The 51,409-nt window shown below is 67.6% G+C and carries 52 protein-coding genes and 3 pseudogenes (1 of these 55 running past the window's edge); 34 read left to right on the top strand and 21 right to left on the bottom strand.

The window, feature by feature from the left end; genetic code table 11:
* The 3 genes in view from EV644_RS37080 to EV644_RS37090 are tightly spaced (each overlapping or abutting the next) and all read right to left on the bottom strand, a layout consistent with a single transcriptional unit that may run on beyond the window.
* Positions 1-656, bottom strand: partial view of a PHD finger domain-containing protein gene (locus EV644_RS37080; protein WP_132195130.1) — the 5' portion only. The gene continues 535 nt to the left of window position 1, outside the view; 656 of the gene's 1,191 nt are visible here — the first part of the coding sequence; its start codon is at positions 654-656; its stop codon lies beyond the left edge, outside the window.
* On the bottom strand, positions 635-1,804 hold the full coding sequence (locus EV644_RS37085) for a hypothetical protein (RefSeq protein ID WP_132195128.1): 1,170 nt from the start codon (positions 1,802-1,804) through the stop codon (positions 635-637). Before EV644_RS37085 ends, EV644_RS37080 begins: the two co-directional genes overlap by 22 nt.
* Positions 1,801-3,012: a hypothetical protein gene (locus EV644_RS37090; RefSeq protein ID WP_158293037.1), complete on the bottom strand. Its 1,212-nt coding sequence runs from the start codon at positions 3,010-3,012 to the stop codon at positions 1,801-1,803. Before EV644_RS37090 ends, EV644_RS37085 begins: the two co-directional genes overlap by 4 nt.
* A gap of 151 nt (positions 3,013-3,163) precedes the next feature.
* On the opposite strand from EV644_RS37090, the gene EV644_RS37095 reads away from it, so the two are divergent.
* Positions 3,164-5,896, top strand: a complete 2,733-nt coding sequence (locus EV644_RS37095; protein ID WP_158293038.1) for an ATP-binding protein — start codon at positions 3,164-3,166, stop codon at positions 5,894-5,896.
* 178 nt (positions 5,897-6,074) lie between these two features.
* On the opposite strand, the pseudogene EV644_RS47970 reads toward EV644_RS37095, so the two are convergent.
* Positions 6,075-6,443, bottom strand: a pseudogene (locus EV644_RS47970) (recombinase family protein); the annotation flags it as partial.
* A gap of 567 nt (positions 6,444-7,010) precedes the next feature.
* Between EV644_RS47970 and EV644_RS37105 the strand changes: the two are divergent.
* From EV644_RS37105 to EV644_RS37115, 4 genes are all read left to right on the top strand, one after another.
* Positions 7,011-7,367, top strand: a complete 357-nt coding sequence (locus tag EV644_RS37105; protein WP_132195122.1) for a hypothetical protein — start codon at positions 7,011-7,013, stop codon at positions 7,365-7,367.
* Position 7,368: 1 nt separating this feature from the next.
* A complete protein-coding gene (locus EV644_RS37110; protein ID WP_132195120.1) occupies positions 7,369-9,537 on the top strand; it encodes a hypothetical protein in 2,169 nt (722 codons plus the stop codon).
* 159 nt (positions 9,538-9,696) lie between these two features.
* Positions 9,697-9,954 (top strand): hypothetical protein, encoded by a 258-nt coding sequence (locus EV644_RS45680; RefSeq protein ID WP_199240220.1) that lies wholly within the window; start codon positions 9,697-9,699, stop codon positions 9,952-9,954.
* 13 nt (positions 9,955-9,967) lie between these two features.
* Positions 9,968-10,249: a hypothetical protein gene (locus EV644_RS37115; protein ID WP_132195118.1), complete on the top strand. Its 282-nt coding sequence runs from the start codon at positions 9,968-9,970 to the stop codon at positions 10,247-10,249.
* A gap of 2 nt (positions 10,250-10,251) precedes the next feature.
* Here the strand turns inward: EV644_RS37115 and EV644_RS37120 are convergent, their stop codons facing one another.
* A complete protein-coding gene (locus EV644_RS37120; RefSeq protein ID WP_132195116.1) occupies positions 10,252-11,220 on the bottom strand; it encodes a hypothetical protein in 969 nt (322 codons plus the stop codon).
* A gap of 115 nt (positions 11,221-11,335) precedes the next feature.
* Positions 11,336-11,578: a metallopeptidase family protein gene (locus tag EV644_RS37125; RefSeq protein WP_241999298.1), complete on the bottom strand. Its 243-nt coding sequence runs from the start codon at positions 11,576-11,578 to the stop codon at positions 11,336-11,338.
* Between the two features lie 74 nt (positions 11,579-11,652).
* Between EV644_RS37125 and EV644_RS37130 the strand changes: the two genes are divergently transcribed.
* The gene (locus tag EV644_RS37130) at positions 11,653-12,060 is read left to right on the top strand and encodes a VOC family protein (RefSeq protein WP_132195112.1); all 408 of its coding nucleotides are present in this window, start codon (positions 11,653-11,655) and stop codon (positions 12,058-12,060) included.
* A gap of 192 nt (positions 12,061-12,252) precedes the next feature.
* Here EV644_RS37130 and EV644_RS37135 read toward each other — a convergent pair whose 3' ends face one another.
* Positions 12,253-12,576 carry an alpha/beta fold hydrolase gene (locus EV644_RS37135; protein WP_132195110.1) on the bottom strand — a complete coding sequence of 108 codons (324 nt, stop codon included), beginning with the start codon at positions 12,574-12,576 and terminating at the stop codon, positions 12,253-12,255.
* A 646-nt stretch (positions 12,577-13,222) separates the two neighbouring features.
* Here EV644_RS37135 and EV644_RS37140 point away from each other — a divergent pair.
* Positions 13,223-14,140 (top strand): aminoglycoside phosphotransferase family protein, encoded by a 918-nt coding sequence (locus tag EV644_RS37140; protein WP_241999296.1) that lies wholly within the window; start codon positions 13,223-13,225, stop codon positions 14,138-14,140.
* Positions 14,141-14,248: 108 nt separating this feature from the next.
* On the opposite strand, the gene EV644_RS37145 is transcribed toward EV644_RS37140, so the two are convergent.
* Both EV644_RS37145 and ppgK read right to left on the bottom strand, forming a co-directional pair.
* Complete coding sequence (locus EV644_RS37145; protein ID WP_132195106.1) at positions 14,249-14,569, bottom strand: hypothetical protein; 321 nt, start codon at positions 14,567-14,569, stop codon at positions 14,249-14,251.
* Positions 14,570-14,636: 67 nt separating this feature from the next.
* The gene (gene ppgK, locus EV644_RS37150; protein WP_132195104.1) at positions 14,637-15,389 is read right to left on the bottom strand and encodes a polyphosphate--glucose phosphotransferase; all 753 of its coding nucleotides are present in this window, start codon (positions 15,387-15,389) and stop codon (positions 14,637-14,639) included.
* Between the two features lie 321 nt (positions 15,390-15,710).
* On the opposite strand from ppgK, the gene EV644_RS37155 reads away from it, so the two are divergent.
* Positions 15,711-16,034 (top strand): hypothetical protein, encoded by a 324-nt coding sequence (locus tag EV644_RS37155; protein ID WP_132195102.1) that lies wholly within the window; start codon positions 15,711-15,713, stop codon positions 16,032-16,034.
* Positions 16,035-16,060: 26 nt separating this feature from the next.
* On the opposite strand, the gene EV644_RS37160 is transcribed toward EV644_RS37155, so the two are convergent.
* Positions 16,061-16,813, bottom strand: coding sequence for a class I SAM-dependent methyltransferase (locus tag EV644_RS37160; RefSeq protein WP_132195100.1), 753 nt, complete (start codon positions 16,811-16,813; stop codon positions 16,061-16,063).
* 187 nt (positions 16,814-17,000) lie between these two features.
* Between EV644_RS37160 and EV644_RS37165 the strand changes: the two genes are divergently transcribed.
* Both EV644_RS37165 and EV644_RS37170 read left to right on the top strand, forming a co-directional pair.
* Positions 17,001-17,213 carry an RICIN domain-containing protein gene (locus EV644_RS37165; RefSeq protein WP_241999294.1) on the top strand — a complete coding sequence of 71 codons (213 nt, stop codon included), beginning with the start codon at positions 17,001-17,003 and terminating at the stop codon, positions 17,211-17,213.
* Between the two features lie 48 nt (positions 17,214-17,261).
* Positions 17,262-18,041 (top strand): class I SAM-dependent methyltransferase, encoded by a 780-nt coding sequence (locus EV644_RS37170; RefSeq protein ID WP_241999293.1) that lies wholly within the window; start codon positions 17,262-17,264, stop codon positions 18,039-18,041.
* A gap of 67 nt (positions 18,042-18,108) precedes the next feature.
* Here the strand turns inward: EV644_RS37170 and EV644_RS37175 are convergent, their stop codons facing one another.
* The 3 genes from EV644_RS37175 to EV644_RS37185 all read right to left on the bottom strand — a co-directional run bounded on the left by EV644_RS37175 (position 18,109) and on the right by EV644_RS37185 (position 19,357).
* Positions 18,109-18,345, bottom strand: a complete 237-nt coding sequence (locus EV644_RS37175; RefSeq protein WP_132195096.1) for a hypothetical protein — start codon at positions 18,343-18,345, stop codon at positions 18,109-18,111.
* Positions 18,346-18,507: 162 nt separating this feature from the next.
* Positions 18,508-18,882, bottom strand: coding sequence for a hypothetical protein (locus EV644_RS37180; protein WP_132195094.1), 375 nt, complete (start codon positions 18,880-18,882; stop codon positions 18,508-18,510).
* A 52-nt stretch (positions 18,883-18,934) separates the two neighbouring features.
* Positions 18,935-19,357, bottom strand: a complete 423-nt coding sequence (locus tag EV644_RS37185; RefSeq protein ID WP_132195092.1) for an ATP-dependent DNA ligase — start codon at positions 19,355-19,357, stop codon at positions 18,935-18,937.
* Positions 19,358-19,395: 38 nt separating this feature from the next.
* Between EV644_RS37185 and EV644_RS37190 the strand changes: the two genes are divergently transcribed.
* The 11 genes and pseudogenes from EV644_RS37190 (at position 19,396) to EV644_RS37245 (ending at position 31,108) form a co-directional block, all read left to right on the top strand.
* Positions 19,396-20,574, top strand: coding sequence for a tyrosine-type recombinase/integrase (locus tag EV644_RS37190; protein ID WP_199240215.1), 1,179 nt, complete (start codon positions 19,396-19,398; stop codon positions 20,572-20,574).
* 152 nt (positions 20,575-20,726) lie between these two features.
* Complete coding sequence (locus EV644_RS37195; RefSeq protein WP_199240216.1) at positions 20,727-23,069, top strand: site-specific integrase; 2,343 nt, start codon at positions 20,727-20,729, stop codon at positions 23,067-23,069.
* A 405-nt stretch (positions 23,070-23,474) separates the two neighbouring features.
* Positions 23,475-24,470 carry an NADP-dependent oxidoreductase gene (locus EV644_RS37200; protein WP_132195090.1) on the top strand — a complete coding sequence of 332 codons (996 nt, stop codon included), beginning with the start codon at positions 23,475-23,477 and terminating at the stop codon, positions 24,468-24,470.
* Positions 24,471-24,515: 45 nt separating this feature from the next.
* The gene (locus EV644_RS37205; RefSeq protein WP_132195088.1) at positions 24,516-25,382 is read left to right on the top strand and encodes an alpha/beta fold hydrolase; all 867 of its coding nucleotides are present in this window, start codon (positions 24,516-24,518) and stop codon (positions 25,380-25,382) included.
* A gap of 37 nt (positions 25,383-25,419) precedes the next feature.
* On the top strand, positions 25,420-26,226 hold the full coding sequence (locus EV644_RS37210; protein ID WP_132195086.1) for a strictosidine synthase: 807 nt from the start codon (positions 25,420-25,422) through the stop codon (positions 26,224-26,226).
* A 49-nt stretch (positions 26,227-26,275) separates the two neighbouring features.
* The gene (locus tag EV644_RS37215) at positions 26,276-27,007 is read left to right on the top strand and encodes an SDR family oxidoreductase (RefSeq protein WP_132195084.1); all 732 of its coding nucleotides are present in this window, start codon (positions 26,276-26,278) and stop codon (positions 27,005-27,007) included.
* A 59-nt stretch (positions 27,008-27,066) separates the two neighbouring features.
* Positions 27,067-27,669 carry a TetR/AcrR family transcriptional regulator gene (locus EV644_RS37220; protein ID WP_132195082.1) on the top strand — a complete coding sequence of 201 codons (603 nt, stop codon included), beginning with the start codon at positions 27,067-27,069 and terminating at the stop codon, positions 27,667-27,669.
* Positions 27,670-28,080: 411 nt separating this feature from the next.
* The gene (locus tag EV644_RS37225) at positions 28,081-29,013 is read left to right on the top strand and encodes an alpha/beta fold hydrolase (protein WP_132195080.1); all 933 of its coding nucleotides are present in this window, start codon (positions 28,081-28,083) and stop codon (positions 29,011-29,013) included.
* A 278-nt stretch (positions 29,014-29,291) separates the two neighbouring features.
* Positions 29,292-29,992: pseudogene (locus EV644_RS46835) on the top strand (error-prone DNA polymerase); the annotation flags it as partial.
* A 37-nt stretch (positions 29,993-30,029) separates the two neighbouring features.
* Entirely contained in the window at positions 30,030-30,209 is a 180-nt protein-coding gene (locus tag EV644_RS47975) for a hypothetical protein (protein WP_369410590.1), read from the top strand.
* A 647-nt stretch (positions 30,210-30,856) separates the two neighbouring features.
* Positions 30,857-31,108: a hypothetical protein gene (locus EV644_RS37245; protein WP_132195078.1), complete on the top strand. Its 252-nt coding sequence runs from the start codon at positions 30,857-30,859 to the stop codon at positions 31,106-31,108.
* Positions 31,109-31,136: 28 nt separating this feature from the next.
* Here the strand turns inward: EV644_RS37245 and EV644_RS37250 are convergent, their stop codons facing one another.
* The 3 genes from EV644_RS37250 to EV644_RS37260 all read right to left on the bottom strand — a co-directional run bounded on the left by EV644_RS37250 (position 31,137) and on the right by EV644_RS37260 (position 33,225).
* Entirely contained in the window at positions 31,137-31,457 is a 321-nt protein-coding gene (locus EV644_RS37250; protein ID WP_370451524.1) for a choice-of-anchor M domain-containing protein, read from the bottom strand.
* A 661-nt stretch (positions 31,458-32,118) separates the two neighbouring features.
* Positions 32,119-32,793 (bottom strand): CPBP family intramembrane glutamic endopeptidase, encoded by a 675-nt coding sequence (locus EV644_RS37255; protein WP_241999292.1) that lies wholly within the window; start codon positions 32,791-32,793, stop codon positions 32,119-32,121.
* A gap of 243 nt (positions 32,794-33,036) precedes the next feature.
* The gene (locus EV644_RS37260; protein ID WP_132195072.1) at positions 33,037-33,225 is read right to left on the bottom strand and encodes a hypothetical protein; all 189 of its coding nucleotides are present in this window, start codon (positions 33,223-33,225) and stop codon (positions 33,037-33,039) included.
* Between the two features lie 59 nt (positions 33,226-33,284).
* Here EV644_RS37260 and EV644_RS37265 point away from each other — a divergent pair, with 59 nt between their 5' ends.
* On the top strand, positions 33,285-35,264 hold the full coding sequence (locus tag EV644_RS37265; RefSeq protein WP_241999291.1) for an APC family permease: 1,980 nt from the start codon (positions 33,285-33,287) through the stop codon (positions 35,262-35,264).
* A gap of 46 nt (positions 35,265-35,310) precedes the next feature.
* On the opposite strand, the gene EV644_RS37270 is transcribed toward EV644_RS37265, so the two are convergent.
* Positions 35,311-35,400 carry a potassium-transporting ATPase subunit F gene (locus tag EV644_RS37270; RefSeq protein ID WP_132195070.1) on the bottom strand — a complete coding sequence of 30 codons (90 nt, stop codon included), beginning with the start codon at positions 35,398-35,400 and terminating at the stop codon, positions 35,311-35,313.
* A gap of 425 nt (positions 35,401-35,825) precedes the next feature.
* On the opposite strand from EV644_RS37270, the gene EV644_RS37275 reads away from it, so the two are divergent.
* Positions 35,826-38,519, top strand: a complete 2,694-nt coding sequence (locus EV644_RS37275) for a winged helix-turn-helix domain-containing protein (RefSeq protein WP_199240217.1) — start codon at positions 35,826-35,828, stop codon at positions 38,517-38,519.
* 124 nt (positions 38,520-38,643) lie between these two features.
* On the opposite strand, the gene EV644_RS47980 is transcribed toward EV644_RS37275, so the two are convergent.
* From EV644_RS47980 to EV644_RS37290, 3 genes are all read right to left on the bottom strand, one after another.
* Positions 38,644-39,036: a PEP-utilizing enzyme gene (locus EV644_RS47980; RefSeq protein WP_132195068.1), complete on the bottom strand. Its 393-nt coding sequence runs from the start codon at positions 39,034-39,036 to the stop codon at positions 38,644-38,646.
* Positions 39,012-40,826: an ABC transporter permease gene (locus EV644_RS47600; RefSeq protein ID WP_305000094.1), complete on the bottom strand. Its 1,815-nt coding sequence runs from the start codon at positions 40,824-40,826 to the stop codon at positions 39,012-39,014. The genes EV644_RS47980 and EV644_RS47600 overlap by 25 nt, the downstream gene beginning before the upstream one ends.
* Positions 40,827-41,137: 311 nt before the next feature.
* Positions 41,138-41,380, bottom strand: coding sequence for a transposase (locus EV644_RS37290; protein ID WP_158293041.1), 243 nt, complete (start codon positions 41,378-41,380; stop codon positions 41,138-41,140).
* Positions 41,381-41,559: 179 nt separating this feature from the next.
* On the opposite strand from EV644_RS37290, the gene EV644_RS44885 reads away from it, so the two are divergent.
* From EV644_RS44885 to EV644_RS37320, 7 genes and pseudogenes are all read left to right on the top strand, one after another.
* The gene (locus EV644_RS44885; protein ID WP_158293042.1) at positions 41,560-41,718 is read left to right on the top strand and encodes a hypothetical protein; all 159 of its coding nucleotides are present in this window, start codon (positions 41,560-41,562) and stop codon (positions 41,716-41,718) included.
* Positions 41,719-41,813: 95 nt separating this feature from the next.
* A complete protein-coding gene (locus EV644_RS37295) occupies positions 41,814-42,161 on the top strand; it encodes a hypothetical protein (protein WP_132195066.1) in 348 nt (115 codons plus the stop codon).
* A 117-nt stretch (positions 42,162-42,278) separates the two neighbouring features.
* Positions 42,279-43,811 carry an MFS transporter gene (locus EV644_RS37300; protein WP_132195064.1) on the top strand — a complete coding sequence of 511 codons (1,533 nt, stop codon included), beginning with the start codon at positions 42,279-42,281 and terminating at the stop codon, positions 43,809-43,811.
* 39 nt (positions 43,812-43,850) lie between these two features.
* Positions 43,851-44,102 (top strand): hypothetical protein, encoded by a 252-nt coding sequence (locus tag EV644_RS37305; protein WP_132195062.1) that lies wholly within the window; start codon positions 43,851-43,853, stop codon positions 44,100-44,102.
* Positions 44,103-44,137: 35 nt separating this feature from the next.
* Positions 44,138-44,383: a DUF8691 family protein gene (locus EV644_RS37310; RefSeq protein WP_132195060.1), complete on the top strand. Its 246-nt coding sequence runs from the start codon at positions 44,138-44,140 to the stop codon at positions 44,381-44,383.
* Positions 44,384-44,456: 73 nt separating this feature from the next.
* The gene (locus EV644_RS37315; protein ID WP_132195058.1) at positions 44,457-44,885 is read left to right on the top strand and encodes a nitroreductase family deazaflavin-dependent oxidoreductase; all 429 of its coding nucleotides are present in this window, start codon (positions 44,457-44,459) and stop codon (positions 44,883-44,885) included.
* Between the two features lie 84 nt (positions 44,886-44,969).
* Positions 44,970-45,312, top strand: a pseudogene (locus EV644_RS37320) (muconolactone Delta-isomerase family protein).
* 124 nt (positions 45,313-45,436) lie between these two features.
* Here EV644_RS37320 and EV644_RS37325 read toward each other — a convergent pair.
* The gene (locus EV644_RS37325; RefSeq protein ID WP_132195056.1) at positions 45,437-46,060 is read right to left on the bottom strand and encodes a hypothetical protein; all 624 of its coding nucleotides are present in this window, start codon (positions 46,058-46,060) and stop codon (positions 45,437-45,439) included.
* Between the two features lie 1,076 nt (positions 46,061-47,136).
* On the opposite strand from EV644_RS37325, the gene EV644_RS37330 reads away from it, so the two are divergent.
* The 4 genes from EV644_RS37330 to EV644_RS37340 all read left to right on the top strand — a co-directional run bounded on the left by EV644_RS37330 (position 47,137) and on the right by EV644_RS37340 (position 51,261).
* On the top strand, positions 47,137-48,210 hold the full coding sequence (locus EV644_RS37330; protein ID WP_132195054.1) for an IS630 family transposase: 1,074 nt from the start codon (positions 47,137-47,139) through the stop codon (positions 48,208-48,210).
* A gap of 276 nt (positions 48,211-48,486) precedes the next feature.
* Positions 48,487-48,654, top strand: coding sequence for a hypothetical protein (locus tag EV644_RS44890; protein ID WP_158293043.1), 168 nt, complete (start codon positions 48,487-48,489; stop codon positions 48,652-48,654).
* 200 nt (positions 48,655-48,854) lie between these two features.
* On the top strand, positions 48,855-50,147 hold the full coding sequence (locus tag EV644_RS37335) for a S8 family peptidase (protein ID WP_158293044.1): 1,293 nt from the start codon (positions 48,855-48,857) through the stop codon (positions 50,145-50,147).
* A 547-nt stretch (positions 50,148-50,694) separates the two neighbouring features.
* Entirely contained in the window at positions 50,695-51,261 is a 567-nt protein-coding gene (locus EV644_RS37340; protein ID WP_132195050.1) for a nitroreductase family protein, read from the top strand.
* The last annotated feature ends 148 nt before the right edge of the window (positions 51,262-51,409 follow it).

The following is a 51,409-nucleotide window of genomic DNA, read 5'->3' on the forward strand; positions in this document are numbered from 1 at the left end:
ATGAGCCACTGGATCTGCTGGCGCTCCACCGTCCGCGCGGAGCGGAAGCGGACCACCAGCGACAGGATGGAGGCTGCGACGGCGATCAGAAGGGCGGCTATCCCCACCGCTCTCAGCGGATTCCACAAATCGATGCCGACGTCGACCCCGAACGGGTTGTCCACCCCGACGTCCACCATCGGCCCCGGTGCGAACGCGGCGGTGACAAACTGCGCCAGGAAGCCACCGACGGCAAGCCAGGCGACCGGACGCCAGCGCCTGGACGGCAATCGGCCGGTCGGAAAGAGCAGCAGACCGAAGGTTGGCGCCAGCCACACCGGGAGCCAGGCCCACGTCGAGACCCAACCGATCACCAGGGCCGGCTGGTCCATTCCCAGCCGGATGAGCTCGTCGGCCACGTAGCCGGCGGATCCCACCAGCACCGAGCTCACTCCAGGCAACAGCAGAATCCAGCCGATCGGATGGCGGGGGCGCCGCGACACGATCAGCGCGCCGACCGAGACGAAGGCCAGGACGAACACCAACCAGCCGGCGGACGTCGGGATCCCGTCGCTGCTGGTGATCTCGTCCACCAGATCGACCGTCGGGACGCTGACCGCGAGCAGCCAGAGCAGACTGATCGGTACCCACCGCTTCATCGCGAACCCCGCAGCCACAGCGTCACCTGGGTGGGCTGCATGGTGTCGCGGACCACAACTTGCAGGTCGTTGCCCAGTGCATCGACATCCAGTTGGTCTCTCAGCCGGGAGCCGAACGCCTGCAGCGTCCGGGCGGCGTCGTACCGGTGCCGGAAGAACCGCCGATCCACCAGCAGCTGGATCCGGCGTCTCGCCGGGCGGAACAGTGCCGCCACCGCGAGTGTGGACATCGCCACCGCCAGATCCAGCACCAGTTGGAGGAGCAGCACACTCCCGAGGTACGACGCACCGAGCGTCAGGGTCAGAGCGCCGTACACGAGGGTCCGGTTGATGACGACGTCGATGTCGTACAGCTGATGACGAAGGATCGCGATACCGATGGCCGCCGGCAAGCCGACAAGAAGCAGGACGACGAGCGACCACCAGGCGATCACGCTCAGCACGTTCAGCCATGGAGCGACGTCATCACCCGCGACAATGCTGACCATCGCGAGAACGATGAACGGAACCAGCGCGAGCAGGCAGATGTAGGCGAACCACGTGACCTGCTGACGCTCACGGCCACGCGCTCGGCGCAGCCGGAGGGCAACGGAGACCCCACCGAGAACGAGCGTGCCGGCCGCGAGCACTTCGCCGATGCCAGACAGCCAGGGGATCGCATCGCCGACGCGTCCTCCGATGCCGAGCGGGTTGCGGATGGGGCGGTCAGTTGTGATCTCGAGGAGGCCCGGCGCGAAAGCGGCCCCGGCGATATTGGCCGCGACAGCGCCCACTCCGAGCCAGACGGCTGCCCGCCACCGTCGCGACAGCAGCCGACCGGTCGGGAACAACAAGGTGAGGAAGAGCGCGGGGAGATAGAGCCACACGAGCAACAACCAGCTGCTCAGCCACGCCGCCAACGCCGCGCCGGGCAACGACGCCGGGCTGGCGTAGACGGTCATGAACGTGTCGATGCCCAGGGCAACAGCGGCGACGAGGAGGAGCCATCCGACCGCGTTGGCGGGTTGCCGTGACGCGACCAGTGCACCGACGAGGGCGAAGCCGATCCCGATCGCGACCAGCGCGTCCGATGCGTTCCCGTCGCGAACCGCAACAAGCACAGGCGTTGCCGCAGCCAGTCCGACGAAGAGCCCGAACAGGCTCCAGGCCAGCCAGCGCGCGCTCATCGGTCGGCCTTTCGCAGCCACAGCGTCACGTGGGCCGGCTGCATGGTGTCGCGCACCACGGCCTGCAGATCAGTGCCTAGGGCATCGAGATCCAGTTGGTCCCGCAACCGTGCACCGAACGCCTCCAGGGTCCTGGTCGCGTCGTACCGGCGACGGAAGAATCGCCGGTCGACCGTTGCCTGGATCCGCGACCGCACCGGGCGGAACAGCCCGGCTACCAAGAGCGTCGACACCGCCACCGCCAGGCCCGATCCCTGCGTCACCGGGCTCAACACCAACTGCAGCAACAAGACACTCCCGCCGTACGCCGCGCCCAGTGTCACCGACAGAGCGCCGTACACCAGCGTCCGGTTGACGACGACGTCGATGTCGTACAGGCGATAACGCAGGATCGCCACGCCGACGGCCAGAGGTATGGCCAGCAGGAGACCCGCGAAGGCCAGCTCGGAGATCGGGATGCCGCCGACGTCAAGGTTGGTGAACGACAGCGCCGTCGTGACGGGAATGGACCCGATCAGCAGGGCTCCGAGGTAGAACATCCACGAGATCTGTTGCCGTTCCACCCCGCGCGATCGCCGGAAGCGCAGCGCCATGGCCACCAGCGCGAGGACGAGCCCGGCGGCCAGGGCGGATGCGGCGAGACCGCCGATCTCCGCCAGGACGGGGATCGATATCGGGAACGGGTTCGAGACTGTCGGGAAGTAGTGCAGCTCCCCCGGCCTGAGGAACGTACCGGCGACGTAGGCCGCTACGTCGATCGCCACCGCCCAGACCAGCCACCGCCACCTTCGCGTCGGCACGTGCCCGGTCGGGAAGAGGAGGAACACCAGGAGCGAGGTCGCCGCGACAGAGGGCCAGATCACCGCATCGGCTACCAGGCCGGCCCAGGCGCCGCCGGGCACCGTCCCCGGCGCCCGGAGCAGGGCGTACGCGCCGTACTCGAGCAGGGCCTGCGCGAGGGTGTTGCCCAGCCCGGTGGCGAGGAACAGCCAGCCGATCGCGTTGCCCGGCTGCCGTCCGGTGATCGCCACGCCGACCGTCGGAAAGCCCAGGATCGCCACGTCGACCACGGCGTCCAAGGTGCCGTAGGACCCCGCCGGCCTGGCGTCCCCGTTGATGACAAAGAGTACGAGGGCGACTGCGGTCAGTGCGACACACAGCCCCCACACCGGCCAGGCCAGGCGGGCAGCACCGACTCGAACCCCCATGGGCTCCCCTCCCCTTCAGGCACGGATACTCCTGATCCACCGACGCACGACATGTTCGCGCTCCACCGTGCAAGAATCGTTACGGTTTCGGTGCGCGGTCCGCCGCGCCGCCGGCGCACGGGGCGGGGGTGTGGTGATCGAGGTCAGCCTGTTGGGTCCGCCTCGGGTCGAGCGAGCGGGAACGCTTGTCGGATTCGACACCCGCAAGGCGGTGGCGCTGCTCGCCCATCTGGCGCTGGCCGACCGGCCGCGCCCGCGTGACGCCCTGGCTGATCTGCTGTGGCCGGACACCGACATCGAGCACGCCCGCGGTGCGCTACGGCGGACCCTGTCGACGCTGCGCACCGCGATCGGACCCGAGTGCCTGGAGACCACCCGCGATCACGTACACCTGATCAAGAACCAGCGCCTCTACGTCGATGTCGACCGCTTCCGGGACCTGGTGACGGAAGGCGACCTGGAGACGGCTGTCGGGCTGTTCCGCGGCGAATTCCTGGAGGGTTTCGGTCTACGGGACGCCCCCGACTTCGAGGATTGGGCACGTAATCAGGCCGACACTCTGCGCCGCGAGCTGACCGGCGCCCTGGCCCGACTGGCTACAGGCTTGGAGGCGGACGGCAACTATTCGGCCGCGCTTGTTCACGTACGCCGGTGGCTGTCGCTCGACCCCCTGCACGAGCCGGCGCATCGCGCACTCATCCGGTTGTACGCACTCACTGGAGATCGGGCCGCAGCGCTGGTCCAGTACCGCCAGTGCGTCCGTACTCTCTCCCGCGAGCTGGGGGTTTCACCGCTCCCCGAGACGACCGAGCTCTATGAGGCCGTCAACACGGGCACGCTGATCGCGTCGCCGCCTACTGCGGAGACTGCGGAGACTCCGGCGCAGGACACCCAGACACCGTTCGTCGGAAGGAACGACGACATCCGGGCTGTCCGCGCGGTCTACGACACGATCGATCACGACGGCCGGCTGGTCGTGGTCGAGGGCGAGGCCGGTATCGGAAAGACCCGCTTGGTCGAGGAGCTTGTCCTCGACCTGCGCAAGAACGGCGCCGCCGTACTGGCCGGCCGCGCGTATGAGGACGAGGCGGCGTTGGCGTACGCGCCACTGGTCGACGCGCTGCGGGCCCGGCTGCGCGAGGACGCCCGCTGGGTCGACGACGTACCGCTCCAGACGATCGCCGAAGTGTCCCGGTTGCTGCCAGAAATTGCCGACATCCGTCCCGAACCCCAGGCCGAAGGTCCGGGAGCCGAAGCCAGGTTCCTGGCCGCCGTCTGGGACACGCTCGCGGCGGCTGTGTCCGGGCCGGTCCCCGGCGTGATCCACCTCGACAACGCGCAGTGGCTGGACGAGGCGTCCTTGGTCCTGCTCAGGTACGGCCTGCGCCGGCGCGCGGGTCGGCCGCTGCTGATCACGCTCACCTGGCGAACCCCGGCCGACCACCCGTTCGGCAGTGTCGTCGCGGAGGGCGGTGGCGTCGTACATCGGCTCGGACGGCTCGACCTGGAAGCGATAGGTGAGCTGCTCGCCACCGCGCGGCCCTCGATGGAGCACGAACTGTCGCTCCGGTTGTACGACGAGACCGAAGGCGTGCCGTTGCTGGTCGTCGAATACCTCAACGCCCTCACCACCGGTGCCGATGAGAGCTGGCCGGTGCCGACCGGCGTCAACGACCTCCTGGGCGCACGCCTCGCCAGGGTCAGCGACACCGGCAGGCAAGTGCTGGCCGCCGCGGCAGTCCTCGGGCGATCCTTCGACGTCGACACGGTCCGTGCGGTCGGCGGACGCACTGACGAGGAGACCGTCGCCTCGCTGGAGGAACTGGTACGCCGCGGGCTGATCCGCGAAGGTGCCCTCGATTACGACTTCGTCCACGACCAACTGCGGAGGCTCGTGTCCGACGACACCAGCCTCGCTCGGCGGCGCCTGCTGCACGCACGGGCGGCTCATGCAGTCCACGCCCCGGCAGCAGTCGTTGCCCACCACCTCCAACTCGCCGGCCAGGACCAAGAGGCCGCCCAGGCGTACGCTGCCGCCGCCGACCAAGCCCGGAAGGTCTACGCCAACGCTGAGGCCCTCGACCACCTCCACGCTGCGCTAGCTCTCGGGCACGACAGTCCGTCCACGCTGCACGCGTCGATCGGCGACCTCGAGACACTCGCCGGGGACTACGCCGCCGCAGTACGCAGCTATGAGTTGGCGGCCGCCGACGCGGCCACCGCCAACCTGCCCGGGATCGAACACCGGCTTGGGCGCCTGCGTCACCGGCGCGGGGAGTGGGCGCTCGCGGAGGCACACTTCCGCGCCGCGTTGGACACCCTGCCGCCTGACCAACCCGCCGAGCACGCCCGCGTCACTGCCGACCTGAGCCTCACCCGCCACGACGCCGGCGACACGGCAGGTGCGACGGAACTCGCCCGCCAGGCACTCGCGTTCGCCGCCGAGTCAGGCGACCGACGGGCCCTCGGCCAGGCACACAACATGCTCGGCATGCTCGCGACCGCCGGCGGCCGCATCGACGACGCCTTCCAGCATCTCAGGACCGGCCGCGACCTCGCCGAACAGATCGGCGACCTGCCCGGTCGCGTCGCAGCCCTGAACAACCTCGCCCTGGCCCATCGCGCCCACGGGGAACTGGAACCCGCGCTCGAACTCGCCACCATCGCGCTCGCCCTCTGCACCGAGGAGGGCGACCGCCACCGCGAGGCCGCGCTGCACAACAACCTCGCCGACCTGCACCATGCCCTGGGCCACCCCGACGAGACGATGCGACACCTGAAATCAGCGGTGGCGATCTTCGCCGAGGTAGGTGACCCGCACGGCACGAACATCGACGCCGCCGACGAACCCCGACCAGAGGTGTGGAAACTCGTCCGCTGGTAACCGGATCGGCCTCTGTCCCACGCCGCGGTGACCAGCCCGCTCCGGAGGAACGCGAGCACCTCAGAGCGGATGCGCTGTTGATCACAGGCGTACCCGTCGAAGATCCAAGCGAGAGTCGGCGTTCGCCTTCGAGACGGCCACGCGCGGCCATCTCCGAGCCACGGCGAGCGCGCATCTCCAGCTGTACCCGCGTGAAGACGTCGACCGAGACGATCGCCGGATGAGCAGGCTCACGCGACCGAACAACCTTCGCCTGCGCTGACCGACGGAACCGAACGACATGGCCAGCGGCGACGTCATCCGGGTCCAGCAACTCTTCGACCTTCTGCCAGCGCCCATAGATCGCGTCTCCCGTGTACCGCGGGTTCTCCAAGATCGCTCTGACCGTCGAGCCCTGCCAACCATCACCGCTGCGATGCCGGTTCTGCCGCGGCGTGTGCGCTGACGGACAGGGGACCCCATCACGATTCAGGATTTCCGCGATCCCCTTGAACCCGACGCCGTCGAGGTACAGCGCGAAGATCCGCTCAACTACGGCATCCTCCACTTCCAATCGACCCTCTGTCCTGGCGGCGACGTGCGAGCGTTGACACCGGAGCAGATCCAAAGCCGCATCACCGAAGTTGCGCGAGCCGCCTCCCCCTCGTACCTGTCCTAGTCCCGGACGCGGCCGGGCAGAGACCGCTTCGACGAACTCGGCGCGGGAGATGAAGAAGCACTGAGTCTCCGAGGCGCCTTCGAAGATGGTGTAGATCTGTTCCAGCCATACGGCAGTGAGTGGGACACTCCCTCAATCTGGCCGTGACCTGCGGCTTTGCCCCTCAAGGCTTGTCGCCACTTACCACCGATTGCCGACGTCCCACGGAACTGTCACGGAACAGCCGCGGCGTAGATCGGCAACCTTCACCCCGCTCTCTCGGCTCGAACAGCGCGCTGCCTATTACTCCCCTCAGCGGCGACTGAATTCCGACGGCCGGTCTCATCCATATTATGAGGTGGATGAGACGGGCCAACGTGCGTTTCAAGTGGGCTGCCGCCTTGACGCGGCGATGGTGGGGATCAACGCTGACAGCAGCGGTTCTTGGCTGCGCACGGTGAGTCCTCGGGGGGAATCATGTCGGCACCGGCCGATCGGACCACCGGTCTGCCGTTTCTGCAGGGACAGTGGCGACGCCTGTCCACGGCCGACTGCGCCCAGCGGTATCCGGTCGAGATCACGTTCGTCCTGGCGACGTACCGGGGAGCGCGTGGTCCCGATCAGGGGATGATCTGGTGGGACGCAGGGACCTACCGACTCGCCGACGACCGGACCTTGGTCCTGAGTACGGCGACCGACGAGCTGGTCGAATATCCCGTCCAGCTCACCTCACAGCGCTTCACATTCACCGATCCGGAAGGGTGTGAGGTCACCTACGAGCGCACCTCTCCCCCGACGTCGCCAGCCGGGCCGGTTCCCGAGGGGGGAGATTGACATGTCCATCCAGCCCGGTGTTCCGCTCGCGGCACCGATCTCGTTCGAGGCAGACCAACCAAGCGCAGACACGCCGCAGGTTCCCGGTCCGGATCCGGGACCCGCGCTGCCCGAGCTTCCGCCGCCCCCGCTTCCGCCGTTCAAGCCCTGCAACCTCGGCTTCAAGGACGGCTGCTATGCCGTGACGTTCCGTCCCACGGGGTCGCTTCGGCCGTTCGTCGGCACGCTCAGGGTCGACCGACGTGCTCCCGAAGCCGGCCCGGACGGTGTGATCGTCAGCGGCGACCTGTACCTCGGCGCACCACCGTGGGTCGTCGATCCCGGTACGACGCGCGCACCCGACACCGGCCAAGAGGCAGCAACCGGGTCGGTCGCGGCAGCGCTGAGTCGGGGTGACCAGCCGTTCGAACTGCTGCCGCTCCGCCGAATCCCGATCTACCCACGGAACCGGTACCACTCCTACCTGAGCGGAACCCGGCTCCTGGTACCCGCCTTCACGATCGGGCATCGTCCATGCCAGGTCACCATCGACGTCGACCAGTTCAACTACACCGAGCCGCCCGCCGGCTCGTTCGAGGGGTCCTTCCCGGCATCGCCGAGTCGCAGCCTGCGCTTCGTCCTGACGAAGGCCGCGCCAAGCTTCCCGTTCCTCGGTGGGCCGCGCTTCCAGGGCCGCGTGTTCCAGGGCACCGTGGACCGTGGATCGATCACGTTGACCTGGGTCTCGTCGTACCTGCGCCGAGCCGTCCTGGAGATCGACGTACTCACCGGAGCGGTTGGACCGGCTCCGGTTCCGCACCCGTCGGGGACAGGTAACGAGTACTTCGACACCGTCTTCGCCGGCGCCCGTTGGGACCTGACCGTCGTGGAGGACCAGGTCAACGTTCCGGTCCCGGCAGGTGTGGACCCGGATGTCTGCTGGTCGAGCGCAGACCTGCACAACCTGATGACGACCGTGCGCAAGGCGACGACGAATCTGGATGCCGAGTGGCGAACCCATCTGGTCGTCGTACCGGCAACGATGGGGTGCTCCCGAGGCGTCATGTACGACCAGATCGACGTACCTCGTGAAGGGTCTGCGAGCTTCTCCGACGACGGCTACCCGGCTTCGCACTCCAGCAACTTCGGAGCGGCTGAGGGCGAGATGCAGCGCGACGTTCCGCGGGCCTACCTCAGATCGGCCAGCCACGAGGTCACCCACGCGTTCAACCAGATCCACCAGGAGAGCGAGACCTCGGCGGACAACTCGATCATGACGACCACGCCGAGCGTGGCCGACGTGCTCGGCGGGCCCGCCACCGGGGATCCCGGGGTGTTCCCGGATCAGATCAACCTCGGGTTCAACTCGACGGTGCGCAACCACCTGGCGCACATGCCCGATCCGGTGATCAGGCCGGGCGGCTGGCCGTTCGCCAGCTGGTTCCCGTCCGGCGCGCCCCAGGCCGGCGACCGGGAGCTGTTCGACGCGTCCGAGCTCTCGCTCGAGGCAACCGTCGATACCGAGCAAGCCGCTTTCGGCGCACCGGTCAGGGTGACCTGGACGCTGACGAACACCTCGAACGCCGAGCTGATCGTTCCGAACGACGTGCGGCTGGAGGGCCTGTTCGCCACCATGACTGTCACCAACGACCGGGGCACCGAGCGTCCGGTCCGGCCGTTCGTCATCGAGTGCGAGACCGTTCGACTCGAGCCACTCGCTCCGGGCGGCCAACTGACCGCGAGCTATCGGCTGTTCTGGAGCACGGCCGGGTTCGCGCTCGATCGGCCCGGGCGGCACCTGGTCACCGTGACGGTCGCCTGGTCAGTCGGAGGTGTTCCGGTCGGTGTCACCGACGACGTCGAGCTGTGGGTGGACCATCCGACCAGCGACGCGGAGAACCGGGACGCCGCCTTGGCGATGAATCCAGAGGTCGGCAAGTGGGTCGCCCTCGGCGGCGGCGCGTACCACCTCACCGAAGCGGTGGACCGCCTGTCCGCGCTGGCGAGCGGAGACGCAGCAGCCGGCATCCGGGCCGCGACGGCCGACGCCGCGCCGGAACGGTCGCGAGTCGCCGAAGCGTTCGCCGATCTCCTGCCCGACCGCGGCGCCGCCGACACCGACTCGACAGCCAAGCGCAGCCCGCGCAAGACAGCCAAGAAGCCGTCCACCAGCAAGAAGCCCCGTCGATAGGCCCTTCAGCGGAAGAGCTCGAGGCCCTGGCCGATCATGACGGTGGCCAGCACGATCAGCAGACGATCGTGATCGTGTTCAGATTGGTCACCAGCCAGGTCTCCAGGGCCTTCAGAGTGGGAGCGGACTTGTCCGCTCCCACCATCACAACAGCGAGCAGTGGGCCAGCGTTCAGGGCTGGTTTCCGGCGCATCGTCCAGCGTTTGCGGCCGGGTGCCGGTCGGGGTCCAGGCTCATGACCGCGAGGTAGACGCACTTCAGCGCGGCCTGCTCGTTGGGGAAGTGACCGCGGGGGTCCGGATCGAAGAGTTGCTCGAGCTGACACAATTGTCGCTGCGTCATTACACCTCGCAGACCACCGGGACGCTGGTGGCGCTGCTGCACAATGTGCGCAGTAAGAGGACGCCGAACGCCTGATCCCCTGAGCCCGGTGCTGCTGGCGGTGCAGCGCCGCGCGAGGGCCGGCCGAGATCCGGTCGAGCACACCGCGAACTCGCGTTGCGCCGGCGCGGTGCCGCCGACGCGCTGCAGCAGCTGGTCGAGCCGGACGGCCGACGGCACCCGCTTGCCGTCGAGCCAGTCGGACCCGGATCGACCGCTGGTCGGCCCAGCGTGCAGCGTGGACTTCGGCACCCGGGTCGCCTCTCAGTACGGCGAGACCGCCCGTCAGCAGCGCGACTCTGCCCCCGCCGGCGGGGTTCTGCTGCAGTGACATCAGATCGACCGTGCGACGGACGCCAGCATGCGGTTGGCGTCCCCGAGAACCACGTCCCAGGCGTCCTTCAGCGCCTCGACGCACACCGTCACCGTGACGTTGTGGATCGACTCGACCCCAGTCATCGTCGTACACCGGCCGACGATCGAGATGACTGCGCCGTTCTTCGCGTACCGGCCCGAGAAGTCCATCCGCGCCTGGCCTGCGATGTTCGAGTTCGCCGGGCTGAGGCTCTTGACAGGGTTCATCCGGACAGCGGTCAGGCGGTCGGCCTCGACCAACTGCCGCGTGACCGACCTCACGGCGGTGGTCGCCGGGTAGCCGATTGGGTTCACCAAGACGATGACCACGCCGTGTTTGGTCGGGGAAGCGACGTCGACCGAGTACTTCGTTCTGCGGTCCTTGCGCCACCCACTCGCCGGGTTCACGTACACGTCGTCGTACACCTGGATGCCCTGATCGATGTCCCGCAGCGTCCGACGGCGCTCCGGCGTCGGAGTGGGCGTCGGGGTCGGGGCCGGTTCAGGCGTGTACGACGGCGGTGCGGTGGGCGACGGGGCTTCGCTGGATGTCACGCCGTCGGAGTACGTCGCGGTCGGCATCGGACCGCCGACGGCGGCGTCACCGCTTCCGCGCGTCGCCAGGACGACGACAGTGCCGGCTACCAGTGCGAACACCAGGGTGACCGCGCCGGCCAGCAGCCATTGGGTCTTGCGCCTGGCGGGCGGCTGGTGGGGTGGCGGGTATTGCGGGCCGCCGGAATGCAGCTGGTGTGGCGGCGGAGCAGGGTATTGCGGAGGCTGGCCGCCGTACTGCGGAGGCTGGGTGTACTGCGCAGGCTCGCCGTACTGCGGCGGTCGGGCGGCGTACTGCGGTAGCGGCGCAGTGTGCGGTGGCGGCAGTGGAGCGCCGTACGGGCGGTTCGGGTCGTTCTCCGGGGTCCAGGCAGGCGGCTGGGGGTCGCTCACTGCGAAGCCTCACTAGATCGTTCACATTTTGGGCTGGACCGGTCCCCGGCACCGGCCGCCTGAGGCTATCTCAATCGACAGACAATGGCCTGCGCTTTGCAGCAACTGGCAATGCTCAGCCGTAACCGAGCTCGTGGACGGGGGCGTCGTCGATGCCGAAGTAGTGGGCGATCTCGTCCACCACGGTGATGTGCACCTCGTCGATGACGTCGTCGACCGTGTCGCAGATCCGCAGCGTCGGGTTGCGGTAGATCGTCATGCGGTCCGGGAGAACGCCGCCGTAGTAGTGACCGCGTTCGGTCAGCGGGATGCCCTCGTAGATCCCGAGCGTGGCCGGTGGTTGTCCCCGGCCTCCCACGGCAGTTGGACCGGACGACTGGATGCTGCCCTGCGCGATATTGGCTACCTCTTACCCCGTGGCAAGATCGCGGGATGCTACAACTCACGGATTTCATCATTGACTGTCCGGACCCGATGAAGCTGGCGGCCTTCTACGCCGCGGTGACAGGCCACCCCATCAAGAACAGCCACGACAAGGACAACTGGGCCAGCATCGCCTTCGGCGAGATCGAGCTGGCCTTCCAGCGGGTGGACGGCTACCGCGCCCCGCACTGGCCCGACGACGAACACCCCAAGCAGTTCCACCTCGACTTCGAAGTGGACGAGATCGAGCCCGAACAGCGCCGCGTCGTCGAACTCGGCGCGACACTGCAGAAGGACTTCATCGGACCCGAGGGCTACGGCTGGCGGGTCTACACCGACCCGGTCGGGCATCCCTTCTGTCTGTGCCGCAACAAAGGGGTCACGTGGACCGACAAAGGGGTGGTGTTTCCCTACTGAAGAGCTTGTGGCCGACTCGCCGCCCACCTCGCCGAGACCCGATCAGCGGGTGCGGCGCTGATCGCCTGGTCCGCCGAGCAGGAGTCGTTGGCCGGTGGCCGGGTCGAAGGTGACGAGCGGGGCTGTCACCCGGGACGCGGCCGCGGTCGCTGACCTCGTAGGCGTCGCGGCTTGGGCAGGGCGACCGTGGCGCTAGTCAAGGGTCGCGATCCACTCGATGAGCGCCTGATCAAACCGATCTGCCGCCTCGATCTGCGGAGTATGGCCACTCTCATCGAGTAGGCGGTAGGTCAGCTTTGGCAGCGCCGCCCGGTCGCGTTCTTTCCACAGTGTGTACGCAACGACGTAGTCATGACGGCCGAGGACAAGCAGGACCGGCGTCGTGATGGAACTGGGTTCGTTGGTGAGGTCATACGCTTCGAACAGCGGACCGAACAAGCGGTCACAGAGCGGGGGATTCACGTACACCCCCGACCACAACGACGTCGCGTCGAACTCCGGATCGAACCAGTACATCGCTCCGCGAGCGACGTACAAGTACGGCAACCGTTCCGAAGGGTCCAGGTTGTCGACGATCTCCGACTGGTGGTGGACAAGGACGGTGTGTCGCTTGGCCGGGAACGTCTCACTTGGGAGAACGTCAAGACCGTGGAAAGCCCCAACTCGGTGCGCCGACGCCCGCCCGATCCACGACGGCCGGTAGATGCCTCCCGGGAGTGGTTCGAGCTCGTCACCGTCGTTCCGGCCACGCAGCGCCGGACGCGGCAGATCTCTGTGGGAAGGATCATGTCCGGGATCTCGAGGGTTTAGGAGCCTGGCTGGATGCGCTCCGGAGACAGCAGCAGACAGGCAGCCGCGGTGTCTGAAGCAGGGTCGGTTCGGGCAAGCCGATAACCGGCGCTATGCCGGCCGGTCTCCTGACCCGGAACCGGGCAAAGGTTGGCGTTGCGCGTCGGCTCTCCTGGTCGACCAGCGCCGCACCGACACCGACAGTGGCAGGCGCTTCTCGCCACCGCCAACGGCAACAGCGGCGGCGTGCACGTCGGCTGGCACGAACCCGGCCAGGTCCGGCCCGTCACCGACGACCGCGCCGACCGGCAGGCACCGGCCTGACGTTCGCCCAGACTGGTGATCGAGTCTCGTCGCATTAGGAGCCCACGTGATGCTCGACATTCCCGATGAAGTGTGGAACAAGGTCGTCGCCGACGGAAACGCCGCGTGGCTCGACGAGCTGCCCTCGATCGTGGAATCTCTAGCGCAGGAGTGGTCATTGACCATCGGCGCCACGTTGCGCGGCGGACACGCGGCGCTCGTCGTCGAGGCGACACTCGCTGACGGAACGGCGGCTGTCCTCAAGGTCGGCGTTCCGGGGACTCAGCGCGATCTCACCTTCGAGGCGACCGCGCTGCGCCTCGCCGACGGCGACGGCTGCGCGAGACTGCTGCGCGACGACCTCGACCGCGGCGCACTCTTGCTCGAGCGACTCGGGGCTGCCATCTGCGACGTCGTGCCTGATCCCGCGACACGGCACGACATGATGTGCGATGTCGCTGTCCGGCTCTGGCGGCCGGTCAGCCCCGATGTCGACCTGCCGACGGGCGCCGACAAGGCACGCGAGTATTCCGACCTGCTGCCGCGACTGTGGGAAGAGACGGGTCAGGCGTGCTCGGAAGCGACAGTCGAGGACGCTCTCGCGTGCCTGGACCGTCGCCGCCGCGCCCACGATGACCGACACGCCGTGCTCGTACACGGCGACGTCCACGACCTCAACGTGCTTCAGGCGGCGGACGGCACGTTCAAGCTCATCGATCCGGGTGGCCTGCGCGCTGAGCGAGCATGCGACCTTGGCACCATCATCCGATGCAATCCCGACGCCGGCGACGACCTGCACGCCAGGGCGAAGCGGCTGGCCACCCACACTGGTGTAGACGCCACGGCGATCTGGGAGTGGGGAACGATCCACCGCGTCATCAGCGGCCTGTACAGCCGACAGATCGGGTTCCAGCCGTTCGGTGATCTGTTGCTCGCCGCGGCAGATCGACTAACAGTCAGCGGCCACGGGCCGGGCGGTGGTCAGTAGCGGCGGATCTTCTTGATCCGCCGGTGATCCTCGTCAGTCAAGTGCTCGCCTTTGTCGCAGCTTTCCCGGCTGGCGCGCCGAACCTCGTCGTATCCGATCAGGACCCGGCTACTTCGCCTGGCGCTGCGCGAATGATGTTCGCACCGGCATCCGTTCAGAAGACGAGAACAATAAGGGACTCCTGCACTCCTCAGTGACTGCGGTGGACAGGTACGCCTTGCCCATCGGCGTACTGGTCGATCCGTCCAGAACCGCGATCGCGGATCTGAACTCGCGCAGTCGGTCCAGGAGTACGTCGGGTCCACCCGCCGCTTGGTCCTGGATACCCGATCGATGCACGGTCAGCCGGCCGTCCGGGTCGACGCGGATCATCGTGCTGGCTCCGTATGCGGCGGCCGACGTACGGAGGTGGTCGGCGTCGATGATCACAGTGTCGGTCGGAAACCGCGCACGGGCTTCGGTCGCGGAGGCGGCCGGAGCTTCGCTGGTAGTCGGCCTACTCGGTGAACTTCTCGTGTGCGGCCATCGCCGCGCCGACGATGCCGGCGTTGTTGAGCAGCTGAGCCGGCTTCACCGGGGTGGAGATCTCGAGCAGCGGCACCCACTTGTCGGCGTTCTTGCTGACCCCGCCGCCGACCACGAACAGGTCGGGGGTGAACAGGTTCTCCACGTGCCGAAGGTATCGCTGCACTCGCTTGGCCCACTGTCTGTACGACAGGCCCTCGTTGTCCTTCGCCGCCGAGGAGGCCTTCTTCTCCGCGTCGTACCCGTCCAGCTCGAGGTGACCGAGCTCGGTGTTGGGCACGAGCTGGCCGTCGAGCAGCAGCGCGCTGCCGATTCCGGTGCCGAAGGTGAGCAGGATGACCACGCCGTCGACGCCCTTGGCCGCGCCGAACCGGGCCTCGGCGATACCGGCCGCGTCGGCATCGTTGAGCACGGTCACGTCGCAGTGGGTGATGTCGGTGAGGACCTTGTCGACGTCGGTCCCGATCCAGCTCTTGTCGACGTTCGCGGCGCTCCTGGCCACCCCGTTCTTGATCACGGCCGGGAACGTCGCGCCCAGGTCACCGGTCCACTCGGCCTCCTTGACCAGCCGGGCCACGACCGCGGCGACGGGCTCCGGGGTGGACGGGTTGGGCGTCAGGTACTTCACCCGCTCCGTGGCCAGATCGCCCTTCTCCAGGTCGACGATGGCGCCTTTGATCCCGCTGCCGCCGATGTCGACCCCGAAAGCGGTCGACGTCCTCATCCTGGGCACCTGATCTCTCCCCTCGCCCGCAGTGGCCGCACCGGGTCAGCGTCCTCGCCGGCGTCGAGCAGATCGGCACGGCTGGCCACCGACGCGTATCGACCGTACATGCTCGCCAGCCTGCCACGCGCCTCGGACGCCGTCAGCGATGCTGGCGGAATCACTCTCGTCCGGCGCCTCCGCGCTCTGGTACAGCAAGCAGCGATTCGCTGGTCATCCGTCTGCGGTCTACAGCGGCCGGCTGTTCCGTAAACGACCGTTTGCGGAACAGCCCTCGATCGTTGTCGCGGCTTCTGGGACATCGCTATCGGGCTGGCATCAGTGCGCTGCGTTGTATGCGTCGCGGAGTTCGCCGGCAACCGGCTTCCCAGCAAGACCAAGCTCGAGCGCCTGACCGTCCTCATCGGAGCGACCCAGGCCGAGAGCGCCGAGCTGGAGGCAGTGCGCGAGCGGCTCGCCTGGGACGCGCGCGCCGACGACTCCGAGCGGCACATGCTGTCGGTGTTCGACGCGCTCGACCCCGACGAAGATGAGCACGTTGTCCAGCAGCTCGCGGCGGTGTTGCTCCAGTCCGCCGCGCAGCGGCAGTCCGCACGGTCGGCGCCGAGGCGGCCCTGTCGACAGGCACTTCTACAGTTTGCGTGACCGAGACTGTGCTCTCTCGCCTTCAATCACGCGGACTCGCAGATGCAGAGTTGAAGCGGCGAATCCACGGCAAATGGCCGACCGAACCAATCGCCGAAGCGCTCGACAAGCCGAAGGCCGCCGAGCGAGAGGAGCAGCGGCAGCTCCTGCGGGAAGATGCTCCTGATTTCGAGCGGTGCGACGACGAACTCGGGCTCGGAGTCAGTCGAGAGGTACCACGTCCCGCGGGTAACTTGCGCGGGCGCATCGTAGATCTCAGCGACATCGACGCTGACGGTGCCACGGTCAGGATCGATGAACGACAACGACTCCCGGGTGCGCCGCACGCCATCGGCTTCGGCAAGTAGGCGCACGCTCGGGTTGAATACATCGAAGACGAACCGTGCTCCAGGTGCCAGGTGTCTTCGAACCGACCGGAAGCAGCTCACCAGATCCTCAGCCTCATGCAGATGCAGTAGAGAATTGGCTGTGATGAACACGAAGTCGAATGTGCGGCCCAGATCGAAGGCCCGCATGTCGCCCTGCATCCATTCCACCGCTACACCGCGCTCGTTCGCCTTACGCTGAGCCTCAGCCAGCATGTCTGACGAGAAGTCCATGCCGACGCACGGTTGCCCGTCGGACGCGATGGGGATCAGCTTGTGCCCGGTGCCGCACCCGAGTTCCAATACCCGCCCGCCTTGCCGATTGACGTCGGCCCGGTAGAAGTCGACTGCGGGCCCGCCGCCCGGGAACATCAGGTCGTACAGCCTCGCGTGCGAGTAGAACTCTTCACTCATTGAAGCGCCTCCTCCTCTCCAACTCATCCGCAGCTAGCCGTGATGGCCTGCTGATTCAAGCGTGCACGGCCGGCGTGTCTGACGGTGGCTGCGTAGCAGGATACGGCCTGGGATGCCGGCGGTTGCGGTAGCCGCGTCCGGTGCGCTTGATGTGCTTGATCGCGGTGTTCGCGGCCTTGATACGGCGTTGGCGACGCGAGTTTCGATGAAGGTCTACGGCTGGGGCTCCGGCGACACCGAGCCCGTCAACGACCTGCCACCCGCGCCGCCCGGCGAGCCGCTGCGCGGCGTCGGCTCTGGCCGCTGCGCCGACGTGCCCGGCTTCAGCACCACCAACGGCACCCAGCTCGACCTGTGGGACTGCAACGGCGGCGGCAACCAGTCCTGGACCAGAAGCTGAAGGTATGCGCCTCGGCGGCGATCGTCGCCGGGGCGCTACCGTATGCCCGTGAGCGTTGATCCGGTAGCGCACAACCGCGCGGCGTGGGACCTTCAGGTCGAGAGCGGCAACGAGTGGTCGCGCCCGGTCACTCCCGAGACCGTCGCGCGGGCACGCGCCGGTGACTGGTCCGTCGTGCTCATCGGGTACCGGCCGGTCGACCGGGCGTGGTTCCCCGCCGACCTGTCCGATGTAGACATTCTCTGCCTGGCCTCGGGCGGTGGGCAGCAAGGCCCGACGCTCGCCGCGGCCGGCGCGCGGGTCACGGTCTTCGACAACTCGCCGCGTCAGCTCGCCCAGGATCAGATGGTCGCGGAGCGCGAGGGTCTGGAGCTGCGCACGGTACTGGGCGACATGCGCGACCTGTCGGAGTTCGGCGACTCCTTGTTCGACCTCGTCCTCAACCCGGTCTCGAACCTGTTCGTGCCCGAGCTCGCACCCGTGTGGCGCGAATGCTTCCGCGTGCTGCGGCCCGGCGGCGCGCTGCTGTGCGGCTTCCTCAACCCGGACGTGTACCTGTTCGACCACGAGGCCATGGACACCCGCGGCGAGCTGGTCGTCCGCCACCGCCTGCCGTACAGCGACCTGACGCACGTCCCGGCCGAGGAGCGCGAGCGGCTGTGGGGAGCCAACGCGCCGCTGGAGTACAGCCACACGATGGCCGAGCAGATCGGCGGGCAGCTCGCCGCCGGCTTCGTGATCACCGGGTTCGACGAGGCCCCGCACCATTCCGACGCCACCGCAGGCTGGCTGCCCGGCTACTACGCCACCCGCGCCCTCAAACCCTGAGAGATATGGGCTACCGCGACGTCCGCCGCGCGACGGGCGTCGCGGCAGCTCGAATCCAGGATTTTGTCTAGAGCGAGCGGGCCAGTCGGTCGGCGAGCAGGCGCGTGAAGCGGGGCGGGTCGGCGAGCTCGCCGCTCTCGGCGAGCAGTGCCATGCCGTAGAGCAGCTCGGCGGCCTCGGCCAGCGCTGGGTCGTCGGCGTTGGCCTCGTGCGCGGTGCGCAGCCCGGTGACGAGCGCGTGCTCCGGGTTGAGTTCCAGGATCCGCTTGGTGCGCGGCAACTCCTGCCCCATCGCCCGGTACATCTTCTCGAGCGTGGCGGTGATGTCGTGCCCACAGTCGCCAGGCCTCGGGCAGGTCAGCGGCCACGACGGTGATGCCGAGCCGCCTTGCGTTACGACACGACACGCTCAACTGCGGGGAGAGCCCGAAATCTCACCCTCCGGGCATCGCGCGTGAGCGTCGCGTCACGCGTCCACGGCGGGATCAGGCAGTGTCGCAACGTCTTCTGGCTGCATCTCTGCGCGAATCCGGACCATCCGCAACGGATGGCGCCACTGCCCAGCCTGCAGGGCCGCATCGGCACTGACCTCTACCACCTCCACCGGGTCGACCTTGGTCAACGCCACCTTCCCCGACTTCCCGCCCCACCGCCCAGTGCCGATCTCGTCCGGCCACGGATGATCGCGCTTCGCCTTGCGCAGCACCGCGCCCAGCGCAGCCGACTGCTCAGGCGACAACGGAACCGTCCGGCCGACCTGGACCAACTCTGAACCGCGATACCTTCCAGCGATCAGGACCTCCCGCTGCTTCAACGGCCCGATCACGCCACCAGCGATCACCTCGACGGTCTCCCTGGTCTATTTGACCCAGCTGCGGCCAGCCACATAGCGGCTAGAGGCGCCCTTCACCAAAAGGCCTTCCACCCCGGCAGCCCTGAAGACCTCCATCCACTCTCTGCCAGCGACTCCAACCGGCGACGCCGGATCGACCACCGCATTTGCCGATATCGACGCCGTCGACCGCCAGCACATCGAACGCCACGACCGAAGCCGGCTCTTCCACAACCAGGCGCCGACGCACCGTCGCCGCCGTGTTCACCATCCGGCGCTGGAGCGCATCGAAATCCAGCCGCTCACCAGTCCACACGACCAACACGCCGTCCAGCACACAATCCACCCGCAACTGGGCCTCAAGAGCGCCAACGACATCGGGGAACTTGTCGGTGAACTCCTTGCCGTTCCGAGACCACAATCGAACCTTGCCGTCCCTCACCACCGCGCCCGCGCGGCTAGTTGACTGAACTCTTCTGAGCATCACTTGGTGCTACAGCAGGTGTCGGGAGAGGGTGTGGCGTGCCAATCGTTGAGCCGGGTCGCGTGGTGGAGTTCGAGTCGGGTCTGCGATGGCGGGTGCTGTTTCCCGAGCTTGAGCATGTAGCGGCATCGGGGTATCTGCGTGAGTTGGCGACGTCCGATTGCAGTCCGGCGACCTTGCGCAGCTACGCGTTCGATCTGCTGCGCTGGTTCCGCTTCCTGCATCGCCAGTACACGCCATGGGAGCGGGCGGAGCGGCTGGATGTGCGGTCCCTCGTGGAGTGGTTGCAGCAGGCCCCGAATCCGCAACGAGTCCGGCGCCGGCCCGATGCGCCGCCGCCGGGTTCGGTGAACCCCGTGACCGGCAAGCCGGTGCTTGCGGCGAAGTACGCCAGTCGCACGATCAACCACCAGCTGAGTGTCTTGTTCGGCTTCTACGAGTGGGCTTGCTCGACTGATGCTGGACCGCTGGTGAACCCGGTGCCGGCGCAGCGCGGCCGCGGTGGCGAGTGGCTGTATGCGCACCACAATCCGATGGAGAACTTCGTGGTACACCTGCGGGCCACGTATCGGCAGAAGACACCTCGGCCGGTGTGGCGGGCGATCCCCGACGAGGCGGCCGAGGCGCTGTTCGGCACACTTCGAAGTCACCGCGACCGGGCGCTGGTCTCGTTCTGGCTGTCGAGCGGTGCCCGTGCGAGCGAGCTGTTGGGCCTGAAGCACGACGGCGACGTGGACGCGGGCGCGAACACGATCACGGTCGTCAGCAAGGGCAGCCGCCTGCGGGAGAGGATCCCGGCCAGCGTCGATTCATTCGTCTGGCTCGCGCTCTACCTGGCCGAGGAACAACCGCCGGTCACACCGGGCGGGCCAGTCTGGTGGACTCGGCAGGGAACGCCGCGCCCACTGACCTATCACGCCGCCCGGGCGGTGCTCCAACGCGCGAACGCTGCGCTGGGCTCGAACTGGACCCTGCACGATCTGCGGCACACCGCTGCGGCGCGGATGCTGTCGGATCCGGCGTTCACGCTGTTCGACGTGCAGACGGTCCTGCGGCACGCGAGCGTGACGACGACCCAGATCTACGCCCAGCCGCGCCTGGAGGAGCTCGTCGGAAAGGTCCTCGAGCATTACGCCCGGCCCCGCGTCGCGGGACCGGTGATCGCGCCGGTCTACGACGCCGCGGCTGTCCTGGAGCTGCTGGGGATCGGCGCGTGACCGGCCAGAGCACAGCTCCAGGCGGCGGCAGGGCGATCTTGGAGTCGCGGCGGCGCGCGAACCAGACCCGCAGGGCCGCTGGGTCTTCGACCAAATTGCTGTCGCTGGGCACTGTCGCGCCGGATCCTCGTGTCGATGCCAACGGCCGGATTGTGAAGACGCGCGCCTACGACCTGGGGTCGCCGCCACCGCTGTTGCCCGGCGACGCTGCCGGCCACCTGGTGCAGGGGCTGGACCGGGACGCGACGGTCGACTCCGTGCTGGATCATCTCGGCGACTCGTTCCGGATCAAGCCCGTGCGGCCGGCGATCCGTAGGGTTTTGGAGTGGCTGGAACAGTTTCCAGGCGACAGTTGGGAAGAGCGGTGGCTGTCCAGCGGCGCAGACGCGGCACCGCGGGCATGGCGTGGCGCGGTGGTCGGCCCGGACGAGGCCCTGCAGCGAAAGATCGGCTACGCGGCCAACGCGTTGATGGCCGGTCGCGTGCTGCGGCCGTCGTACGGGTGGCAGCTGGAATCGCGAGCCGGTGCGCACCTGCCGGCCAAGATGCTGAGCGTCAACGACCCCGAGACCGCTGGACGGCTGCGGGCTCTCCCGACCTACCGCGACGCGTTGCTGCGGCACCAGTTCGACGCCGAGGGCTGCCTGTCGCGGGTAATGATCCGGACCGGGCGGCGCCTTGAGCAGCTGCAAGGCGAGCAACTGCTCCACTACGCCGACGTCGTGAAGACGTCAGGGCGGCACCGCCGCGAGCATCTGGCGTGGGAGCTCATGGTCGCCTTGGGCCCGTTCTCGAGTGAACCGGCGACGCTGCGGGCGGCGTGGTCGGCCAAGGGCAACACCCGCCAGCACTCAGCGGCAACGCTCGTCGACCGGTACGGCATCCCGCCGTCTGGCGTGCGGGACGTGCTGGTCGACTACCTCAACGAGATCAAGGCCGGGATGGACTACGGGTCACTGCAGGGCCTGGCCTACCGGCTTGCGCGGCTGTTCTGGTGGGAGGTGCTTCAGATCAACCCGGATCAGCAGGATCTGCGGCTCGCCCCGGCCACAGTCGCGACCTGGCGGGAGCGGCTCGCGATCACCACCGATGGGCTGCCGCGGCGCGAGATCCACTCGATCCTGTTCGCGGTCCGCGGCTTCTACCGTGACCTGGCGGAGTGGTCGCACGACGAACCGGTCCGCTGGGGAACCTGGGTCGCGCCGTGCCCGGTGGCTCGCCGTGAGTCGAAGCTGGCTTCGAAGGTGCGGCGCCAGCAGAAGTCCCGCACCCAGGGCCGCACTCGAATGCTGATGCCGCTGCTGCCAGCGCTCGTGGCCGAGGCTGCACGGCGCAAGGACTGGTCCGAGCGGCTCCACGCCGCGACCCTGGCCGCCGAGCCAGGCGAGGTCTTCACCGTCGACGGGGCGACGTTTCGCCGAACAGCACCGCGGGCTCGGCCGCTGCGCGATGTCGCCAGCGAGCTGCGCGCCGAACTCGTCTCGCCAGCACCTGACGGGCCGGCGATCCGGCTGCAGTACGGCGTCGTGAACGTCACCCAGGCCGAATCCGACGGCTTCTGGGCATGGGCGATCGTCGAGACGCTGCGCCACACCGGCGTCCGGATCGAAGAGCTGCTCGAGCTGACCCAGCTGTCGCTGCGCCACTACACCTCGCAAACGACCGGGACGCTGGTGCCATTGCTGCACATCGTGCCCAGCAAGACCGATGCCGAGCGGCTGATCCCCATGAGTCCGGAGCTGGTGACGGTGCTGCTCGCGGTGCAGCGCCGCGCAAAGGCCGGCGGCGCGCAGGTGCCGCTGTCGGTGCGCTACGACCCGCACGAGCGGATCCACGGCGAACCGTTCCCGCACCTGTTCGCCCGCCGGATCGGCACCCGCCAAGAAGTCATCTCCTACGCCGTCGTGCGACGTCTGCTGGGCGAGCTGGCCGCCGACGCCGGCCTGTCCGATGCCGGGCAGCCGATCAGGTTCACCCCGCACGACTTCCGGCGGCTGTTCACCACCGAGATGGTCTCCAGCGGCCTGCCGCTGCACATCGCCGCCACCTTGCTCGGCCATCTCAACCTCGACACCACCCGCGGCTACACCGCCGTGTTCCCCGAGGAAGTGATCGCCGCGCACCGGCACTTCATCGAACGCCGCCGCGAGCTGCGCCCGTTCGGGGAGCTGCGATCGGCGTCCGGGGAGGAATGGGACGAGTTCGAGCAGCACTTCTTGCTGCGCAAGGTTGCCCTCGGCGGCTGCCACCGCCCCTACGGCACGCCCTGTGTCCACGAGCACGCCTGCAGCCGGTGCCGGTTCCTGCGCGTCGACCCCGCCCAGCTACCCCGTATCGAGGAGATGACCTGCAACGCAGAAGCACGTCTGTCCGAGGCACAGGACAGGGCCTGGCTCGGCGAGGTCGCCGCCTTGGAAGAGTCGCTGAAGCACCTCCGGCAGCGGCGAGCCGAAGCCGAGAACCAGCTAACCGCCGCCATCCACCAAATCAGCTGATCAGACGGCAGGGAGGGTTTCCACTTCGTAAGGAATGAAGTCGAAGCGGTGGCGAATCAGCCGCACGGGTCCGGTGCTGGTCGCCGCATCTATCGGGGTGGTGGCCGGTCGGCGACGGGTGACCGGCGGCCGACGGCGTGGAGTCGGTTGGCGCACTCGACTTGAACCAACCCGAAGTACCGCGTCCGCGGACGCCGTCACTCCACACGCGAGGGGGGCATTCGTGTGCCCGGATCGTGGTCGCGGAGCCTACGCCGGGACGCGTACCCGGCGCGAGCGATCGGCGGCCGACCGCCTCGCCTGGCGTCTCCCTTGACAAGTTTACTGAGTAGACTCATTATTGAGTTAACTCAGATTGATTGATCCAGGACAAGTCAAGTGATCGGCACGAGAAGGAAAGTCGCCATGCGAGCGTTCGTCGTCAAGCAGTACAAGGGGCCGTTACAGCCAGCGGATGTCCCCGAGCCCGTGGTCGGAGAGCACGACGTGCTCGTCCAGGTCCGGGCTGCCGGGCTCAACCTGCTGGACGAGAAGATCCGGGCCGGCGAGTTCAAGCAGATCCTTCCGTACAAGCTGCCGCAGATCCTCGGCAACGACGTCGCCGGAACGGTGATCGGCGTCGGCGCGAAGGTGCAGGGATTCAGGCTCGGCGACGAGGTGTACGCCCGGCCCGACAAGGACCGCATCGGAACGTTCGCGGAGCGCATCGCGATCGCCGAGGCCGACCTTGCGCTCAAGCCGGCATCGGTCAGCCTCGAGGAAGCCGCCTCGCTACCGCTGGTGGCCTTGACCGCATGGCAGGCACTCGTCGAGCGGGGCAACCTGCAGCCGGGGCAACGGGTCCTCATCCACGGCGGCGCCGGCGGAGTCGGGACAATCGCGATCCAGCTCGCCAAGCACCTCGGCGCCACGGTCGCCACCACGGTCAGCACCGGCAACGTCGACTTCGTGCGCGAGCTCGGTGCGGATCTCATCATCGACTACCGCAGCCAGGACTTCGAACAGCTCCTCGACGGGTACGACCTGGTACTGGACAGCCTCGGCGGGAAGAACCTCGAGAAGTCGCTGCGCGTACTACGCCCCGGCGGCAAGGCGATCGGAATCGCCGGGCCGCCCGATTCCGCATTCGCCCGCGAGCTCGGCACGACCCCGGTACTCCGGCTGGTGATGACCGCCCTCAGCAGCCGCATCCGCCGCCAGGCCCGGCGCCTCGGCGTGACCTACGAGTTCCTCTTCATGCGCGCCAGCGGCGACCAGCTTCGCCAGATCACCGCCCTCGTCGACAGCGGCGCGCTGCGCCCCGTCGTCGGACGCGTCTTCAACTTCGACCAGACCGCGCAGGCAGTGCAGTCACTGGAAAACGGCGGCATCCGCGGCAAAGCCGTCATCAGCAGGACCTGAACAAACCCACCTCACCGCGTACGAACCAGGAAGCAGGAGAACACCATGAGCACGAACAGGCACACACACGACGCGATCATCACCGCCTACAAGGACGCGCCCGCCCGCACGGTCGACGCCAACGGCGTCACCTACGCCTACCGCGAGCTGGGGCCGAAGGGCGGCATCCCTGTCGTCTTCTTCGTTCACCTCGCCGCGACCCTCGACAACTGGGACCCCCGGATCATCGACCCCATCGCCGCGGAGCACCACGTCATCGCCTTCGACAACCGGGGCGTCGGAGCCTCGACCGGGCGCGTTCCCGACAGCGTCGAGGCGATGGCCGACGACGCCTACACCTTCATCACGGCGCTCGGGTTCGACAAGATCGACATCTTCTCCTTCTCTCTCGGCGGCTTCGTCGCCCAGGCGCTGGTGGTGAAGCACCCCGAGCTCGTCCGCAAGCTCGTCCTCACCGGCACCGGGCCGAAGGGCGGCAAGAACATCGACAAGGTCGCCGGCACCACCTACTGGGACATGCTGCGCGCCGCCGCGACCCGGTCCGACCCCAAGGAGTTCCTGTTCTTCAACCGCAACGCCACCGGCAAGCCCGCCGCGCGCGCGTTCGTCAACCGGCTCAAGGAGCGCACCGCCGACCGCGACGCACCGATCACAGTCAAGGCGTTCCAGACCCAGCTGAAGGCGATCAAGACGTGGGGCCGCTCCGCCCCCGACGACCTGTCGAAGCTCACCCAGCCCACCCTGATCGCCAACGGCGACAACGACCGCATGGTGCCCTCGGTGCTGTCCGAGGACCTCCACCGCCGCATCAACGGCTCGGAGCTGATCATCTACCCCGACTCCGGGCACGGCGGCATCTTCCAGTTCCACCAGAAGTTCGCCCCGGTCGCGGTCGAGTTCCTCGCCCGCTGACCACCCGAACACCAGACCGCACGAGAAAGGCAACTCCATGAGCACGTCACTGTCCGCCGCGCCACTGGGCGTCAAGAAGCATCTCACCTCGTCGATCCTGCTGTGGGTGCGCACCGACCAGCCACGCCAGACCGGCATGGACTACTGGAAGGGCCCGCACTCAGGGATCATCTCCGCCACTCCGGGCCTGGAGGAGTACCGGCAGATCCACCTCGCCGAGCACAACCCGGGCCGGTGGCCGGCCACCGACGGGGTGGAGACCTCGATCCCCGTCGACCGCAAGATCGACGGCGTCGCGGAGGTCACCTTGCATTCGGCGCTCTCGCCGCTGAAAGGGCGCAAGCAGACGCAGCTCGCCTACAAGGACGAGATCAACGTGTTCCGCCGCACTCTCCTCTACGGCGGTCCACCGAACTCGTCGCGCTGGTACGACGTCGCCGGCCCGGCAGAGCCGGTCGGCGCCCGCGCCCTGATCTACCTCCGTCGGAGAGACGGGGTCGGCGCAGGTGAGTTTCGGACGTTCATCAAGAAGCAGCTCGTTCCCGCACTCGCCGGCACCGGAGCGCTCAAGGAACTGCGCACGCAGACGTTCCTGCCCTGGATCGAAAAGCTGTGGGACACCCCGAACGTCGCCCACGACAACCCCGACGACCAGCACTTCCACGCCTCCCTCATCCTCGGGTTCACCGACACAGCATCACGAGACGCCTTCTTCACCAGCAACGTGATCGAGGAACTGTCCCACCAGCTGGCACCGCTCGCCTCCGCGATCCACGCCTACGACGTCACCGCCGCCCTCACCTACGTCAAGAACGGCGACATCCTGCCGCACTACCAGCAATAGCGGGTCGCTCGCCCGCATGCCGCTATCCCACAACAGAAAGAACGAGAACATGCCTTCCCTCAACGGAGCAGTCGTCCTGGTCACCGGGGCAAACGGCGGCATCGGAACCCACTTCGTCCACCAAGCGCTCGCGCGCGGCGCCGCGAAGGTCTACGCCACCGCCCGCACTCCTCGCCCGTGGGATGACGAGCGCATCGTCCCCCTCACCCTCGACATCACCGACGCCACGTCCATCGCCGCGGCCGTGGGCGCTGCGCCAGACGTGACGGCGCTCATCAACAACGCCGGCGCCAACCCGCCAAGCGCAAGCCTGCTCGAGGTGACCGAGGCGGACATCCGGGCCAACATGGAGACCAACTTCTTCGGGCCCGTCCTCCTCGCCCGCGCGTTCGCGCCCATCCTGGCCGCCACGCCGCAGTCCCTCCTCGTTGACGTGCACTCGGTCGCGAGCTGGTACGGGTTCGGCGGCATCTACAGCGCCGCCAAGGCCGCGCTCTGGTCGGCCACCAACTCTCTGCGGCTCGAGCTCGCACCCAGTGGCGTCCACGTGACAGGCGTGCACATGGGGTACGTCGAAACCCGCATGGCCGCGCACACCGACGGGCCCAAGATGCAACCGGCCGAGCTCGTGACCAAGGTCTACGACGCCGTCGAGGCCGCTGAGTACGAGGTCATCGCCGACGAGCTGACCGCCCAGGTCAAGGCGGCTCTGAGCGGTCCGGTCGAGGCGCTCTACCCGGAACTCCGCGACAGGGCTCCTCTCGTCGCCGTGGAAGAATGAGCCCCGGCACATTCGAGCCCACACAGCAGGAGCCTGTACAGCAGACAAGGACGGCAGGCATGCCACTCTCCTCCCAACCAGTCGGCCGGCGCGAGCGAAACAAGCAGCAGAAGCTCGACCGCATCACCGCCGCCGCTCAAGCGCTCTTCGCCGAGCGCGGCGTCGACGAGGTCACCACCCAGGAGATCGCCGACAAGGCCGACATCGGCGCGGGCACGCTGTTCCTCTACGCCAAGACCAAGGGCGAACTCCTCCTGCTCGTGCAGAACTCCACCTACGCCGATGCGCTCGCACAAGGCAGGTCGGCGGCCAAGCACATCCCCGACCTGCTCGACGCGGTGCTGGCGATCGTCCGCCCGGTCGTGGAATGCAACCGCAAACAGGTCGACAACGGACGGACCTACCTGCGGGAAATCGTCTTCGGCGATCCCCAGGAGCCCCACCACCGCGACGCGCTCGCCCTGACCGTGCAGACCGAAAAAGCGATCGCCGACGTGCTACAGCGAGACGAACGCATCAACTCCGGCGACGCCGCAACCCTCGCGCACATCGTCTCCGCGATCATGTTCGTCAGCATGGCCGCGACACTCAACATCGCCAACCCACCCGACGAAATCGTGAAGGAGATCAGAGACCAGGTCCGGGTTCTCCTACCGAGGTGATGCCGGCCGCGATCACACGGCCGCTCCGCCCGCCGACGCGTGCTCCACGGCCCACGCGAGGACTTGTTCTGCGACGTCCCCAAGCCGTCCACGCGAAACGGCGGCAGCGACAGCTTCGGCTCCCCTGGCGAGAGCACCCATCTGCCAACGCCGAGCAGTCCCGCCTTGCACCCGCACGAACGGTGACCGCGTTCAACACCCGCACGTCCCACCGCGGTACGGGAATCGGGTGGCCGTCGGTACGCGGTACCTAATGACAGCTCATCTACCGACCGGGCAGCCGCCCGCTGACGATTGACAGGTTCAGTGAACCCATGTTGCCTGCGAGTACCACTGGGAAGGGCGGGAGGGATCTCCCTGAGATACGACGACTGGGGCATCCGGTCGCAGCAGTGGGCCGGATTGCGCAGCGTGTCGACGAGCGTGTGCGGCGTGCCCGTGCACTACGTCCGCGCGGAGCCCGCCTCGGCTGCTGCTCCCGACGCGCCGGTTCACCTGCTGGTGCCCCCGATGACCGGCAGCGCGAGCATGTGGATCGACCTCGTTCCTCACCTGAGACAGCTCGGGCCGGTGATTTCCGTCGACCTCCCGGGGACGATTACGGGCCACACCGGTGCTCCATATCGGGACGGGCCACGCCTGGGCCTCGACGCTCGCTTCGTGCCGGCCTTCGTCCGGCAGCTCTGCCTCGACGGCCAGGTGGTGATGCACGGCTGGTCGACGGGTGGACTGGTGGTGGCGCTGGCCGCAGGGATGATGCCCGACAAGACTCGGGGAGTCGTGCTGGTGGCCCCGGCGCTGCCGTGGCGCCTGACATCACCAGCCGAGGCGCTCGCGTGGCAGACGCTGGGACGCCTCGCCGTCGCAGCCGGCCCGCCCGCGACACGCATCATGCTGCGACTCGCGGGCCGGCGCATGCTGGACGCCAAACGCGACGCGATCAAAGATGCTGGCACCATCTCAGGCGGCCGCACCGACCTCATCGGCGGAGACCCGGGCCGTGTCTCACGCGCGCAGGTCGACCTGTGGCTCGATGACGTCGAGGCGGCGCGCGAGCACCCGGAACGGCTGGCGGGCACGGCCACGGCGTGCGCGTCGATCATCAAAGCCATGTTCATCACACAGCGCCGGACGAACGAAGCGTTAGATTCCATGCAGGCGCCCGTACTTGTGCTGTGGGGAAGCGACGATCCGCTGGTCGACCCCACCTCACTCATGCAGCACGCCCGGCGGCCGAACTGGACACCCCGACCGATCGACGACGTTGGCCACCTGCTGCCCGTCGAGGCGCCCGACCTCTGCGCGCAGGCAGTCGGCCAGTGGCTCACCGACCTCGGGGCGTGAACGCCGACAGTCTTGATACTCGCGGAATCTGACGTCCTACAGCGCGGTTGCCAATTCTGCCGCGACCGAGGCGACAGCTTGACTAGTTCAGTGAAGGAAGCCATCCCACTTCGGCTCATACCTCGACCCGCAGCACCTTCTCCCCAGGCAACGCCTCCACCGCTTGAGCCAGCTCGAAGTCCACCGGCCCAGCCAGCCCCACCGGCAGATCCACCATCACGCCACCACCGCAGGTCCGCGACACCTGTCGCGCACAGCAACCCACCTGACGCCAGCCACCTGACCTCTACGGCCTGCCGTTCGAGCGGTTCCTGGCCGCGACCCGCACCGAGGAACCCGACATCGACGTCGACTTCGACTCCGACCGCCGCGAAGAAGTCATCCAGTACGTCTACGACAAGTACGGGCGCCGCAACGCCGCCCAGGTCGCCAACGTCATCTCCTACCGACCCAAGTCCGCCGTACGCGACATGGCCAAGGCCCTCGGCTACTCCGTCGGGCAGCAAGACGCCTGGTCGAAACAAGTCGACGGCTGGTCACCCGAGATCACCTCGACCGACCACGACATCCCCTCCCCGGTCGTCGCGATGGCCGGCGAGCTGCTGAAGGGTCTTCGACGAGGTCGATCGTGTATTGCAGCGCGGCGAGCATGCCGAGGCCGAGCAGGTCGAACATCACCAGGCCTATGTAGGCGCAGTCGTCCTTGTCCCAAGGGGCTCGGTGAGAAGTGGGAGCTCCGCACCATCCCCAAGGAGGAGCAGGGCGTCTACGACCAGCTCTGCCGAGCCGACTCCGTCGGCGTCTTCCAGGTCGAGTCCCGCGCCCAGATGGCCACCCTCCCCGGCTGCGGCCGCGCCGCTTCTACGACCTGGCCTGCGAGATCGCGCTCATCCGCCCCGGCCCGATCCAAGGCGGCGCCGTCCACCCCTTCGTCCGGCGGATGACCGGCCAGGAACAGGCAACGGCCAGCCACCGCCTCCGGCGTCACCTTCCTCAACCTCGAAGACGAAACCGGCATGATCAACGTCATCGTCTCCCCCGGCTGCTGGGCCCGGCACCGAAAAGTTGCACGCGACTCATCCGCACTGATCGTTCGTGGACGCCTCGAGCGAGCCAACGGCGTCACCAACCTCGTCGCCGGTCAGCTCGAACGACTCCCCCTCGCCGCGCGCACCACCTCGCGAGACTTTCGCTGAGCGCCACGCGTAAAACTGACCCGGTATCACGATGAAGATGTTCGGGTATCGCTTTGGTACGAGTTCCGGTGGCAGCTCGGGCGTCCCGTGTTGGTCGTTGCTATCGACAACGACCCCGCAGTCGGCTGGTGAGTGATTGCCGAACGGCTGGGTAACGGATCTACGGAATCCCTCGATGTCACGATGTACTGTCATGCTCGGCGACGACCTGGCCGTCCCCGAACCCTCGCCCCTCCCCAACCGGCGGTGCAGCGGCTTACCACGAACGCCTGGCAACCTCACCATGGCGACTGGTACTGCGCCAACCACGCCCAGGCCAGGCAGTGAGCGACGCCAACCCGGGCAAAGACCGACGGCCAGAGCGATCCGATCGATCCCATCCTGCGGCAGCACCGGATGGTCGCCGAGTCCGCCCAGGCCCGCTGGCTACCTCGTCGCCCTGGTCCCGCCGGAGCCCGCTTCGAACGCGGCCTGCTCATTGACGGGCCCGAACTCGCTGCCTGACAACCCGGCTCACCAAGGCAGCGCCGTCGCGCGCGTAGCCGCGCCGCGAACCTCTCCCCGCCCCGATCTGGACTCACTGCGACTCTTGTCGTCGGCACGCGCACGGGAGGAAGGTGGGAGCCAAGCGACCCAGAGGAGTCAAAGTGAGCACGCACACCGAGCAACCCGATCACGAGCACCTGCCGGACGACGGCTGCGAGACAGTGCTCCACGGCGACCACGTGGACCATGTCCACGACGGCGAACGGCATGCGGAGACCAAGGTGCACGCCGGCCACGGTGATCCGCACATCGAGGGCGACGGTTGCGAGACGGTCCAGCACGAGGATCACGTGGACCACTTACATGACGGTCATCGACACCACCAGCACGGCGACCACGTGCACGAGCACTGACAGGCGGCGATGCTCAAGATATCGACAATCATGGCAATAAGATCGGGTGATGCCCGATGAGCGTGGTGGGAGGCGGCATTGGCGGCTCGTACGGGCCCACGACAAGAGTGCACTCGACCGCCCACGACGTCACCGCCGCTCCGGCCGCCATGGTCGCCGACGCCTGGACGGTCAGCTTGTAGGTGCCCAGCTGACTGAACGACCCGTTCGCGTGCCCGTGCCGCCCGACCGGCAGACGCAGTGTCTGGTGCGGCGGCTCGACCGAGCTGAACAATCGCGGCACCGCGCCGGTGAACTCGTCGTAGTCGAAGAACATCTCGACCGCGCCAGGACCCTGGGCACCGACCAGTAAGGTCGACTAGGTCGCCTTCCGAAGCTTCGTGCGCTAGGCGGTTCGTATTGCAATTCGAGGCCGTCACCAAGCGCATCGCGCAGCCGACGGTCGGACGCTGGTGATCGCCTCGCACGGTATGACGATGACGCTGTGGCTGACGGCAGCCGTCGGTCTGCATGAGCCGGGTGCAATCGGCGCAGGACCACCCCGATTCGACACCGAACTGGTCCCTTGGCTACGCGGGCCTGATCTGGTCGCGCCGATTCTCGCGTGCTCGACGGCGAGCACGAACGGCGTCAGGGCAACGAGCCCAGCAGGATACGACAGGCGTCGTCTCATCAGATCCCCTCCGGCGTGGGCGGCGGTCCCCCGGCACCGCTGAAGTCAACTTCTCGGAGAGTACGGCGGTGCAATGAGTTCGCGGAAGCGTTTCAGTGGCGAGTTCCTGCCAGTCCAAAGCTTGGTTGCCGCAAGCAACGGTCACGGTTCGCGACCGGCGCCCGCCGCCGACCCGAGGCCGCGGGCGAATTTGCCCGAAACACGGGGAAGGCGCATCGGCATGACCCCGATCACCAGCGGTGTCCGGAGGGCTGCCCGCGAAGACGAAGGATTACCCCTGCGGGAGACCCTTGGTAAGTGTCCCCCGATCGATGTGCCGACCACCTTGGGGTTCAGCTCAGCCGGGCAGCCAGCCGACCTTTCCGATCAGATACGTCGCGCCGACAAGCGCTACGACATCGATCAGCGTGTGTGCCACCACCAACGGCATCACTCGACCCCATCGCCGGTAGAGGTGGCAGAACAGCACACCCATGACCACATTGCCCACGAAGCCGCCGAGGCCCTGATAGAGGTGGTAGGAGCCACGGAGAAGCGCGCTTGCCGTCGTACTGCGTCGGCGGGACCAGCCGAGTTGATCCAACCGACGAGTGAGATATCCGAGGACGACGACCTCCTCGAGCACCGCATTCTGCGCAGCGACTGCGATCAGGACCGGCAGTCGCCACCACGTGTCCGGCAGTTGCGCCGGCTCAACGGTCAGGTTGGCCCCGGAGGCGTGGGCCGCGAGGTAGAACGCCAGACCCGCCCCGCCGACACAGGCCGCCACCGCTGCTCCGCGCACCAGATCCCGCCAAGGGTCGCGCCGGTCAAAACCCAGGCTCCGTAACGATTCACCGCCGCGAGCCAGAAGGTGCGCAACAAGTGCGACCGGCACCAGCGCCGTTGCCACGCCGAAGACCTGCCAGGCCAGGTCCAGCCAGGGCCGGCCCGGGGCACGCGAGCCGACGATCACCGCCGTCTGACCGCTGAGAGGCTGGTGCGAGGTCAGCACACCGGCAAAGGAAATCACCGCCGAAACCGCCGAAGCACCGAGAGACAACGCTAGGACCAGCCAGACTTCCCTCGTCAGCACACCTCGACTCTCCGGAGGGGCCGTAGCAGTCATCTGGTCTGCTTGGCCGGCGTAGTCAGGAGAGTCATCGGAGCCGCTCACACTTTCAACTATGCCCCGATGGGTTGAACCCACGGCTTCTCCACCCGCATCGTCCAGGCGACGACACGAAGTACGGAACCGGCGAGTTGCCCGGCAGTCTCAGCCCAGATAACCGCTGCTCAGCAGGCCGAGTGTGAGGCCGGTGACAATGAGGCCGGCGCCGACGACGACTCGATAGCGCAGCACTGAAACCAGACCTGTGACGGTGAGGATCAGGGCGATGATCCAGAGCGTCACTCCTATGAGCATCGGGGCAATGTAGCCGTTGTTTTCCCGCAGCGGCGGCATTCTCACGAGTCTCTAACACCGATTACGACCTGGCCCGACGGTCATGCATCCTGGCTCGCGTGACGACATCAGAGGACTACGTCGTGCCGGCCACCGTCCGCGGACCGCGCGAGCAATCCGCCGGTAACCGCGGGCTGGCGAGCTGGCTCCTGCAGCACCGCGTGCAGCCAGTCGGCCCGGAGGCGGGCGAAGGGCATGCGACCCCTCAGGCATGGTGGAAGGTGATGTGCCTGACTGGTGTCGACTACTTCTCGACACTGTCCTATCTGCCCGGGATCGCCGCACTTGCTGCCGGCGCCTTGTCCCCACTGGCAACCCTGCTCGTCGTCGCCTTGACCCTCCTGGGCATGCTGCCGATGTATCGGCGAGTGGCCAAGGAGAGTCCTCACGGGCAGGGCTCGATCGCGATGCTGGAGAATCTCCTGCCGTTCTGGCGGGGCAAGCTGTTCGTCCTTGTTCTGCTCGGCTTCGTTGCCACCTCCTGGATCATCACCATCACGCTCTCCTCAGCTGACGCGACCGTCCACCTGATCGAGAACCCCTACACACCGGACTTCCTGCACGGCCAGGAAGTCGCCGTCACCGTGGTGCTGCTGCTGATCCTCGGCGCCGTGTTCTTGATGGGTTTCAGCGAGGCAGTCGGCGTCGCGATTCCGCTCGTCGCGATCTTCCTCGGCCTCAACGCCGTCGTCGTGGCTGTCGGCCTGTACGACGTCGCCACCGTTCCCGGCGCGTTCTCGGGATGGGTCGACGCGCTCACCGACGGCCGCGAAGGCTTCGGCGGAGTCGTCGGACCTGCCGTCGTGGCCTTTCCACTGCTCGTGCTGGGCCTGTCCGGTTTCGAGACCGGGGTCAGCATGATGCCCCTGGTCGCCGCCGACGGCCAGGACACCAAAGAGCGTCTGGCCAACCGGATCCGCAACACCAAGAAGTTGCTGACCGCCGCGGCGCTGATCATGAGCGTCTATCTGCTGGCGACCAGTTTCATCACGACCGTCCTCATCCCGGCCGAGGCATTCGAGCCAGGCGGCGCGGCAAACGGCCGGGCTCTGGCCTACCTCGCCCACGAGGAGCTCGGCGAAATCTTCGGCACCGCCTACGACGTCAGCAGCGTGCTGATTCTGTGGTTCGCCGGCGCGTCGGCGATGGCCGGCCTGATCAACATCGTGCCCCGCTACCTCCCGGCCTACGGAATGGCACCTGAATGGGGCCGAGCCGTACGCCCAGTGGTGTTGGTCTACACCGCCATCAGTGTCGCCATCACGATCGCGTTCGGGGCCGACGTCGACGCTCAGGCAGGCGCGTACGCGACGGGAATCCTGGTGATGATGGTCTCCGGCGCCGTCGCGGTCACCATCTCTGCTCTGCGGCGCGGACAACGGCGTGCGGCGCTGGCCTTCACGGTCCTCACCCTGATCCTGCTCTATGCCTTGATCGAGAACATCATCGAGAAGCCTGATGGCATCGCCATCTCCGGCCTCTTCATTGCCGGCATCATCACCGTCTCGCTGATCTCGCGGGTCTCGCGCACCACTGAGCTACGCGCCGATCGCATCGAGTTCGACGACGCGGCCCGCGGATTCCTCACCGAATCGATCCGTCACGACGGCATCCTCAACCTGATCGCCAACCAGCGGCAGGCCGGCGACGCAGCCGAGTACGCCGCGAAAGAGGGCGACGTCCGGGCAACGGACCCGGTCCCCCGCCGCACAGACATCTTGTTCCTCGAGATCGACGTGGTCGACCCCTCCACCTTCAGTGACGTGCTGCGGGTGAAGGGAGTCGAGATCGACGGCCACCGCGTACTGCGCGCCGACAGCCCCGCCGCGCCCAACGCCATCGCCGCGATCCTGCTGGCACTGCGCGACACCACTGAGGTGATGCCGCATTGTCATTTCGAGTGGTCCGAGGGCAATCCGCTCAGCCACCTGCTGCGTTACCTCATCCTCGGCCGCGGCGACACCGCGCCCGTCGTACGCGAGATCATCCGCCAGCACGAATCGGACCCCACCCGCAGACCAGGCATCCACGTGGGATGAGGACGCGGTCCGCGCAAGGTCGGTCGACCTGCAGCCATGCCGGACATCAGAACCTCTTGGGGAAGATCACTGCGGCGACCAAGTAGGCGATCAGCACCACAGCGACCAACGGCCCGACGACGTTCTCGACGCTCACAGCTTCTCCACGCCTCGCAGTGCCTCGGCAGAACTACTCATAGAACCAGTGCACACCGCTGATTGCCTCGCCAGCTGACTTTCGCAGACCTCTCATGGCCCCTCCGGCGTCCCTCACAGGACTCTCACGCCGCGCCACCGCGATACCAGCCGATCGACCGCGCCGGGTGGTTCAACGCAACGGCGAGCACTCTCAGCGATGCCACCCGCATTTCAGCGTCCAAACGCCCAGGCCACCATCAGCGGGAACTCGGCTTGCCAGAACGGTCCCGGTGATCTGACGCACCCGGACAACGCGGGACGGGATTGGGATCGCGGCGGCGGCGCGTGGATGACAGTGCGGCGGAGCCGGGGTTGCGCGCCTCGCGCGCCGTTTGACAGCGCGTTCACTTGCCTGATACCGAGAGGGGAAGGCGCCACGACCAGGTGACTGGCGCCAGCGTGTCCGGCGTGGATATTAGGGCGGGCCTTTTGACGGTGGCTCCAGCAACTGCCCGGCTGATCGACCGGGGTGATCTTGTCGCTGCCCTGGATCGCGCGGTGGCGCAGAAGGTGACGATCATCTCGGCTCCGGCCGGTAGCGGGAAGACGTGCCTGCTGCGCGCGTGGGCCGGCCGATCGGGGCAGCAGTTCCGGCTCGCCCTCGTGCAGGTACAACGCGACCAGCACGACGCCCAGGAGTTCTGGCTGGCCCTGCTCGACGCGATCGGTCACGGTTCGGCCATTGCCGGCCGCGTGGAACCGCGAGCAGCGACACCTGACTTCAATGCACCGGCGATGGTCGACCGGGTGCTGTCGGAGCTCGCCGACGCTCACGGCGGCGTCACGTTGGTCATTGATGATCTTCACGAGCTGAATTCGCCGGAGGCCCTCTCTCAGCTCACCCGACTGCTGACGAACCTTCCCCCGCGGGTGCACGCGATACTGACCATGCGTCACGATGTGCGGCTGCGGCTGCATCAGCTGCGCTTAGCGGGCGAGCTAGCGGAGATCCGCGCGGCCGACCTGCGCTTTTCCGAACGCGAAACCCGCGAGCTTCTCGATGCCTCGGGCATCGGGCTGTCGGCGGCCGGGGCGGCACTGCTGCACCAGCGGACCGAGGGGTGGGCCGCGGGCCTGCGGCTTGCCGTGCTCTCCCTGGCCGGTCACCCCGATCCGGAACGGTTCGTCGCGGAGTTCTCCGGCAGCGACCGCACGGTCGCCGAGTACCTGATCGCCGAGATGCTCGAGCGCCAGCCGCCCGACGTCCAAGATCTGCTCGTGCGTACCTCAATGCTCGATCGCGTCAATGGCGAGCTCGCAGACCTGCTGACCGGCCGCCCTGGCTCGGAACGGACTCTGCTGGAACTCGAAGACGCGGGCGCGTTCGTCGTCTCGCTGGACCCTGAGCGCACCTGGTTCCGTTACCACCACCTATTCTCGGATCTCCTGCGGCTGGAGCTGCGCGGGACGCTGTCCGAAGAAGTACCGGCGCTGCACCGACGCGCCGCCGGATGGTTCACCGTCCAGGGCCAGGTGGTCGAGGCCATCCGGCACACCCAGGCGGCGGGCGACTGGCCTGATGCGGCCAGGCTGCTCGCCGACCATTCGTTCAGCCTGACGCTCGACGGGCGAGCGCAGACCATGCAGACGCTGGTGGGGGCCTTCCCCAAGGGCGCGGATCACCCCGAGCTGGCCCTGGTGCGCGCGATGGGTGACCTCGCGCAGGGACGTCTGGACCAGGCGGCCGCCCATCTCGCGGTCGCCGAGGCGCACGTCCAGGCGACGCCGCCGGATCGCCAGCGGCGCCTCCGGGTGGCGGTCGCGTCGCTGACGCTGTCACTGGCCAGGCGGCGCGGCCAGCTTGCTGGCGTCATCGAGCAGGCCAGATTCCTGGCCTCCCCGGTCAACGGGCAGTCCGGCGGGGACATCGCGCTTGGCAGCGATCTGCGCGCGGTGGCACTGATGAACCTGGGGACCGCCGAGGCGTGGACGCTCGGGCTGCCAGCCGCGCCGGACGCCGAACGGCACCTGCGGGAGGGCGCCGCGCTGGCCCGGGAGATCGGCCGCCCCTACCTCGAAGTCGGCTGCCTGGCGCAACTCGGGTTCGCATCGCTGGTCCTCCACTCGTTCGCCACGACCCAGCGGCGCTGTCGTGAGGCGATCGCGCTCGCCGAGCGATACGGGTGGGGTGCGGAACCGGTGATCGCGCCCGCGCTGATAATGCTCGCCGCCAACCTGATCTGGACGGGCGAGTTCGACGAGGGCGAGCGATGGCTGCAACGAACCAGACAGGCCCTGCAAACAGACACCGGCCCGGACATCACGCTCCTGCTCCACCAGACGGCTGGGATACTGCATGCTGGACGCGGCCACCATCGTGATGCGCTCGAGGAGCTCGGCGCGGCCGAATACCTGGGATCACAGCTTGCGGACTCGCAGGCGCTGGCGACCCGGACCACCCGGTGGCTGCTGGCCACCCAGGCCCGCCTCGGGATGACCGGCGAAGCGCGCGCCTTGCTCGGGGCGCTCGATGACGAGCGGGCCAGTTCCGGTGAGATCCGTAACGCTCTCGCGGTGATCTGCCTCGCGGAAGGCGAACCGGCCGCGGCTCTAGCCGCGGTGGCCGATGTTCTGGATGGCACGGCCGTGATCCTCGGGGACGTCACGGTCATTGAGGCTCACCTGCTAGCCGGGCTCGCCCATCGTGAGCTCGGTGACCAGCGCGCGGCCAGCCAGGCGGCTGAACGGGCGCTGGCCCTGGCGGAGTCTGACCGGTTGGTCCTCCCGTTCGCGATCACAGGCTCGCGTGAGCTACTCGAGGCGCTGCCCCGGCATGAGACAGCGCACGCCGCGCTGCTCGCCGACATCCTCGATATCCTGCACGGCTCTCCCCCGGCGGCCAAAGAGGAGTCCTCATTGCCACCGACGGAGGAACTCAGCCCGGGCGAGCTTAGAGTGCTTCGTTACCTCCCGACGAACCTATCCCGCCCAGAGATCGCCGGCGAACTGTCCGTCTCGCCGAACACCGTCAGCACGCACCTGCGCAGCATCTACGCCAAGCTCCAGGTCCGTGACCGCTCCTCGGCCGTGCGGCGCGCGCGGGAACTGCGGCTGCTGGCGGCCGGCCGCACACGTTAGCCCGGGGGTCACCTCATACCCGGCACTGGCGCCGGAGCAACCGTCCGCCGTCAACGGCACCTGCCGACTACCAAGCGGGAACTAACTGACGGCGCTGGTTGTTTCGCTTGTTCGAGATCAGCTCTTACGGAGCTGGCCAAGTCGAATTCCGCCCGCCCGTTGGGCCACCAGCGCCTGTGTGGACGATGACTGCGCCGGTGGTTCTGTCGACGGCGGTGAGTTGTCCGGTGTGGAGTCGCTGGATGGCGATCCGGGTTCCGACGACGGCGGGGATGCCGTGTTCGCGGGCCACGAGGGAGGCTACGGTGCCGGCCGCCGGTGACCACGGCACTAGTGTGCGCGAATGTGGTGTCCATGCCGGCGCGGTGGCCCTGGCGACGAGCACGTTGCCGTCGGCAAAGTCGTCGGGGCCGTGCACGAGGTGGACCGGACCGGTGAGCCCTGCGTTAGTCGGATTCGAAGCCGTCGGACCATGAAAGCGCGGAACGCGGATTAGCCGATCCGCCGGTAGCGCCATACGGACAGGGGGATGAATACGGCCAGCAGACCGCCGATCCAGGCCGCGGCCGCGCCCAGGGACGCCGGGGTGCCATAGATCGCGAGCGAGCGGGCGGCGTCGGCGGTGACGGTGACGGGGTTGATTTTCGCGAACGTCTGCAGCCAGTCCGGGAACGTGGCTACGGGCACGAACACCGAACTGGCGAAGACGAGCGGGAAGATCACGACGAACCCGGCCGTCTGCGCCGTCTCGGCGCCGCGGACCGTCAGCGCCACGAAGGCGAAGATCCAGCTGAGGGCCAAGCCGAATGCGGCGACCACGGCAACGCACGCGACAGCTCCGGCTACTCCGCCGAGGAAGCGGAACCCGACCACGTACCCGACAGCGATCATCAGCCCGATGATCGCGATGTTGCGGACCAGGTCGGCCACCGTGCGCCCGGCCAGCACCGCGGAGCGGGCCATCGGCATCGACCGGAAGCGGTCGACCACCCCGCGTGTCAGGTCTTCCTTCAGGCCGACCGCCGTCTGCGAGGCGCCAAAGGTGACCGACTGGACGAAGATCCCGGGCAGCAGGAAGTCGACGTAGGCGACCCCATTCGGCAGCGAGCGGCCGATCGCGCCGCCGAACACGTAGACAAACAGCAGCACGAACAGGACCGGCTGGATAGTGGAGAAGACCAGCAGGTCCGGCTGGCGGATGAAGTGACGCAGGTTACGGCCCGTGACGATGGCGGTGTCGGTGGCCGCCGAGCGCACGGCCTGCGGCGACGGACGACGCAGCCGCAAGACATGCCCGCGAGGCGCTGGCCCGTTCGGCGCCGGCTGCTGGGGCCGGGTGCGGCGCCAGGCCCGGGGGCCGGGTCCGCCGCCGTCCTCGCTGGGCGGGGCACCGGTCAGCTGCAGGAAGACATCGTCCAGGGTGGGCCGGCGCAGCCCGATGTCGGTGACGCCGATCTGTGCCCGGCGCAGCGCGGCGGCCGCCTCCTCCACCAGCGCGAGCCCGTTGCGCGGGGCCGGAAGGGTGAGCCGGTCCGGACGCTCGTCCGGCTGCGGCTCGCCGCAGCCCACCCTAGCGAGCACCGCCTGCGCCCGGTCACGCTGCCCCGCGCTGGACAGTTCTACCTCCAGGATCTGGCCGCCGACGCGGTCCTTGAGCTCGTTCCCGGTTCCCTCCGCGATCACCTTCCCGCGGTCGATGACCGCGATCCGGTCGGTCAGCTGATCGGCCTCCTCCAGGTACTGGGTGGTCAGGAGGATCGTTGTCCCTTCGCGCCGCAACTCGCGCACGATGGCCCAGATCTCGTTGCGGCTGCGCGGATCCAGGCCCGTGGTCGGCTCGTCGAGGAACAGCACCTGGGGGCGGGTGACCAGGCTCGAGGCGATGTCCAGCCGGCGGCGCATGCCGCCGGAATAGGTCCGGGCCGGCCGGTCAGCCGCCTGCGCCAGGCCGAACCGCTCCACCAGCTCCCCGGCGCGTCCGCGGGCGTCCTCGCGGGGCAGGTTGAACAAACGGCCGAACATCTCCAGGTTCTCGCGCCCGGTCAACAGCTCGTCGACCGCCGCGAACTGCCCCGTCAGGCCGATCAGCTCGCGGACGGCGGCAGGCTCACCCCCCACGTCGTGGCCGAAGACCTCCGCACGGCCAGCATCGGGCGCCAGCAGCGTGGCCAGAATCCGCACCAGCGTGGTCTTGCCCGCCCCGTTCGGACCGAGCAGGCCAAACACCATCCCCGCCGGAACCTCCAGCCCGGCACCATCCAGCGCCACGGTCGCCCCGAAACGCCTGACCACACCCTCAACCCGCACCGCAGGCACCGAAGAACCACGTCCGTTCACCCCGGTCAGTGGGCCAGTTCCCGGCTCGACTCGGCTTGCGCTGTTGGCACCTCGGCGCAGCTGCGTAGCGGCGTGCGCGGAAGCATCCGTTGACCTCACCTGCTCGTTGTCCGCCGTCATGTCGGTCCCCTCATACGGTCCGTGCGGGTCTTCGCGGCAGACTCAGGCTTGCCACCAGGCAGGTGATCGGTCGTCACCGGATCGCGGTGATCCGCAGAGCGGGGCAACGCAGGACGTTGCGTCCGGCTGAGTGGTGGAGTTCGGCCGTCACCTTGTGCTGGTCAGCGAGTGGTGCTGACTACGCCGTGGTTCCGAAGGCGCCACCTCCTCGGCTGTTGGTCTGGTATTGAGGGGTACCACGAGCCTTCGGAGAGGTAGCGGCGTTCGGAAACTTGCCATTCGTCGTGGGTTCGACGAGCACCGGTCCGGCGAGGCGGAGTAGTGCGGCGGGGTTTGGGGAAGGCACCGACGACGTCGGTGCGGCGTTTGATCTCCTTGTTCACCCGTTCCAACGGGTTGGTCAACCAGATCTCCTACCAGTGCGACACGGGGAAGTCGGCGAAGGCGGTGACGTCGTCGGCCTCGCAGCATCAACTCGAGCGTCCCGCCATGAGTCTCATTCAGGCTGCGTCGTTGTCTACCGCGTGCCTGAACCCGCCGTAGGCGTTGGTATTGTCGGCGACCGCTGGGATCGAGTTGCGTTATGGAGCTCAGGGGTAGCGACTTCGACCGCATCCGGCGGGAGCATCTGCGTTGGGTGAAGGTGACCGACTTTGCGCGGCTGTGGTTGACGGCAGAGCGGCGAGCCGACGCGCTGAAAGCCGAAGGTCGCGAGGATGGGTACCTGGCCGGCGTGCGATAAACGTGTCGCTCGATCGCTAACGGCAGCTACCGGTACGACGCTCCGCTCGACGAGCGCCACGGTGAGCTGGCCAGATCACCGATCACCTGTAGAGCGTGTTTGCGATCGAGGAGCTGATCGAGGACGAGACGCTGGCAGTGGAGCGGCTGGTCGGGCGATGGAAGTGGCCGGATCGTTCGGGCTACGTCGAGGGTGTGTTTGCGACGTTGGCGTGGGTTTGGCGCCGGTCGGGTGCGCCGCAGATCGCGGTCGAGCGGGCGACCGCCCCTTTCCGCCTTCCCTCGATGGCGTCCGAGCTGAACGACAGCGAGACCGTGCTCACTGGCTTGCTGAAGATCCGTCTGCGTTGTTCGGCGTACTTGCGCAGATCGAAGCGCTCGGCCTCGAACGCTCGAATTGCGCCAGATCACGCCGAATACGCACCGGCTCGAACGGGGCGATGACTCCCGGAACCTGTGGCGGGGGAATCACCCTCATCCGGTGGGGACAGCTCACCTCGGTCGAGGAGATCGTATGCCGCGGAACCACCGAGACAATCTTGCTGGAATGGAGCGTTGATCATGGCTTCAGACGCTGAGCGGGCCGCCCAAGGCAAGCGAGAGGGCGACGAGAACCAACTCGAGTCGTTCGGGGAGACGGTCGTAATACCACCCAACCGCCGATGGTGGGCCCTGGCGGTGATAGCGATCGCTCAGCTGATGGTGGTGCTCGACGGCACCGTCGTGACCATTGCGCTGCCCTCGGCGCAACGCGACCTGGGTATCTCCGACGCTGATCGGCAGTGGGTGGTCACCGCCTACACCGTCACGTTCGGTGGCCTGCTGCTGCTGGGTGGACGGATCGCCGACTACACCGGCCGTAAGCGGAGCTTCCTGGTCGGGCTACTCGGGTTCGCTGCGGCGTCGGCGCTCGGCGGCGCGGCACAAAACGGCGCGACGCTCTTCGGCGCCCGGGCTCTCCAGGGCGCGTTCGCGGCGCTGCTCGCGCCCGCTGCCTTGTCACTGATCACGGTGACCTTCACAGAGGTGAAGGAGCGGTCTCGGGCGTTCGCGGTCTACGGCGCCATCTCGGGAGGTGGCGCCGCGATCGGCTTGATCCTGGGCGGCACGCTGACCGAGTACGCCTCGTGGCGCTGGTGCCTGCTGATCAATGTGCCGATCGCGATTGTGGCCTTCATTGCCGGCACGATCCTGGTCACCGAGAGCAAGTCCGGGCGCGGGAGCTCATATGACATCCCTGGCGCGGTCCTCGGCACGGCCGGACTGGTCGCCCTCGTGTACGGATTCACCCAAGCGGCCAAGACCGGAGTCGGCTGGCTCTCGGTCGAGGTCATCAGCTATCTCGTGGGCGCCGTCATCTTGCTGGTCGCGTTCGTGCTCGTCGAGTTGCGTTCGGCGAGCCCGCTGTTGCCGATGCGGGTGGTGCTCGATCGCAATCGCGGCGGCTCATATCTCGCCTCGTTGCTGGTCTTCGCCGGGCTGTTCGCGATGTTCCTGTTCCTGAGTTACTACTTCCAGTACAACCTGGGCTATAGCGCACTCAAGTCGGGTATCGCATTCCTGCCGTTCAGCGTCGGCGTCATCGTCACCTCGGGCCTGGTCTCGGCCCTGCTGCCGCGCACCGGACCCAAGCCACTCATGCTGATCGGGCTCGCGATGGGCGCGATCGGTCTGGCCACCTTCACGTTCATCTCTGACACCAGCAGTTGGGTCACCAGCGTTCTGCCCGGAGAGTTACTGATGAGCGCCGGCCTGGCGCTGGTGTTGGTGCCGCTCTCAAGCCTCGCGCTCACCGGGGTGAATGACGACGACGCGGGAGTCGCCAGCGCGGTGCTCAACTCGACCCAGCAGATCGGCGGGTCCCTGGGCACCGCGCTGTTGAACACGTTCTATGCGAGCGCGGTCGCGTCCTATGTCTTGGCCCATCACCTCTCACCATCCGCGTTCAATCCGCCCGCCGCGATACACGGCTATCACGTCGCGTTCTGGATCGGGGTCGGTCTGATCGCCGCGGCGTTCGTGGCCGTTCTGGTCTTGGTCAATGCTGGCAAGGACGACATCACCACGCAGCCCGGCGTACCGGCCGGCGCCTAACCCAACGAGAGAAGCAACTCGCTGGCCCGGTCGGATCTGGTGCGCGCCGCGGATGACCTGCTCCACGGGCACCTGGACGAGGCGGCCGCCCATCTGGCGGTCGCCGAGTCGTACGTCGAGACGGCGCCGCCGGGTCGCTTGTGCAGTTCAGCGCGGCCGAACACCTGCAATCGCAGCATCTACACCAAACTCCAGGCCAGCGATCGCTCCTCAGCGGTGCAGCGCGCACGAGCTGCGGCTACTGTCGGCCGGGCGCACGCGGTAGCCCGGGTGGTCACCACATCCTGGTGATGCGGGTTCACCCGCCAGCCCTCGACCATGGCGTCATGGACCCAACGCCCGCCCTGTATGCGATCCGCATCCACGGCCACCTCGGCGCCACGGTACTCTCCGCGTTCCCAGCGCTGGTGCCGCAGCGGCGCGGTGCCGACACCGTGCTCACCGGCCCCCTGGATCGATCGGCACTCTACGGCGTGCTGGCTGAGGTCGACGCGCTCGGCCTCGACCTCCTCGAGATCCGCCAGCTCACCGCTCGCAGATCACCAGAATCAGGTGACAGCCACTCACCTTGACGGCCACAAACCTTGGGCGCGTCCAACCCGCCCGCATGCAGACGACAGCGCAGACAAGCAAGGGGAGCCCAACATGACCGAGACCACCGACTGGAACGCGAAGACCATCGCGGAGTTTCGCGCCAACGAGGGCCGCGTCGGCGGCCCCTTCGAAGGCGCGCCGATCGTCCTCGTGCACCACCGCGGCCGCACAAGCGCGCGCGGGTACGTCAACCCGATGATGTACCTCCCGCACGACACCGACGACAACATCATCTACGTTTTCGCCACCAAGGCGGGCGCCCCCACGAACCCCGACTGGTACTACAACCTCACCGCCGCCGGCGAGGGCAGCGTCGAACGCGGAACCGAGACCTACAAGGTCACCGTCAGCGAGCTCACCGGCACCGAACGCGACCGCGTCTACGCCGAGCAAGCCCGCCGCTACCCCGGCTTCGCCGAGTACGAGCGGCAAACCACTGAAATCCGCACCATCCCCGTGCTCGAACTCACGCGCGTTTAGCCCCGGGTCCAGTACGACTTCGTCCTGGACCCCGCCAAGAGCTGACCGGATGCTGTCCGGATGACCGTTCGCCTGCCCGTCGGGATGGGCGCCGACGAGCAGGCGGACGTCCTCGCGCGCGAGCGGGCCGACAGCCAGGAGCTCCAGCGTGCTGGCAAGTGGCGCCATCTGGCGGATCGTCGGCGAGTACGCCAATGTCAGCACCTTCGACGTGGACAACAACGACGAACTCCACGACCTGCTCGCCGGCCTGCCACTATTTCCCTACCTGGACATCCAGTCACCCCGCTGGCGACCCACCCCTCATCGATTCGTGGTTGATGCCCTCCTCGGGGCCCGGTTTCGAGACCCGACGCCGTGTTGCCGCATCATGGTGGCGCTGCCGACGGACACCCCCGGACGTGCTTCAGCTGCGGGTTCTCCGTGAGAGTGCAGTTGACCGCACGACCTGAGGCCGGAGAGTCGCGTTCGAGGCGCCGACCCTTCCGCACTCCGGCCAGGCGGGCGAGCAGCCGGAATGACGGAAGGGTGACGGGTGGGACGAGCGGCGGTCAGACCAACTCGGGCACCCTCAGATGGTGGACGGCGAGTTCGCACTCGAGGACGTCCACGAACTCGATCCCGGTACGCTCGGCCATCGTGGCCCGCTGCTCGGCGGCGAACTCTCGGGTGCCCTCGAGGGTGGCCCTGCTCTCGAAGCTGACCGTGCCGCACAGCATCCCGGCCTCACGGTCGATGAGCATGCTCGCGCTGCAGAACCCGTCCTGGTTCTCCAGGAGCGGCAACACGTCGGTCTTGAACCCATCCACGGCGGCGCCCAGCTGACCCGCCGGTGGGCGAGCCCACGTCACCCTGGCGCAAGCCCCGGCAGGCGACTCGTGGTCACGGTGGAGGATCGCGATCTCCCACTCCTGGACCTCGAGGCCGTCCCCGCCCAAGGTCTCGAGCAGGCGCTGCCGGACGGGCTGGAGCTGCTCGTTGCTCGCGCGCATGGCCTCCTCGGTCTCCCACGAGCTCGTGGCGATGCAGCGGCCGCTCGACCGGTCGACCAGCATAGACAGGCCCATGCAGCCATCGATGTCGGTCATCATCGACATCAGTTCGTCATTGACCAGCGCGATGCCGCCATCGATACGGTCGGGCTGGGCCATCATGGTGGTGGAGCGTGCGTACACGGCCCACCTCCCTTCAGAGAGGCGACACCCCAGCGGCGTCGCCGGCACTCCTACCCTCGACCCGAAGCCCGTCCCCAGGCAATCCCCCAAACCGGGCGGACGGCCAGAGGTGACACGCTAACAGCGCCTAGCTGCACCGACCCCATGCCCGGGTACATCTAGGCGATCCACCGAACCACACTGGCCAACACCTGCGCGTACAACACCGTCGATGCCACGCCGAACGGGTTGTAGTCGACTGCCGCCCGAGTGGACCGCTAACCCGCACGCGAAGCGGGACGTCGACGGTTCAGTGCCGCACCATGCCTTCAGACGTCAAGCTGTAGGCGTGTGGTTAAGGAGCGTGTCCCTCGTCGGACACATGGGGGTTCAAGTCCCCAGGGATTTGAACCCCGAGTCGATTTGAGTGAGGGCCAAGGAGGGATCGCCTCCATAGCGCGGGTGCTCGTAGACCTGAGCTAACCAGTGAGGTCGGACGCGCATCCTGGCTCAGCATTGCGACGGCCTCCCGCCCAGACTCACCAGCGTTCCTCAGAACTGCACCCGGCCCCGCGGAAGCGCAGGGCACGCCGGCCGACGGAGCCAGCTCGCCACGAGGTCGTATCCGAATGCCGATTGCGACGGTCGGCCCGGAAGGCCGGCGCGACCGCCGACCAACGGCTCGTCGCCCCCTTTCCACCGGTGCCGAGCCTCTAGCCAGCCGCGCCGGCCAGGACCTTTCGCAGCCGCCGCGCGATTGTTGTGGGGTCAGTGCGTCGCGCAGGTCGAGCAGGAAGCTGACCGGGGACTTCTCCTTGGCCTGCTCCCTGGATTCATGTATCTGCCACCATGCCGCGCCGATAACGATCGCCACTCCACCTGTCACGCTGAAGTGTGGCGGCGTCCCGGCCACGCTTGCGATCAATCCGGGTGCCGTCAAACCTCCGCAGATCATGGCGCGGGTTGCTTCGAGCTTGTGCAACCCAAAGCCCCTCTCCAGCTTTCTGAGATCGCCCTCGATGTTCTGTTCCGCGTGCCTGGCGAACTCCTCTAGTGTCGCGGTAACGAAATAGCTTTACCTCGTGGGATCATGGGTTATGGCGTTGACTGTGACCGTGGATGTTCCGGTCGAGGATCGCAGGGTGTTGGAGTCGTGGACGCGGTCGCCGTCGATGCGGGCGGGTCTGGCGCAGCGGGCGCGGATCGTGCTGCTGGCGGCCGATGGGGTGGCGGTGAAGGACATCGTGGCGCGGGTCGGGGTGTCCAAGCCGACGGTGATCGGGTGGAAGAAGCGTTACGCGGCCGAGGGGCTGGGTGGGCTGGACGACCGGCCGAAGCCGGGCCGGCCGGCCACGGTCGATGAGGTCGCGGTGGTGCTGGCGACGTTGGAGCCGCCGCCGGAACGCCTCGGCGTGACGCACTGGTCGTCGCGGCTGCTGGCCGACCACCTCGGCGGGATCTCGCATGTGTGGGTCGGCAAGATCTGGAAGAGGTGGGGCCTGCAGCCGTGGCGGGTCGAGACGTTCAAGTTCTCCACCGACCCCGAGTTGGAGGCCAAGGTCCGCGATGTCGTCGGTCTGTACCTGAGCCCGCCCGACAACGCGATCGTGTTGTCGATCGACGACAAATCCCAGATCCAGGCGTTGGACCGGACCGCGCCGATCCTGCCGCTGCGGCCCGGGCTGCCCGAGAAGCGCAGCCACGACTACCGCCGTAACGGCACCACCACGCTGTTCGCCGCGCTCGAGATCGCCACCGGCAGGGTCGTCGACGCGTGCATGCCCAGGCACCGCCACCAAGAGTTCCTGCGGTTCCTCAAGCAGGTCGCGAAGGCCTACCCACGCAAGAAGCTGCACATCGTGGTCGACAACTACGGCAGCCACAAGCACCCCAAGGTCCGCGCGTGGCTGGCGAAGAACCCGCGGATCCAGCTGCACTTCACCCCGACCAGCGGCTCCTGGCTCAACATGGTCGAGATCTTCTTCGGCATCATCACCCGCCAGGCCATCCGGCGCGGCACCTTCACCTCAGTCCGCGACCTGACCGATGCCATCCGGGCCTTCATCGACGGCTGGAACGACCGCTGCCAACCCTTCATCTGGACCAAAACCGCCGACGACCTACTCGACCACTGCAAACCCGGTCAAAGAACATCGTTTACGCGACACTAGTCGCCTTCGTTCGTTTGGGATTGCGGCCAACACCGCGAGCTCGTCATGGAACGTTGCGACGTGGTCGCGGAACCGCTGCGAGGTGAGCGAAGCCGCGGTAGTTGCGCGAGCGCGCCTCCCACACGAGGTCGCCGCAGCCGAGTCACCGGCCGCGAAGATTCTCCAGCGCGTCTTTGTGCGCCCGAGAACCAGGAGCACGTCGGCTCGCCGGGCCAGGTTCCGCCCGGCGAGCGCTCCCCGGCTGCCGGCGACCGCACGTTCCAGGCACGCAAGCCCTTGTCTGCCGTAGCCGGCTCGCCCGAGGGTGGCGCCGAGGGTGGCCTGTGCATCCAGTTCGCGCCGCCGGTGCCCCGACTGTTCGGCGAGCCGCAGGGTCAGCTGCATCTCCCGGATCGCGGTGTCGACGCGCCCAGCTGGCACAAGCCGATGCCGCGGGCCTGGTGAGCGATCGACGCGGTGAACTGCGGCGGTCCGTTCGCGAGCAGCCGTCGCGCGCCGGAAATCGCATCATGCGGACGCGACAAAGCCAACGTCAGCAGATCCTCCGGCGCCGCCGTCACCTCGACATACCCCTGGTTTGTCGACACAGTGAAATGTTAACTGGCCGGGATGTACCTGCCAGTGATCATCGAGGGGGAGAGAAAATGCCGGACGACAACAACTCGGGCGGGAACAACAACCAGCCTGACGGTGATTCAAACGATAAATTCGAAGACCAGGTCGAGCTGATTCTGGCCGAATTCGGCGACGAGATCGAGATCGATCCGCCGAACTGGCGCACCGCCGGGGTGAACGCCATCTACCGGTCCAGGGGCGTGCTGGTCAGGGATCACGACGCTCCCCGAGCGGTCGATCTCTTCGGCGGTGGAAACGCTCGGCGCAGCAGCCTCGGCGTCACCCGGCTCAACCTGCCGGACGCCGTACCGGCCGACGCACCTGACGGCGACGGCTTCACTGAGATCCAACGTCTCCTGGCGTATGCCGACAGACGGTTCGGCCGCGGCTATGTCACGCCGGAACACCTGTTCTACGTCTGCAGCGTCAGTCCTTGCCCCGCGACGGAACCCGAGGAAGTGCTCGAAGGCGCGCTCCCAGATCCATTTCTGACCGAGGTGGGCAATGCCGACGGCCACGGGGTGAAGGTGGTCGTCCTGGACGTCGGCTGGACCCCGGCGCCGAGTGCACCCTGGCTGAACGGCGTGAGCGGCGACCCCGAAGTGGCCTTCGACCCGGTGACCAAGCTGATCCGCCCGTACGCGGGTCACGGAACCTTCATCGCGGGCGTCGTCCGCGCGATCGCGCCGCAGGCCGAGGTGGTGGTGAAGAGCTACTTCAACAAAGCGGGGGCGGTGTTCGAGGCGGATCTGGCCGATCGACTGGCCGAGGTGATGGACGAGGATCCGGACATCATCAGTCTCTCGGCCGGCTCCACGACGCGCTTCGACGTACCGTCGATGGCTCTCGACACCTTCACCCGGCCGCGGCAGGGCAGCGCGGACGGACCGGTACTCGTCGCCGCGGCCGGTAACGACGGCACTGACCAGCGGTTCTGGCCGGCCGCCTACCCCGAAGCCGTTTCGGTGGGAGCACTGGCCGCCGACGGAACCAGCCGTGCGCCGTTCAGCAACTACGGCAGTTGGGTCGACGTCTACGCACCGGGCGAGAATCTCGTGAACGCGTTTCTGACCGGGCGCTACAAATGCACCGAACGACCGAACGCAGGCCGGTTCCGCGACTTCGCCGGTATGGCGCAATGGAGCGGCACCTCATTCGCAACTCCCTTGGTCGCGGGCCTGATCGCCGCCCGAATGTCGTTGACCGGTGAACGCCCCAAACAGGCAGCCAACGCCCTGCTCGCCTTCAGCCACCGCCGCGTTCTGCCGGCTGTCGGGCCGGTGCTCCTGCCAGATGACGCGCAGGCGTCGACCGACAGCTAAGCGCACGCTGACGCGGTACGGCCGGTCAGCTCGGTTCGCACCGCGTCAGCCTCCCCCCGACCCTATTAGGTCGAGGCACCGACGCCGCCGCTGATACAGCAGCCGTGCCGCGTATCTCTCCGGACACCCAAAACTCCGTCCGGGTAGAAGGGGGTTCACCCAGCACCCGGCAGGGACCGTTCGTGGACAGATCCGTGCGCTGAGAGGTGCGGTCGGCCTCAGTGGAGTCCTGAACGGCAGTTCGACGGTAGTCATGGAGCCCATTACCGGTCGCGAGTACAGGTGTCGGTCGCCAATCCAGAACGTGCCATGGACCGCACGCGTTGATGGGTGTGAGCGCGGCGCCGAGCGGTGCGGGCGGTCGCTGATGGCGCCGCTTGGCCGGAGTCACCGATCGACCCTTCCTCGGCTGGGTGAATGGGCATGCGCGCGGCGTTGCCCTTACTCGGCGCTTACGGCTGGGCCATTGCCGTTGACCACGGAGGTCGTCTGTGGGTCTGATAAGCCTGCCGCCCGCGGAATCAATCTGCACGATGAGTGGAGGAGTATGTCAGGACAGGGGCCCGCGCCTGTGCAGGGCCTGCATCCGCTGCTTCGTGCCCGGTGGAGCCCCTTGGGCTTCGACGAAGGTCCGGTCGTCGCACGCGAGCAGGTTGAGTTGCTGTTGGAGGCCGCCCGATGGGCTCCTTCTGCAGGCAACTCCCAGCCTTGGTCGTTCATTGTTGCCCGGCGCGGCGATGAGGCGCACGGCCGAGTCTTCAAACACCTCGCCCCGAGTTCAGCTGCATGGGCACCTCGGGCGAGCCTGCTGGTCGTGAATCTGTGTCACCGTTTCGTCGAGGACAGCGACTGGGAGTACTCCGAATTCTCCAGCTACGACCTCGGGCAGGCGGTGGCGCACATGACATTCCAGGGCCTCGCGATGGGCCTGACCGCCCGACAGTTCCGTGCATTCGACAAGGACGGGCTCAGCTCCGAGTTCGCCTTACCCCCCCACTGGGAAATCTCGACCATCACCGCGTTCGGGCCGATCCCGCAACGAGACCCAGGTGCACGTGACCGCCGACCGACAAATGACCTCCTGTGGCCGGCGGACACCGGTGATGTGGCTTAGTCTCGTACGGGCGATTCGCTGGGCGTCGGCGCGTGCGGATCGGTCGGGTAAGCCGGCTCTTCGGAGTTGAGCGTGGGTGAGCCGTTCGTCACTGTCGGCGTGGCGTAGGCGGGGAAGGGGTCAGGGCCTTCACGATCAGCAGCGACCA

Origin of the sequence: Kribbella orskensis, from assembly GCF_004342085.1 — a bacterium.
GTDB classification, from domain to species: domain Bacteria; phylum Actinomycetota; class Actinomycetes; order Propionibacteriales; family Kribbellaceae; genus Kribbella; species Kribbella orskensis.

Excerpts from the sequence above, each read along its gene's own strand:
- EV644_RS47980 (WP_132195068.1), bottom strand. The coding sequence starts at position 39,036 with ATGGCGCTACCGGCGGATCGGCTAATCCGCGTTCCGCGCTTTCATGGT.
- EV644_RS37210 (WP_132195086.1), top strand. The coding sequence starts at position 25,420 with ATGAGCACGTCACTGTCCGCCGCGCCACTGGGCGTCAAGAAGCATCTC.
- EV644_RS37215 (WP_132195084.1), top strand. The coding sequence starts at position 26,276 with ATGCCTTCCCTCAACGGAGCAGTCGTCCTGGTCACCGGGGCAAACGGC.
- EV644_RS37105 (WP_132195122.1), top strand. The coding sequence starts at position 7,011 with ATGTCGGCACCGGCCGATCGGACCACCGGTCTGCCGTTTCTGCAGGGA.
- EV644_RS37085 (WP_132195128.1), bottom strand. The coding sequence starts at position 1,804 with ATGAGCGCGCGCTGGCTGGCCTGGAGCCTGTTCGGGCTCTTCGTCGGA.
- EV644_RS44885 (WP_158293042.1), top strand. The coding sequence starts at position 41,560 with ATGGAGCTCAGGGGTAGCGACTTCGACCGCATCCGGCGGGAGCATCTG.
- EV644_RS37130 (WP_132195112.1), top strand. The coding sequence starts at position 11,653 with ATGCTACAACTCACGGATTTCATCATTGACTGTCCGGACCCGATGAAG.
- EV644_RS37300 (WP_132195064.1), top strand. The coding sequence starts at position 42,279 with ATGGCTTCAGACGCTGAGCGGGCCGCCCAAGGCAAGCGAGAGGGCGAC.
- EV644_RS37200 (WP_132195090.1), top strand. The coding sequence starts at position 23,475 with ATGCGAGCGTTCGTCGTCAAGCAGTACAAGGGGCCGTTACAGCCAGCG.
- EV644_RS37090 (WP_158293037.1), bottom strand. The coding sequence starts at position 3,012 with ATGGGGGTTCGAGTCGGTGCTGCCCGCCTGGCCTGGCCGGTGTGGGGG.
- EV644_RS37110 (WP_132195120.1), top strand. The coding sequence starts at position 7,369 with ATGTCCATCCAGCCCGGTGTTCCGCTCGCGGCACCGATCTCGTTCGAG.
- EV644_RS37310 (WP_132195060.1), top strand. The coding sequence starts at position 44,138 with ATGGACCCAACGCCCGCCCTGTATGCGATCCGCATCCACGGCCACCTC.
- EV644_RS37140 (WP_241999296.1), top strand. The coding sequence starts at position 13,223 with ATGCTCGACATTCCCGATGAAGTGTGGAACAAGGTCGTCGCCGACGGA.
- EV644_RS37315 (WP_132195058.1), top strand. The coding sequence starts at position 44,457 with ATGACCGAGACCACCGACTGGAACGCGAAGACCATCGCGGAGTTTCGC.
- ppgK (WP_132195104.1), bottom strand. The coding sequence starts at position 15,389 with ATGAGGACGTCGACCGCTTTCGGGGTCGACATCGGCGGCAGCGGGATC.
- EV644_RS37220 (WP_132195082.1), top strand. The coding sequence starts at position 27,067 with ATGCCACTCTCCTCCCAACCAGTCGGCCGGCGCGAGCGAAACAAGCAG.
- EV644_RS37185 (WP_132195092.1), bottom strand. The coding sequence starts at position 19,357 with ATGCTCAGAAGAGTTCAGTCAACTAGCCGCGCGGGCGCGGTGGTGAGG.
- EV644_RS37175 (WP_132195096.1), bottom strand. The coding sequence starts at position 18,345 with ATGTACCGGGCGATGGGGCAGGAGTTGCCGCGCACCAAGCGGATCCTG.
- EV644_RS37260 (WP_132195072.1), bottom strand. The coding sequence starts at position 33,225 with ATGCCGCCGCTGCGGGAAAACAACGGCTACATTGCCCCGATGCTCATA.
- EV644_RS37135 (WP_132195110.1), bottom strand. The coding sequence starts at position 12,576 with ATGTACTGGTTCGATCCGGAGTTCGACGCGACGTCGTTGTGGTCGGGG.
- EV644_RS37330 (WP_132195054.1), top strand. The coding sequence starts at position 47,137 with ATGGCGTTGACTGTGACCGTGGATGTTCCGGTCGAGGATCGCAGGGTG.
- EV644_RS37340 (WP_132195050.1), top strand. The coding sequence starts at position 50,695 with ATGTCAGGACAGGGGCCCGCGCCTGTGCAGGGCCTGCATCCGCTGCTT.
- EV644_RS37335 (WP_158293044.1), top strand. The coding sequence starts at position 48,855 with ATGCCGGACGACAACAACTCGGGCGGGAACAACAACCAGCCTGACGGT.
- EV644_RS47975 (WP_369410590.1), top strand. The coding sequence starts at position 30,030 with ATGATCAACGTCATCGTCTCCCCCGGCTGCTGGGCCCGGCACCGAAAA.
- EV644_RS37205 (WP_132195088.1), top strand. The coding sequence starts at position 24,516 with ATGAGCACGAACAGGCACACACACGACGCGATCATCACCGCCTACAAG.
- EV644_RS37160 (WP_132195100.1), bottom strand. The coding sequence starts at position 16,813 with ATGAGTGAAGAGTTCTACTCGCACGCGAGGCTGTACGACCTGATGTTC.